Origin of the sequence: Aeromonas sp. DSM 116730 (assembly GCF_046581335.1) — a bacterium.
GTDB classification, from domain to species: domain Bacteria; phylum Pseudomonadota; class Gammaproteobacteria; order Enterobacterales; family Aeromonadaceae; genus Aeromonas; species Aeromonas rivipollensis.
Genome location: NZ_CP144265.1, coordinates 1 through 56,250, shown reverse-complemented (window position 1 = coordinate 56,250; position 56,250 = coordinate 1). Strand labels below are relative to the sequence as shown.

The window sequence follows — 56,250 nt, the reverse complement described above, 5'->3', positions numbered from 1 at the left end:
CGTCGCGGCGGGAACAGTGCTCGGCGGGCCGGTCGGTGACCGCATCGGCCGCAAGCGGGTGATCTGGATCTCCATACTGGGCGTTGCCCCCTTCACCCTGCTGCTGCCCCACGTCGACCTGTTCTGGACCTCGGTGCTCTCGGTCATCATCGGCCTCGTCCTGGCGTCGGCCTTCTCCGCCATTCTGGTCTACGCCCAGGAGCTGGTGCCTGGCAAGGTCGGCACCATCTCCGGCCTCTTCTTCGGCTTCGCCTTCGGCATGGGGGGCATAGGCGCAGCCCTGCTGGGTCAGCTGGCCGATGCGACCAGCATAGAAACCGTGTACCAGCTCTGCGCCTACCTGCCGCTGATCGGCCTGCTGACCGCTTTTTTGCCGACCATCAGGAAGGGTTAGCGGCTCAGCGGTAGCCAGCGTCTGGCGAGGCCGCTCACAATAAAAAACGCGGCCTGAATCGGCCGCGTCTGAAGTTGATGAGAACGAAGGCTGGTCAGCAGTACTGGCCAGCCACCCAGCCCGATGACCAGGCCCACTGGAAGTTGTAGCCGCCGAGCCAGCCGGTCACGTCCACCACCTCGCCGACGAAGTAGAGACCGGGCACCTTGCGCGCCTCCATGGTCTTGGAGGAGAGTTCGTTGGTATCCACCCCTCCTAGCGTCACCTCGGCGGTGCGATAGCCTTCAGTGCCGTTCGGCAGTATCTGCCAGTCCCCCAGCAGGGTGGCCACCGCCTCCAGTTCCCGCTCGTTGTACTGACGCATCGGCTTGCTGTTGAGCTGCCCCAGCTCCACCAGCTTGTCGACGAAGCGCTTGGGCAGCTCGCGCCCCAGCACGGTTTTCAGCTCCTGGGCCGGGTGCGCCAGCGCCCAGGCCTTGAGGGCCGCCGGGATATCCAGCTCGGGCAGCAGGTTGATGTGGATCTTCTCTCCCGCCAGCCAGAAGGAGGAGATCTGCAGTATGGCGGGGCCCGAGAGGCCTCGGTGGGTGAACAGCATGGCCTCCTTGAAGCGGGTGCCATCCTCGGCGGTCACCGCCACCGGCAGGCTGACCCCGGCGAGATCGGCGAAGGCCTCTTTCTGTTCCTGATGCAGGGTGAAAGGCACCAGACCGGCGCGGGTGGGCAGCACTGTGAGGCCGAACTGCTCCGCCAGCTTGAAGCCGTAGGGGGTGGCGCCGAGCTTGGGCATGGAGAGGCCGCCGGTGGCCACCACCAAGGAGTGGCAGGCGATCTCGCCCTTGCTGGTGTCGAGCAGGAAGCCGTCATCCGTCTTGCTGACGGAGAGGATCTCGGTCTGGCACTGCAGGGTCACCCCGGCCCAGTCACACTCGGTGAGCAACACCTCGACTATCTCCTTGGCGCTCTCGTCACAGAACAGCTGGCCCAGGGTCTTCTCGTGATAATTCACCCCGTGCCTGTCCACCAGGTCGATAAAGTCCTGCTGGGTGTAGCGCGCCAGCGCCGACTTGCAGAAGTGCGGATTGCCGGAGAGGAAGGCGTGGGGACCGGCCTGATGGTTGGTGAAGTTGCAGCGACCGCCGCCGCTGATGAGGATCTTGCGGCCCGGTTTCTTGGCGTTGTCCAGCAGCAGCACGGTTCGCCCCCGATAACCGGCCTGGGCCGCACACATCAAGCCGGCCGCACCGGCCCCGATCACCACCACATCACACTGCTTCATCATCACGCACCCATCAAAAGAAAAACGGCCCCTGCCAAGGAGCCGTCATCGCATGGCCGAAACCACAGCGGCGGTTTCATGGCTGCATCAATCGAAAACGGCCCACAAGGGGGCCGTATTGTACTGGCGCAGCACTAAGTGTCCACGACTATCAGGCGTTGCCGTCCATGATGCTGGCAGGGGCGCCCTTGGCCAGCTCGGCCAGCTCCTTGTCGATGAAGTAGAGACCCTTGCCATCTTCGCCCACCAGCGACAGACGATCGACGATGCTCTTGAACAGCTTCTCCTCTTCGTGCTGCTCGGCCACGTACCACTGCAGGAAGTTGAAGGTGGAGTAGTCCTGGGTGGTGAATGCCACATGGGCCAGGCCGTTGATGCACTTGGTGATGTGGAACTCGTGCTCCAGGGTGGTGCGGAAGATGTCCCCCAGCGAGTTGAACTCGTGGGGAGGCGCATCTATGGCCCCCAGCAGCGGCATGCCACCGGTCTCGCTCACGTAGGTGAACAGGCGCTCCATGTGCTGGCGCTCCTCGGCGGCGTGCTTGCGCAGGAAGGTGGCAGCCCCTTCGAAGCCCTTGTCCTCGCACCAGGCGCTCATCTGCAGGTAGAGATTGGAGGAATAGAATTCAAGATTAATCTGCTCGTTCAACTTCTCGATCATGGCTTTGGCCAACATGATGATTCTCCACTGTGATTTGGTCACGATTGTCGCCACTGTTGCAGCCTGACGCAACCAGATACGACGGCCAGCGCTCGCAGTTGTGACCCAGCCTCGCCTCATCCTGTCCCCCATACGGTTATAGAGAAGCAAAGAAACATGGTGTAGGTGGCGTCAGCCATTATGATGGCGCCAGTGGTCGGGGAAAGGATTCAATGAGATTCATTATGGCACTGGCGCTGCTCTGGATAACCCAGTTGCAGGCCACTCCCTCCTTGCTGGAAGAGGCTGAATTGCAGGCGGCGCGGGATCCCGTCGGCTATCTGCAGCGCCTCGACGCCAGCCCGCAGCAGGACATGGAGCTGTTCCATGCCAGAGCCCTTGCCCAGGCCGCCCTGGGGCGCTACCAGCAGGCCCTGCTGGACAACGCCCGCGCCCGCGGGCTGGCCAGTGCCCAGCAAGAAAGCCAGCGCCTGCTCGACTTCAGATTGCAACAGATAGCCCTGACCCTGGATACCGAAGCTCCCGAGCAGGCCCTCCAGCTGCTGGCCCAGCTCAGGCCAGCCGTCCTGGGCCATCTCCAGCAAGAGTCCGAGTGGCATGCCCTCAATGGCCTCGCCCTCTACCGTACCCAGCAGATGAAGGAGGCGATCGCCGAGCTCAAGACCGCCTTCCAGCTCAAGCAGAAAGGGCCCAGAAGCACCCTCTCCACCCTGCAGTGTGCCCGCCTGATGATGACTCTTGGCAACCTCTATGCCGATCTCAACCTCCACCGGGAGGCCGAGACCTACTATCAGGATGCCCTCGGACAGATGGTGCGACTGAACGAACCCAACAGTCAGGCCATCATCCGGGCCAACATGGCGCGGCTCTACATCGACATGGCGCGCCCCGATCGGGCGAGCGAGCTGCTCGATGCCCTGCTGGCCACCCCTGGGCTCTCGCCCCACTATCGCGCCATCGTCCTCGGCTACAGGGCCATGGTGTTCAACGCGCAGCGAGACTGGCACTCGGCCTGGCAGAGCCTGGAGGAGGCGCAAGCCATCTATGAGGGGCTGGGTTATCCCCATGCCGCCTCCCGGCTGACCGAGATCCGGGCCAGAACCCTGCAGGGACGGGGGGAGACCCAGCTGGCCTTGCAATTGCTGACGACCCAGCCAGGCCCGGTCAGCATAGAGGGCAAGGCGATGCAGGCCAGACTGCTGGCAGATCTGGGACGCTACCCCGAGGCCTATGGTGTCATGACCCGCTACATGCAGCACTACAGGCAGCACTTCAATCAGACCCTGAGCCAGCATGCCGCCGCCTTCCAGGTCGAGATGGACCTGGCCCGCAGCGAGGCCAGCAACCTGGCGTTGCAGCAGGAGAACGAGAACAAGCGCCAGCAACTGCTGTATCAGCAGAGCGCCCGCTACTACCAGCTGATGCTGGTCGTCCTGCTGATCGGTGCCCTGATCCTGCTCGGGCTCACCACCCACAGGCTGCACCGCAGCTCGCGCCACCTCTACAAGCTCGCCACCTTCGATCAGCTGACCGGGCTGCCGAACCGCCGCGCCCTGCTGGAGCAACTGGAACAGCAGTGGCAGCTGGATGCGCCACTGACCCTGCTCATCATCGACATCGACCACTTCAAGCAGATCAACGACAGGCACGGCCACCAGACAGGTGACCAGGCCATACGGCAGCTGGCCCGGGAACTGAAGAGCTGGGCACCTGACCTGCAACAGGTCGGGCGTTGGGGGGGAGAGGAGTTTCTGGTGGCCATGACGCAGGACGGCGCCACCTGCTGGCGGCTGGCCGAACAGCTGAGAAACCGGATCGCCTACCTGGCCGCCCCCCACATGACCATCAGCATAGGGGTGGCGGAGCGCTCACCGGACGATGACAGCCTCAGCCAGCTGATCCACAGGGCCGACATGGCCATGTACCAGGCCAAGCGTCAGGGGCGCAACCAGACCATACTGGCTCCTGCCCCCAACCAGCCAGCCTGCAACGTCGCCTGAGACAGGCACCTGACTCAGGGCAGCAGTTCGGTCAGGGAGGCGACATCCACCGGCGCCCCATAATCGACGCCGGGTAGCTCGAACCCGTTAAGCTCCATGAAGTCCTGGCGCAGCCCGGCGAAGTCCCCCAGGGCGTGGAAGTTGTCCGGCGTCACCTTGGGCCAGAGCGCCGAGACGGCGGCCTGAATGGCCGGGTCCAGCTCGTGATCATCCATCCGGATCAGGCGGTTGCCGTCGGCCACCACCCCATGGGGCCCGTACATCTTGGCGGCAAACAGCCGCTGCATCTGCTCGATGCAGCCCTCGTGCACGCCCCGCTCCTTCATCACCCCCATCAGCAGGCCCAGATAAACCGGCAGCACAGGAATATAGGCGCTCGCCTTGGTCACCAGCGCCTTGCAGACCGACACCCAGGCATGACCGCCAATCTCGGCCAGCTGCAGATTGATGGTCTCGGCGGTGGCGTGCAGATGCTCCTTGGCGTAACCGATGGTGCCGTCTCTATAGAGGGGATAGGTGGATTCAGGGCCTATGTAGGAGTAGGCGACTGTCTGAACGCCTGGGGCCAGACAATCGGCCTGCTGCAACGCCTGCATCCAGAGCTGCCAATCTTCGCCCCCCATCACTGTGACTGTGTCGCGGATCTCCTCAGGAGTGGCGGGAGACAATGACTGCTGCACCAGGGTGTCCTGCTCCAGATCCAGCCCCCAGCCGCTGAAGGGCTGGCCCGTGGTCTTGAGCACCGAGCGCACCTGAGTGCCATCCGGCAACACCCGGAGGCCGCTCGCCAGGGAGTAGATCACCAGATCCACCTGCCCCAGCTGCTGGCGGATGCAGTCGATGGCCTGCTGTCGCAGGGCGTCGGAAAAGGCATCGCCGATCAGGTTGATGGCGATGCGTCCCTCCTGCTCCGCCGCCTGGCGAAACCAGATATTGTTGTACCAGCCCGCGCTGCCGAGCCCCTTGTCTGAGGGCCCGCGCTCGAACGAGATGCCCAGGGTATCGGCGCCGGCCCCGAAGGTCAGCGCTATGCGCGACGCCAGCCCGAAGCCGGAGGAGGCCCCCAGCACCAGCACTCGCCTGGGCCCGTTGAAGGGACCCGCCGCCTTGACGCTGGCGATCTGCTGCTGCACGGCGGCGCGGCAGCCGATGGGATGGCAGTTGCGGGCCACGCAGCCCTGGATCTGGGGATGAATAATCATGAGAGACCTCCGCTTGAATTGGCTACAGCATAGCCATGACGGAGCAGATTACCTTGATATAAAGGGGGTCGGAGCAGAGAAAGGAAGGTAGAAAAACAAGAGGGAGCACAAGGCTCCCCAAAGCGTTATTCAGATGCTTTTTGTTGTGTTGTGTTCATTGCGAAGCACGGGCACATCCTATTCCCCTCCCTGGGTCGGGGCAATAGAGCGGCTGTGATCGGCTTCAAACTCCTGTTCAAAATATGTGCGATTCTTTATCCGCAATGGCAACCAGGGAGTACGGGCTTGCCATGGAAATCCTGAAACTGTGGTGACATCGCCGTTTTAGTTTCAGCGGACATTGGTATAGTGAACCCAGGATCAGTGAGGAGAATTCCCATGAGTGGAACCTATTACAAGCACATACTGGCGGCGATCGACCTGTCGGAAGACAACCGCAAGGTGATCGACAAGGCGGTCGACCGGGCCCGTTCCAATGGCGCCAAGCTGTCGGTGATCCATGTGGACGTGGACCTCAAGGATCTCTACACCGAGATGATCGATATCGACATCGACAACGTGCAGGATCAGGTGATCGCCGAAGCGAAAGAGAAGCTGGAGGCCTTCCTCGCCTCGGTGGACTACCCCATAGAGAAGAAGCTGGTGATCTGCGGCGATCTGAGCGAGCGGGTCAATCAGGCGGTCAAGGATTACCAGATAGACCTGCTGGTGTGCGGCCATCGCCAGAGCTTCTGGAGCCTGCTCACCTCCAGCGCCCGCCAGCTGATGAACACTGTGCCCTGCGATCTGCTGGTCGTACCCTTGCAGAAGTGATCAAACAGGCGTAGCTTGATTTGCCATGAACATGACCATCGTCAATCACAACTACTGGTGGTGCTGCTTATAAACAGGCGGCACTGCTTTTCTATGTAATTTTTCCCAAAGAAAACACCGTGACCGCCGAGAGGCGGTCATTGTTTTCATCCCTTTGTCGCCTCCCGGCCCACCCCAACTGGAGAGAGTGACATGCACAACCCCGTTATCCTGACCGGCGATCGCCCCACCGGCAAACTGCACATAGGCCACTACGTCGGCTCCCTGCGCCAGCGCGTCGAGGCCCAGCACCATTACCGTCAATTCGTGATGATCGCCGATCTGCAGGCGCTGACCGACAACGGCCACAACCCGGCCAAGGTGACAGATCACGTGCTGGAGGTGATGGCCGACTATCTGGCAGTCGGCCTGGATCCTGCCAAGACCACCTTCTGCCTGCAGAGCGCCCTGCCCGCCCTTGCCGAGCTCACCACCTATTACCTCAATCTGGTCAGCGTCGCCCGGCTGGAGCGCAACCCCACCGTCAAGGCGGAGATCCAGCAAAAAGGGTTCGAACGCAGCCTTCCAGCCGGTTTTCTGGTCTATCCCGTCAGCCAGGCCGCCGACATCACCGCCTTTCGCGCCACCCATGTGCCGGTGGGCGAGGATCAGCTGCCCATGCTGGAGCAGACCAACGAGATAGTGCGCCGCTTCAATTCCCTGGTGGGCAAGGAGGTGTTGACCGAGTGCCAGCCGATCCTGAGCGACACCGGCCGCCTGCCCGGTATAGACGGCAAGGCCAAGATGTCCAAATCCCTCGGCAACACCATAGAGCTCGGCATGTCGGCGGACGAGATCAAGCAAGCGGTGTTCGCCATGTATACCGACCCCAATCACCTCAAGGTGAGCGATCCGGGTCAGGTGGAGGGCAATACGGTGTTCGCCTATCTGGATGCCTTCCACCCGGACAAGGCGCTGGTGGCCGAGATGAAGGCCCACTACCAGCGCGGCGGCCTCGGCGACATGCGCTGCAAGCAGGTGCTGAACGACTGCCTGCAAACCCTGCTCGCCCCGATGCGGGAGCGCCGTCAGGCGGCCATCGCCGACAAGGAGAAGCTGCTGGCTCTGCTCTATCAGGGCACCTTGCAGGCCCGCACCCTCACCGACGAGGTGCTGGCCCAGGTAAAAAGCGCCATGGGGCTGGACTACTTCGCAGGGTTGCGCTGAGTCGGCGCACCCAGCGCGTCTGCACCGTAGCGCTCGAAGGCGAGCCGGTGCAGCAGCCCCTTGAACCAGCCGATCGCCTCGTCGTGGGCGGTGAGCGGGTGGCCCGCCATCAGGTAGACGATGGGAATGGCGGGCTCCAGCTGATGCAGCCGAAGCGGGTAGTAGCGGCAGAAGTGGCGCCCTATCATCTCGGGCACCACCACCAGATAGCGGCCGGTCGCCATCAGCTGCGGCACCGCCATGAAGCTCGGCAACCTGACCCCCAGCTCCCGCGCCACCCCGAAGCGGGCCAGCCAGAGATCCACCATGGCCTGGCTGTGCCCCCAGCTAGAGGTGTGGATGTGGGGGCGGCTCACCAGCTCGTCCGGCCCCAGCTCATCGGGCAGCTCGCTGCCGAGCGGCGACAGGCAGACCAGGGGATTGCTGAACCACTCCTCGCGCCACAAGCGAGGGGAGAGATGGTTGGCGCCGGCAAAACCGATCACCAGATCCAGCTCCCCCTTCTCCAGCTCCCGCTCATAGTCGCTGTCCGCCAGCTCGCACACCTCCAGCCGGCAATGGGGCGCCTGCTGGACCATGCGCTCTACCAGGGTCGGCACCAGGCCGTGCTCCACAGAGCCCGGGGTGGCGATGCGAAACACCCGCTGGGCGCTGGCGGGATCGAAACCCTTGGCCTGGCGCAAGCCCTGCTCCAGCATGGCCAGCGCCTGGCGCACAGGGCCGGCCAGGGCCTTGGCCCGCTCGGTCGGCATCATCTCCCGCCGGCTCATGACGAACAGGGGATCATCCAGCGCCTGGCGCAATCGCCCCAGGGCGTGGCTGACGGTGGACTGGGAGAGGTGGAGCCGCTCCGCTGCACGGGTGACGTTTCGCTCCTGCATCAGCATGTCGAACACGGTGAGCAGGTTGAGGTCGAGGCGGGAAAGGGGGAGTTCCATCGATATTGGCCATAGTTGAATGACGACAATTCATTTTTGGCATAGTAGCAGATTGCATAGAATGCGCGGGCGAATTACATCGGAGATTAACATGCGTAGCTATCTGTTATTGCTGGCGATAGGCCTGTTGTGGGGCTCCCAGTTCATTTTCATGCATCAGGCCGTTACCGAACTGCCCCCCATCATGGTGGCAGCCGGTCGAGCCCTGTGCGGCAGCCTGACCCTGGGTCTGCTCTGCCTGTTCATGCGCCTCAAGAGCGAGCACACCCCCTGGCGTACCTATATGCTGATCGCCCTGCTCGATGCCACCATCCCCTTCATCATGGTGGCCTGGGGTCAGCAGTATGTGGACAGCGCCATCGCCGCCGTGGTCATGGGTTGTATCCCCTTTGTGACCATTCTGGCTGCGCCCCTGTTTATTTCTGGTGAAAGAATCACCAAGGGTGGTCTGCTCTCCGTGGCCATCGGCTTCGTCGGCGTGCTGGTGCTGTTCTGGCCCAAGCTGGCCAACGGCATGAACGCCGGTCTGCTCGGCGCCATGGCCATACTGTTCGGCGCCAGCTGCTTCGCCATCGGCCTGCTGATGATCAAGCGCTTCGCCAAGGACCACCCCGTGGTAGTGGCCCGCAACATACTGATCTCGTCAGCCATCCAGCTGCTGCTGGCCGCGCCCTTCGTCACCGATCTGAGCGCCCTCACCCTGCCGAGCCAGCAGGCCATAGGCGCAGTGACAGTGCTGGGGGTCTTCTGTACCGGTCTGGTCTACTTCCTCTACATGGCGCTGATCCAGAAGGCGGGCCCGACCTTCGCCTCCTTCAGCAACTACCTGGTGCCGCTGTTCGGCGTCATGCTGGGTGCCCTCTTCCTCGGCGAGCAGGTGCACTCCACCACGGCCGTGGCATTGGCGTTGATCCTGGGTTCGGTCGCCCTGAACCAGTGGGCACAGCAGCGTCGCGCCCGTCGGGAGGCCAGCCTATGTCAGGCATCCTGACCACATTGTGCGGCGGTCTGGTGCTGATAGCCGGTTGGCAGTATCGCCACCGGCTGGCCGGACTGCTCGGCCTGCTGATGCTGACCCTGCCCTGGTTCTTCGACAGCAAGCTGCAGGCCATGCTGAGCTATGCCCTGAATGCCTGAATGCCTGAATGCCATCTCTGAATGTGTGACGAGAGTGTATCTCTCCTGTTTTTGGGACCGTTTTAAAAAAAACCTCCGATTTGTCCCCGCTACCGGCGCTCTGCGCCGGTTTTTTTATGCCGGTTTCCCGCCCTCCGACCAGTAGCGGTAGCTGAGCCGCTCGTTCTTCCGTGGCCCCCTGATCTCCCAGCCCAGCAGAAAACCGCCATCGGTCTGCGTCAGCTCGGCGCTGTAGTGATCTTGACCGCACAGGTGCACCTCGGCGGTGAGCCAGCGCCCGTCCCCCTGGGGCAGCAGCTCGAACAGCAGCACCGGCGCCTGGTGGCGCAGGTGGGAGAGGCTGATCCCCCGCTCGCCGCGCTGCCACCAGAAGCTGTTGTGCATGGTGAGTACCCGGCCATGGGGCGTGGTATAGCGCCCCTGCTCCGTAAAGAGCCAGCCACCCTGATGATCGGTCACCCGCACCTCTCCCTCGCCACGGCCGTTCCAGTCGGTGGCGGAACCCGCCCCGTTGCTCGCCTCGAAGGCAAAAGCGCCGATCTGTGGCAACTGCTCCCATAAACGCTGGATCGCGCTTTCCAACTCGGCCATCATAGCGCCCTCCAAATTGACAACTGACGACAATTCAATCACATGAACTACTTGATAGGGGTTACCCTGCTCTGGTCCTTCTCCTTCAGCCTGATCGGGGTCTACCTCGCCGGCCAGGTGGACGCCTACTTCTCGGTGCTGACCCGCATCGCCCTCGCCAGCCTGGTGTTCCTGCCCTTCCTGCGCCGCCGCTGGCTGCGCCCCGATCTGGTCATCAAGCTGATGGCACTCGGCGCCATCCAGCTCGGCATCATGTATCTGTTCTATTACCACTCCTTCCTGCTGCTGACGGTGCCGGAAGTGCTGGTGTTCACCATCTTCACCCCCATCTACGTCACCCTGATCCACGACATGCTGGAGGGGCGCTTCAAGCCGACCTACCTGTGGGGGGCACTGCTGGCGGTGCTGGGGGCGGCCGTCATCCGCTTCGACGGCCTGACCGAGAGCTATGTGATGGGGTTCCTGGTGGTGCAGGGAGCCAACCTCTGCTTCGCCCTGGGCCAGGTCGGTTACAAGGTGCTGCTGGCCCGAGAAGCGCAGCAACCGCCCCAGCTGGCGGTGTTCGGCTGCTTCTATCTGGGGGCTCTGGTGGTCGCCCTGCCCGCCTGGTGGCTGCTGGGCCAACCGCAATACCCGACGAGCGGATTGCAGTGGGGCATACTGCTCTGGCTGGGGGTGGGGGCATCCGGGCTCGGCTACTTCCTGTGGAACAAGGGGGCCACCCTGGTGAGCAGCGGCGTGCTGGCCATCATGAACAACGCCCTGATCCCGGCCGGTCTGCTGGTCAACCTGGTGCTTTGGGGCAAGGATACGGATCTGTTCAGGCTCAGCCTCGGCGCCCTGCTGATGCTGGCCTCCCTCTGGGTCTGCCAGCGCCAGCCGGCGCGTAGCACGGAGTGACGAACCACCAGGCCTGCCGATACAAGCCTCCTTTGACCCACAGGCGTCAGCAGGTGAGTGAGCGCTGACTAAAAATCAGCCAACTACAGTATTGCGTTCCCGCCTGGCCTGGCCGTGGCAGGAGGCAAGCCGGGCCAGCAGGTGATCGAGCTGCTCGGCGTTCTGGCTCTGCACCAGGCCTATGCTGACGGTCACCGGCCGCTCGGGCAGCAGGCTGGCATCGGCGATCTCGAGACGCAGCCGTTCGGCAATCTCGAGGCCGCTCAGCCGATCTGTCTGGGACAGCATCAGGATGAAACCGTCCTCGTCCCAGCGGGCGAAGGGATCTTCCCGCCGCAATTCGCGGCGCACTATGCGGGCCAGCTTGGCCAGCATGGCGTCGCAGGCGGCCTCGCCAAACAGCTGCAATATCTTGCTGCGGTGATCCACGGTGAACTGCAGCAGGCAGAAGCTGCCGCTCTCGCTGGCCAGCCGCTCGTCCAGCAGCGACTCGAAGTGACTGCGGCTCTCGAGCCCGGTGAGGGGATCGGTGTCGTGACGATCGTCCAGCTGGGGCATGGCCGCATCCAGATGGCGCACCACCCCCAGCAGTTGGCCCCCTTCGTCACGGCGCACCCGCTCCTCCAGCCGGATGTAGTGACCCTGATGGTGCAGGATACGGTACTCGAGCCGCAACCCGCTGCTGCGCCCCTCCCGACAGGCGTCGATGGCCTCCCCCAGGCGGGGTCCGTCATCCGGGTGCACCCGGGCCAGCCAGCCGAGATCATCCAGCTCGTTCCCTGCCAGCCCCAGCAGTTGCAGGCAGGAAGGATCGCGCCTCAGGCCCTGTTCCGCCGACCAGGTCCAGATCCCGGCCTCCAGCATCGCCATGGCTTCTGCCTTCAGCGTCACCTCAAGCGGGGTAATGACCTCAACCCCGGGAGTCTCATACCTTTCCATCACGCGCCTCGACACCGGATCTGACTGTCTGCCCAGACAGCAACACTCAATAAGTAACATTGGCGATTGCGCCGAGCAACAGCGTCAACTCGCTTTTCCCTGGTGCCCTCTCATCCGCCCCAGCCACTCCCTCAGCCCTGATAGCCCGCCATCAAGGCCTGCCAGTTCTCCGGTACGAAATGGAAGCTGGTGTGCAGCTGGGACTCTTTGCTGAAGGAGCGCTGCAGCCGCTCCAGATTGGCCTGCTGCCAGCTGCCGGGGGAGCGGATAGCCCCCTTGTCAAAATCGATCACCCACACCTTGCCCTCCTTGTCGAGCAGCAGGTTGTGGCTGTTGAGATCGGCGTGATAGACCCCGGCCTCGTGCAGCCGGCGCACCGTCTGACCCACCTTGTGCCACACCTCGTCGGCGAGGGGCCCCTGCTTGAGCAGGGCCACCAGATCCTTGGCGCCACGGATGCGCTCGATCAGGATGTCGGCGCGATAGAAGGGCCCCTGCTTGACCATGCGGGCCGCGAACGGCCGTGGCACCGGCAGCCCCTGCTCGCTCAGCTGGGCCAGCAGACGGTATTCGGCCATGGCGCGGCTCGATTCGACCCCTTCGAACCAGAAGCGATCCCGTACCAGCTTGCCCACCATGCCGCCGCGATAATAGTGGCGCAGCACCAGGTGGCGCGACTCATCCTTCACGAACCAGGTCACCCCGCGACCTATGGCGGAGCCCACCACCTGCCGATGGGTCTGCCACCAGGCCGGATCGAACAACGCGGGGGAAGGGTCGCGGAAGGCGCCTTCGGCATACCAGCAGATCTGGTTGTGGGCGGTCTGTGTCAGCATCATGAGTATTCCGGTCGATAGTGGGGCGCAATGCATTCCGTCATGGGGACTGTGCCGGTCGGGCAGCTGGCGCAATTTTACAATCCACAAGGGAGTTTGCATAATGCCATCCATCCATTTTGCCACCATTGCGCCACATCATGCCGCTGTTCCAAACGCCGCCCTCCTCTATCTGCATCCTGCGGCTCTCCGCCATCGGGGATTGCTGCCATGCGCTGGCGCTGGTACGCGTCATCCAGCGGGCCTGGCCAGAGACTCGCATCACCTGGGTTACCGGCAAGATAGAGGCGACCCTGTTTGCCGATCTGCCCGGGGTCGAGGTGATCCCCTTCGACAAGAGCAAGGGCTGGCGTGGCTACCGCGATCTCTGGCGCACCCTCAAGGGGCGCAAATTCGATGCCCTGCTCCACCTGCAGGCGGCCCTGCGGGCCAGCATCGCCACCCTCGGCATCAGGGCCAAGCTCAAACTCGGGTTCGATAAAGAGCGGGCCAACGACGGCCAGTGGCTGTTCACCAACCATCAAGTGCCGTCCCCCACCTCCCCCCATGTGCTGGATGGCTTTCTCGCCTTCGCCAAAGAGCTTGGCATCCAGGATCTGACCCCGGACTGGCAACTGCCCATCAGCGCCGAGCATCAGGCCTGGGCACGGGAGAAGATAGACGGCAAACCGACCCTGCTCATCTGCGCAGCCGCCAGCAAGGCGTTCAAGAACTGGACCGCCGAAGGCTATGCCGCCCTGGCGGATCACGCCGCCAGCAAGGGGTTTCAGGTCTACCTCTGCGGCGGGCCGGCCAAGCTGGAGCGGGATCTGGCCGCCGACATCCAGCGCCTGAGCCTGAGCAAGCCGGTGGCTCTGGTGGGGCAGACCAACCTCAAGCAACTGCTGGCGCTCATCAAGGAAGCCAGCCTGGTGCTGGCCCCCGATACCGGCCCCACCCACATGGCGACCCTGGTGGGCACGCCGGTGATCGGCCTCTACGCCCATCACAACCCGGATCGCACCGGCCCCTATCTGTGCCGCGAGCACGCGGTCAGCGTCTATCAAGAATTGATCGAGCAGGAGACCGGCAAGCCGCTGGCGGCGCTCGACTGGCGCACCCGCCTCAAGGATCCGGACGCCATGCGCAAGATAACCAGCGAACGTGTCATCGCCGCCTTCGAGCGGCTCTGTACCGAGCGCCAGCTGCCGGGCTGAGGAGCAACTCGGAAATTCCGAGCCCTGAGGCAGGGATAATCTGATGGCCCAAGCCGAGTGCCGGGGGCAGAATAGCGGCCGATGTGGGTAACGCTCCCGCAGCAAGCAACGAATACTTTGATCGGCTGGAATATGATTCCGGCCGTTTTTTTATCCGCCCCCATCTGCTAACATTCGCCGCCTTTACAACCTCCCGACTCAAGAATTTCCCGCGTTTTGCGAGTGACTGTCTCCCTTTCGGGCACATGACGGCAGCCTCTGCTACAACCAAAACACGGGTCATCGCTTAAAGGTACAGACATGGCGCAACAAGGCACTCTCTATATCATCTCCTCCCCGAGCGGGGCCGGTAAGTCCAGCCTGCTCAATGCCTTGCTGACCCAGCACAACGACGCCGGCAAGATGCAACTCTCCGTCTCCCACACCACACGCGCCACTCGCCCCGGCGAAGAGCACGGGGTGCACTACCACTTCGTGCAGGTGGAAGAGTTCAAGGCGCTGATCGAGCGCGGTGATTTTCTGGAGTGGGCAGAGGTGTTCGGCAACTACTACGGCACCTCCCGCGCCGCCATCGAGGCCTGTCTGGCCAGGGGCATCGACGTCTTCCTCGACATCGACTGGCAGGGTGCCCGCCAGATCCGCGAGCAGATGCCAACCAAGTCCATCTTCATCCTGCCTCCGAGCCGGGAAGAGCTGGAGCGCCGCCTGATCGGCCGCGGCCAGGACAGCAGCGAAGTGATCGCCGGCCGGATGGCGAAAGCCATTGCCGAAATGGTGCACTACGACGAGTATGACTATGTCATTATCAATGAAGACTTTGAGCAGGCGCTGTTCCAGCTCAGGGCCATCATAGAGTGCCAGCGGCTGGAATTGCGCCAGCAGCAGCAGGCCCAACAAAACTTGCTGCAACAGCTACTGGCAGAATAGGCCAAAAACAAGTAAACTTTTGCGTCATTTTTAAACACTGCTTTTTCAAACACAGAAAGCCCAAACACTGGAGTCCTGCATGGCACGCGTTACTGTAGAAGATGCTGTAAAACAGGTAGGTAACCGTTTTGACCTGGTGCTGGTCGCCGCACGCCGCGCCCGTCAAATCGCGGTACAAGGCAAAGATCCCCTGGTCGACGAAGAGAACGACAAGCCGACCGTGATCGCCCTGCGCGAGATCGAACTGGGTCTGGTCAACAACCAGGTGATGGATACCCAGGACCGCTACGAGCAGCAAGAGCAGGAAGCCGCCGAGCTGGCTGCCGTTGCTGCCATCGCCGAAGGCCGCGGTTAAGTCAGTTATTTCTCATAGTCGGCGCCCGCCCGGGTGCCGACTGTTCTTCCCATTTACAACCGCTCGAAAACCTCGCAAACTCGAGGGCATACCCTCAATTCCACGGATTGTCGTTTCACCGCTGCGGGGACTGTCTTGTATTTATTTGAAAACCTTAAAGAAATAGCCAGTTCCTACCTGCCTCCAGAGCAGGTTGAGAAGCTCAGGCAAGCCTATGTGGTGGCCCGTGACGCTCACCAGGGACAGATGCGTTCCAGCGGCGAGCCCTATATCACCCACCCGGTTGCCGTTGCCCGCATTCTCGGCGACATGCGACTCGATCACGAAACCCTGATGGCCGCCGTGCTGCACGACGTCATCGAAGATACCCCGGTCACCAAGGACGATCTCGCCGAGCTGTTCGGCAACGCCGTCGCCGAGCTGGTATCCGGCGTCTCCAAGCTCGACAAGCTGAAGTTCCGCGATCGCAAGGAAGCCCAGGCCGAGAACTTCCGCAAGATGGTGATGGCCATGACCCAGGATATCCGGGTCATCCTGATCAAGCTCGCCGATCGCACCCACAACATGCGCACCCTGGGCTCACTGCGGCCGGACAAGCGTCGCCGCATCGCCCGGGAAACCCTCGAGATCTTCGCCCCCATCGCCAACCGCCTCGGCATTCACACCATGAAGAACGAGCTGGAAGAGCTGGGCTTCGAGGCGCTCTACCCCATGCGTTCCCGGGTGCTGCGGGAATCGGTACGCCGCGCCCGCGGCAATCGCCGCGAGATCATCGACTCCATCGAGAGCGAGATTGAGGGTCGCCTGCGCGAGGCCGGCATCGATGCCCAGGTCAGCGGTCGCGAGAAAAATCTGTTCTCCATCTACAACAAGATGGAGAAGAAAGAGCTGCAGTTCCATGAGGTGATGGATATCTACGCCTTCCGCGTCAGGGTGAAGGACATAGACACCTGTTACCGGGTGCTTGGGCAGATGCACAGCCTCTACAAGCCGCGTCCCGGCCGCTTCAAGGACTACATCGCCATTCCCAAGAGCAATGGCTACCAGTCCCTGCACACCTCCTTGGTGGGGCCTCACGGGGTGCCGGTGGAGGTGCAGATCCGCACCGAGTTCATGGATCAGATGGCCGACAAGGGGGTCGCCGCCCACTGGGCCTACAAGCAGGATGGCGACAGCTCGGGCACCACGGCCCAGATCCGCGCCCAGCGCTGGATGCAGAGTCTGCTGGAGTTGCAGCAGAGCGCCGGCAGCTCGTTCGAATTCATCGAAGGGGTCAAGACCGACCTCTTCCCGGACGAGATCTACGTCTTCACTCCGGAGGGCCGCATCATGGAGCTGCCCGCCGGCGCCACCCCGGTGGACTTCGCCTACACGGTGCACACCGACATCGGTCACGCCTGCGTCGGCTCCCGGGTCGACCGTCACCCCTACCCGCTCAGCAGTCCGCTGCATTCGGGCCAGACGGTGGAGATCATCACAGCACCGGGCGCCCGCCCCAATGCGGCCTGGCTCAACTTCGTGGTGACCACCAAGGCGCGCTCCAAGATCCGCCAGTTCCTCAAGAACCTGCGCACCGAAGAGTCTGTGGTGCTGGGCCGTCGCCTGCTCAACCATGCCCTCGGCGCCAAGAACATCGAAGACATACCCGAGCCGCGCATCAAGCAGGTGCTGGCCGACACCAAGCACGAGAACCTACAGGGCCTGCTGGCCGACGTGGGGCTGGGCAATGCTATGAGCGTCATGGTGGCCCGCCGCATGCTGGGTGACGAGTTGCCGCCGGAAGAGCAACCGAAATCCAGCAGCAAGAAGATGCCCATCAAGGGGGCCGACGGCATGCTGGTCACCTTCGCGAACTGCTGTCGTCCGATCCCGGGGGATGCCATCATCGCCCACATCAGCCCGGGCAAGGGACTGGTCATTCACCAGGAGTCCTGCCGCAACATCAAGGGCTACAGCCGCGAGCCGGACAAGTACCTGCCGGTGCAGTGGGAAGTGGACAAGGATCAGGAACAGGAATTCCGCACCGGCATCAGCATCGAGATCGTCAACCACCAGGGTGCCCTGGCGGAGCTGGCCAACGTGATTGCCGCCACCGGCGCCAACATCCACGCCATCAGCACAGAAGAGAAGGATGGCCGGGTCTATCTGGTCACCCTGCTCATCACCACCAAGGGCCGCATCCACCTTGCCAACATAATGCGCAAGATCCGGGTAATGCCCAATGTGCTCAGGGTGAGTCGACAGAAGAACTGATCACACAGGCGGCGCGAGCCGCCTGATGCTTTTATAGAGACAAGCCATGACCCCCGAACGCTTCAAGCGGATTTCCGACATGCTGGCCCAACGCCAGCTTGATTTAACCGTCTGCATGCACGGGAAGAGTGCACAAGCCTCACTGCATAGAAACCGATATGACTCCTGAACGCTTTAAACGGATCTCCGACATGCTGGCCCAGCGCCAGCTCGATCTCACTGTCTGCATGGAAGAGGTCCACAAGCCTCACAACCTGGCCGCCATAGTACGCACCGCCGATGCCATCGGCATTCACCGGGTCCACGCCGTCTGGCCCAAAACCTGGATCCACAAGCGCAAGGGCACCGCCCGCGGCAGCCAGAACTGGGTCGACGTCAAGCTGCACCCGGACATAGGCAGCGCAGTGGCCGAACTGAAAGCCTCCGGCATGCAGATCCTGGCAACCCATCTCTCGGAGAGCTCGGTGGACTTTCGCGCCATCGACTACACCAAACCGACTGCCATCCTGGTAGGCCAGGAGAAGCACGGCATAGGGGAAGAGGCGCTGGCCCTGGCCGATCACCATATCGTCATCCCCATGGTGGGCATGGTGCAGTCCCTCAACGTCTCAGTGGCCGCCGCCGCCATCCTGTACGAAGCCCAGCGCCAGCGCGAGCTGGCCGGCTGCTACCAGCGCGGCTGCCCGCTCGATCTGGAGGAGCAGAACAGCATATTGTTCGAGGGGGGCTACCCCATCTATGCCCAGCTCTGCAAAGAGAAAGAGATGCCCTATCCCCAGCTCGGCCCAGCCGGCGAGATCCTGGCGGACGAGGCCTGGTGGCAACGGATGCAGCTGACCCGCAAGGGCTGGGCCGCACAACAGGAAGATCAAGCGTGGCAGGAGGAGTGATGGATAATCCCTTCGGTAGCTGGCTGGAATCCCAGGTCATACGGGATCATCTCAGCAACCCCAATATCGAGGCAGGCGACTACAGCTACTATTCCGGCTACTACCATGGCAAACCGTTCGAGGATCACTGCGTACGCTATCTGCTGGGTGACGGCTCGACCCGGGATACCTGGGAGAGCGGCATCTGGGGCGAAGTGGATCGCCTGATCATCGGCAAGTTCTGCTCCATAGGTTCGGGTGCCACCTTCATGCTGGCCGGCAATCAGGGCCACCAGCTGGATTGGGCCTCTACCTTCCCCTTCGACGCCACCCGTTTCGGTGATGGCGTACACGACGGCTTCCAGCGCAAGGGAGATACCCAGGTTGGCAACGACGTCTGGATAGGCTCGGAAGCCATGATCATGCCCGGCATCACCATAGGCGATGGCGCCGTCATTGCCACCCGGGCAGTCGTCACCAAAGACGTTGCCCCCTACACCATAGTGGGCGGCAACCCGGCCCAACCGATCCGTCGCCGCTTCACCGATGAGCAGATCTCCATGCTGCAGGCCATGCAGTGGTGGAACTGGCCCCTGCCCCGCCTGCAGGCGGCCATGCCCCTGCTCTGCTCGGGCGATATCCCAGCCCTCTACCAGCATTGGCAACAGGAGTACGCATCATGAACCGGTTATCTTCTGCCCTGCTGGCCCTGACCCTGTTTTCTGCCGGAGCCCTTGCCGTGACCAATCCCTATCAGCTGACCACGGAAGCCGAAGTCCCCGCCCTCCATCAACAGACCCTGCCGGATTTCTGGCGCGACCATGCCGTCGAAGGGGAGTTCAAGGGCAAGGACGGGGTGACCATCCGCTATGCCGCCCTGCGCCAGGCCAAGGTGGACAGAGCCATACTGCTCGTCAACGGCCGGGTCGAGAGCTACCTCAAGTATCAGGAGCTGGCCTGGGATCTGTGGCGTCAGGGCTATAGCCTCTACCTCATCGACCATCGCGGCCAGGGGCTGTCGGATCGCCTGCTGGCCGACAAGGAGAAGGGCTATGTCGCCGACTTCGACGACTATGTGCTGGACCTGAAGCAGTTCCATGACGACGTCATACTGGCGGACAAGCCTGCCAAGCTGTTCCTGCTGGCCCACTCCATGGGCGGCGCCATCTCGGCCCGCTATCTGGAGCGCTGGCCGGACGACATCAAGGCGGCCGTGCTCTCCTCCCCCATGATGGGCATCAACCTCGGCGGCCTGCCCAAGTGGCTGGCCCTGGGGCTGGCGGCTACCATGGATACGGTCGGCAGCTGGTGGGGCGAGCCCCCCTATGGCCCGGGCCAGACCGGCTATGTCTCCCATGAATTCGCCGACAACGGCCTGAGCCACAGCGAGCCCCGCTACCAGGCATTCCGCCAGCTCTATGAGCAGCGCCCGCAGATCAAGCTGGGTGGGGTGACGGCCCACTGGATCCGCGAGGGTATCAAGGCCGGGGATGCCGCCATCGCGGAGGCAGACAGGATCAAGACGCCACTGCTGCTGATCCAGGCGGGGGATGACGGCATAGTCGACAATGCGGCCCAGGACGAGTTCTGCACCAGGGCCAGTTGTGAAGGGGGCAAGCCGCTGCGGATCGAGGGGGGCTGGCACGAGCTGTTTATCGAGGCCGATGCCCAGCGTCTGCCCACGCTGACCGCGACCCTGGACTTCTTCGCCCGCTTCTAGTGGCCAGTTGCATGACTTGCCAGGGGAGTGGCCAGCGTCCCGTGTCCAGCATGGCGTCACCTGCCACCCAGGCGCGGCCTGGTCCGGCACGGCAACAGACCCCGGGACTGGTTATTTTTTGGATCCCTAAATAAATGGGGTGACGCAAGACGCTGGGGTACACTGCCCCGGCGTTCCACTGATGCCGAGGTAATGATGTTCAAGGTAGTTGTGTCCGATCTCGATGGTACCCTGCTCAACGGGCAGCACCAGATCTCCCCCCGCACCCGGGATACCCTGCACCGTCTGGTCGATCAGGGGATCAAGTTCGTGGTGGCCACCGGCCGTCACCATGTGGATGTGCGCAGCATCCGCGATGCCCTGGGGCTGGATATCTACCTCATCACCTCCAACGGCGCCGTGGTGCACGACAAGCAGGATACTCTCGTCTTCAACCAGGCACTGCCGAGCACGGTGGCGGCCGAGTTGATCGCGCTGGAGCGCGACCCCTCCATCCACATCAACGTCTACTACGGCGATGAATGGCTGGTGGAAGAGGAGATGCCCTGGCTGCTGCAGTTCCATCACGATTCCGGCTTCAGCTATCGCCTGACCGATCTCGCCAGCCACCCGCTGGACAAGATCAACAAGGTCTTCTACATCGGCGAACACGAGAAGCTGCTGCAGATAGAGGCTGAGCTCAACCAGCGTTATGGTGATCGAGTCAACGTCACCTTCTCCCTGCCGGATTGCCTCGAGGTGATGCACGCCGGGGTGCACAAGGGCAATGCCGTGCGCGCCGTGCTGGAGCAGCATGGGCTTGAGATGTCCCAGGCTGTCGCCTTCGGTGATGGCATGAACGACTTCGAGATGCTGAGCATGGTGGGCCGGGGTGTGGTGATGGGCAACGCCCATGATCGTCTCAAGCTGGCCCTGAGCGAACACGACAGAACCCTGAGTTCGGATGAGGATGGCGTCGCCGTCTATCTGGAGCAGCTGTTCGCCATCAATCAGACTGGCGCGGCCTGATCCCTGCCATCATGGCGATCTCCCCGGGATCGCCATGACACTATGGCGCGCGAGTGCCCTCATCGTTTGAAGCTGTGGTTGCACTCCTTGCACCAGTATTGCCGGGAGAGCTGGCGATCCAGGGTGCGACCCAGCCATAGCCCGACACCCCCACCGGTTGCACCGCCGACCAGAGCGCCGCTCAGGGCCCCTGCGATAGAGCCTATGGGAATCCCTATGCCACCCAGCGTAGCCCCATCATCAACTGAGACCTGGCAGGCCAAGGCGATCCAGCAGGCTGCCGGTCGGCGCCCAAGTGAAGCTCTGATTGGCGCCACCGTAACACTCGGCCAATCTCAGCGGCACGGCGGCTCTGTGGCGGCGACCAGCCACATCCAGACACAGTGAAACCTGCCGGTTGAACAGTCTATCCCCCTGCCACTGCCATTGACGGCTGTCGTCCTGACACTCTCCCACGGCGAGGCCGTCATCCCCCTTGGCGATCAGGCAACCCTGCGCCAGCTGCAAGGCCCCCGCATCCCAGGTGAACAGCTGGCGGGGGCTCTGATCGCAAGGCTGGGTGAGCAGGCTACCCTGCTCGCTCAGGGCCACGCAAAAGCCGCCGCCGGTTACCAGGGTGGCCGGGGGAACCGGCGTTGACCTGGGGGCGGCCCCCAGCAGAAGAGTCTCAGGTCTCGGCTGCAAGGCACAACCGCCGAGCAGCAGTGCCATCAGGGCGAGCAATCGGATGTGAAGGGGCATGATGATGCATAGGCCTGTGTCTGAATGGGTCGCGGGTGTCCACTATTCTGGTGGCTCCCGGCCAAGCATACCGAACTCGCGGCGAACAGGCGCCTGCAGAAATGTAAGAAGAGGTGACAGAGGAATGATAGATACGCAGAAAAGCAAAAACCCCGCCGAAGCGAGGTTTTCAGAATGTGGTCGGTGATAAAGGATTCGAACCTTTGACCCTCTGGTCCCAAACCAGATGCGCTACCGGGCTGCGCTAATCACCGATGGGTATTTCCAAAATACAAAGATGACCATGTGGTCATCCTCGTCATACAGCAAGTATGGTGCGAAGAGAGGGACTCGAACCCTCACACCCGGGGGGCACTAACACCTGAAGCTAGCGCGTCTACCAATTCCGCCACCTTCGCATACCTGACAAGCTGTAAAATGGGGTGGCTGATGGGGCTCGAACCCACGACAACCGGAATCACAATCCGGGACTCTACCAACTGAGCTACAGCCACCACAGCTGTTTTGTTCCACAACAACGCCCGCTTAACTGGCGCACTTAGATGGTGCGCCCGACAGGATTCGAACCTGTGACCTCTGCCTCCGGAGGGCAGCGCTCTATCCAGCTGAGCTACGGGCGCTACGCTGTCGAACGGGGCGCATTATTGATGATGGCGCCCACCTTGTCTACTCTTTTTTTATCCCCACGGTTCAAGTGTTTGTTTTTCAATCTTTTCGTGCACTTTTATACCTCTTCTTCAGCCATTCGGCCAAAAACGTCCTCACTCGGCCCGCTTTTGGATCCTCTTCTGGCAGTAAAGTGGCCGGCATCCCTTGACTTGCTTTCCTCTCCACCTAGAATGAATGAACGTTCATTCACTCGCTGAAGTCTGATCATCATGGATAAGAAAGAACGGATTTTCGAGGCAGCGCACGAAATCCTCGGCGAGCAGGGCTTCTACGGCCTTTCCATCGCCGCGGTTGCCAAGAAAGCCAAGGTAGCGGCAGGCACCATCTATCGCTACTTCAGCGACAAGGATGATCTTGTCCGCCAGCTTTATCAGCACACCATTCTCAAGTGTCATCCCTTGGTCATGGAAGATGTGCAGATAGAAGAGGTGTCATATCGGCAGTATCGACGCCTCTGGCTCAATATCGACGCCCTCTTTGCCAGCCATCCCAATGTACTGAAATGCAAATTGCAGTACGAAAGTTCTCCATTGGGGGCTGAATTGGAGCGGGATCCGGTCATAATGGCGACATGGGCCCCACTTGAGCGTTTCTTCGAACAGGGACGCCAGCAGGGTCTGTTCATCGATTTGCCCGTTCTGGTGCTGCAGGCCCTGAGCCTGAGCTGCGTGGTCAACCTGGTACAACAACGCCAGGCTCACGAATTTGAGTTGACGCAAGAACAGTTGGAGACGGTCATCCGGGCCAGCTGGAATGCCATTTTAAACCCTAATTATTCCATCACAGGAGCCTGTTCATGAAAAAGTGGATGGCCATCATGTTGCTGATAGCACTCGCCCTGTTCGGCAGTGTCATCGGCTTCAATATGTTCAAGCAGAAGAAGATTGCAGAGTTCATGGCCAATCGACCCGAGCCCGAGTTCCCGGTGACCGCCATGGTGACCAAGGCGCAAGACTGGGTCCCCACCATAGAGGCGATCGGCTTCATCGAGCCTAACCAGGGGGTCACCCTTTCCAGTGAGCTGGCGGGCACCATAGACAAGATCAGCTTCGAATCCGGGGCTCAGGTCAAGGCGGATCAACTGCTGCTGAGCCTGGACTCCAGCGTGGAGAAGGCCAACCTGAACGCCTCCCAGGCCAGGCTGCCTGCGGCTCGTGCCAAGTTCGAGCGCTACCAGAACCTGTACCAGAAGAACTCCATCTCCCGGGATCAGCTGGATGATGCCGAAGCGGCCTATCGCTCACTGGAAGCGGACATCGACAGCCTGAAGGGCACCATAGCCCGCCGCGAAGTCCGTGCCCCCTTCGGTGGCGTCGTGGGTCTGCGCAACGTCTTCCTCGGTCAGTACCTGGAACCCGGTACCGAGATAGTGCGGCTGGAAGACACCAGCGTGATGCGCCTGCGCTTCACCGTGCCCCAGACCGACATCTCCAAGATTTCCCTCGGCCAGACCGTCAAGATCAACGTGGATGCCTATCCCCAGACCCAGTTTGACGGCCAGATCACCGCCATCGAACCTGCCGTCAACTACCAGAGCGGCCTGATCCAGGTGCAAGCCAACATCCCGAACAACGACGGTCAGCTGCGCTCCGGCATGTTTGCCCGCGCCAGCATCATATTGCCCACGGTGAAAGACCAGATTGTGATCCCGCAGTCTGCCATCTCCTTCACCCTCTATGGCGAGAACGTCTACGTCATTCACGAGGCAGACGGCGTGAAACGCGCCAAGCAGGTGGTGGTGAAGGCGGGTGAGCGTCGCGGCAATGATGTCCATGTGTTGTCCGGCATCAAGGCTGGCGATCAAATCGTGCTGTCGGGTCAGGTTCGCCTGAGCAACGATACCAAGGTGCACGTGGTCGAAAACGATGCCCTTGCCGTTCCGGCACAAACCCCGATGCTGTAAGCGCGGAGATCTGCGATGCGATTTACTGACATATTCATAAAACGGCCGGTGCTGGCGATCTCGCTCAGCTTCCTGATAGCCCTGCTGGGCTTCCAGGCCATCTTCAAGATGCAGGTGCGGGAATATCCCGAGGTGATCAACACCGTCATCACGGTCAACACCAGCTACTATGGCGCCAGCTCGGATCTGATCCAGGGCTTCATCACCCAGCCTCTGGAGCAGGCGGTCGCACAAGCCGACAATATCGACTTCATGACCTCCTCCAGCCAGCTGGGCAGCTCCACGGTGACGGCCTACATGAAGCTGAACACCGACCCCAACGCCGCGCTGTCCGACATCCTGGCCAAGGTCAACTCGGTGCGCTCCCAGTTGCCCAAAGAGGCGGAAGACCCTTCGGTCACCTCCTCCACGGGTTCCACCACTGCGGTGCTCTACATGGGCTTCACCAGCCCCGAGCTGAACTCCAGCCAGATCACCGACTACCTGGAGCGGGTCATCAAGCCCCAGCTGTTCACCGTGGGCGGGGTATCCAAGGTTGACCTCTACGGCGGGGTCGAGTTTGCCCTGCGGGTGTGGCTGGATCCGGCCAAGATGGCCGCCTTCGACCTGACCGCCAGCGACGTGATGACTGTGCTCAACAGCAACAACTATCAGTCGGCCACCGGTCAGGCCACCGGCTATTTCACCCTGTTCAACGGCAATGCCGAGACCCAGGTCAGCAATACCGACGAGCTCAAGCGTCTGGTGGTAGCGACCCGGGATGGCAAGGTGATCCGCCTCTCCGACATCGCCAAGGTGTCGCTGGAGAAGAGCCACGACATCTATCGCGCCAGCGCCAACGGCCGTGAAGCCGTGGTCTTGGCCATCAACGCCGCGCCGACCGCCAACCCCATCAACATCGCCCACGATGTGCTGGAGCTGCTGCCGAGCCTGAAGAGCAACATGCCGAGCACCATGCAGGTCAACATCCTGTATGACTCCACCATCGCCATCAACGAGTCCATCCACGAGGTCATCAAGACCATACTGGAAGCGGCCGCCATAGTACTGGTGGTGATCACCCTGTTCCTCGGCTCCTTCCGGGCCGTCATCATCCCGATCATCACAATACCGCTGAGTCTCATCGGCGTGGTGATGATGATGGACATGTTCGGTTTCTCCATCAACCTGATGACACTGCTGGCCATGGTGCTCGCCATCGGTCTGGTGGTGGATGACGCCATAGTGGTGCTGGAGAACGTCGATCGTCACATCAAGGAGGGGGAAGAACCGTTCAGGGCCGCCATCATAGGCACCCGGGAGATCGCGGTGCCGGTCATCGCCATGACGGTGACCCTGGCTGCGGTGTACGCGCCTATCGCACTGATGGGGGGCATCACAGGCTCCCTGTTCAAGGAGTTTGCGCTGACCCTGGCGGGGGCCGTATTCGTCTCCGGCATCATAGCCCTGACCCTGTCCCCCATGATGTGCTCCAAGATGCTCAGGGCCAACGAGACCCCGAGCAAGTTCGAGAGCACTGTGCATCACCTGCTGGATCGGATGACGGCCCGCTATGACAGCATGCTGCATGCTGTCATGCAGCACCGCATCGTGGTCATACTGTTCGCCGTCATAGTGTTCGGCAGCCTGCCGTTGCTGTTCAAGTTCATCCCGAGCGAGCTGGCCCCGTCCGAGGATAAGGGCGTCATGGCCGTGCTGGGGACGGCACCGTCCAATGCCAACCTGGACTACATAGAAAACACCATGGCGGATGTGAACAAGGTGCTGGATGACCAGCCCGAGATCGCCTACTCCCAGGTATTCTCCGGGGTGTTCAACGCCAACCAGGCCTTCGGCATCGCCTCCATGGTGCCCTGGAGCCAGCGTGAGGCGAGCCAGAAAGAGGTGCTGGATCGGGTGGCCGGTCTGGTGAAGGACATCCCTGGGATGGCCATCACCACCTTCCAGTTCCCCGAGCTGCCAGGTGCCTCCAGCGGTCTGCCTATCCAGTTCGTCATCACCACCCCGAACAGCTTCGAGAGCCTGTTCCTGATCGCGGGTGAGATGCTGGCGGCGACCCAGGCCAACGGCCAGTTCGTCTATTCGGATCTCGATCTGAACTACGACTCGGCCACCATGAAGATCAGCATCGACAAGGACAAGGCGGGTGCCTACGGCATCACCATGCAGGACATAGGTACCACCATGGGCACCATGATGGCGGACGGTTACGTCAACCGGATCGATCTGGATGGCCGCTCCTACGAGGTGATTCCGCAGGTGGAGCGCAAGTACCGTCTCAACCCCGAGTCCATCAAGGGTTACTACGTGCGCGCCGCCGACGGCAAGTCGATCCCGCTGGGCAGCCTGATCAAGATTGAAGTGGTTGGCGAGCCCCGCGCCCTGCCCCACTTCAACCAGCTGAACTCCGCCACCATAGGCGCCGTACCGGCACCTGGCGTGGCCATGGGGGATGCGATCAACTGGTTCAAGGCCACCGCCGAAGAGAAGCTGCCGCAAGGCTATCGCTACGACTTCATGGGGGAAGCCCGCCAGTTCGTGACCGAGGGCAATGCGCTCTATGCCACCTTCGCCCTGGCCCTGGCCATCATCTTCCTGGTGCTGGCCATCCAGTTCGAGTCGGTGCGTGACCCCCTGGTGATCATGGTGTCGGTACCCCTTGCCATCAGCGGGGCCCTGATTGCCCTGGCATGGGGCCTGGCCACCATGAACATCTACTCCCAGGTGGGCCTCATCACCCTGGTCGGTCTGATTACCAAGCACGGTATTCTGATCTGCGAGGTGGCGAAGGAGGAGCAGCTGCTGCACGGCATGAACCGGATGCAGGCCGTGATGCAGGCTGCCAAGGTTCGTTTGCGCCCCATCCTGATGACCACGGCGGCCATGATTGCCGGCCTGATCCCGCTGCTCTATGCAGCAGGCGCGGGCGCGGCCCAGCGCTTCAGCATCGGCATCGTCATAGTGGCGGGTCTGGCCATCGGCACCCTGTTCACCCTGTTCGTGCTGCCGGTGATCTACACCTTCCTGGCCTCGGAGCACAAACCGCTGCCGGAATTCGACGAGTCCATTCCAGCCAAGGCGAAAGGAAACCATTGATCCTCAGCCAACAGCAACAAGGCCCCGAAAGGGGCCTTATTTTTATCCATTTGATGGCACACGACATGAGTCCATGAAGCAGTTAAACTAGGCCGTTCGCAATCCAGACCGCAAGGATGCCATGTCAGGAATCTTCTCCAAGGCCATAGGCCTTAACGGACTCTCTTATCGTCTGCTTTCCTACATTCTGATCTGCAGCACAGTGCTGGCGCTGGTCATCACGGTGTTGCAGCTCGCCTGGGACTACAACAAGGACGTCACCGTCATAGAGGCCAGCATCGACCAGATCGAGGCCTCCTTCCTGCAACCCATCTCCGCCAGTCTGTGGAACCTGGATGAAGAGCAGGTCAAGGTGCAGATCGAAGGCATCATGAACCTGCCCAACATGCAGTTCGTCATGGTCAAGGAGATGCTGGGCAACTCGGAAGTGCCGCTGCTGACCCAGGGGGTGGAGCAGGCGCAATACGACATCTCCCGCGAATTCAGCCTCACCTATCAGGGAGAGGTGGTCGGCAAGCTGTTCGTCGCCGCCACCTTGGATCAGGTCTACCAGCGCCTCATCGAGAAGTCGGTGCTGATCCTGGTCAGCCAGACCATCAAGACCCTGGTCGTCTCACTCTGTATCCTGGTCATCATCTATTACCTGGTGATCCGTCATATCAACCGCATCGTCAGCTATGCCCAGAAACTGAGTCTGGATCGGCTGGCGGTGGAGCTGACCCTGGAAGGGCGTCCCCTGCCCCGCAAACATCCGGATGAGTTCGATGCGCTGGCCGCCACCCTCAACCAGATGCGCACCCGATTGAACGACGAGTTCAACGCCCGCCATCAGGCGGCGGATCAGCTCCAGCAGGAGCGGGATTTCTCCGCCACCCTGATCAACTCCGCCAACATGGTCATCTGCTGCATGGAGCCGGATCTCAACATCGCCAGCATCAACCCGGCCGCCATACTGCTCACCGGCTACCACCACGAGGAGCTGCTGCAGCACAACTGGCTGGATCTGTTTGTCAGCGAGGAGCAGCGTGCCGAGCTGGCGGCCACCCTGGCGGATCAGGGCTCCCTCGAGGACAGGGAGATCACCATGCATGACCAGCAGGGCAGCGAGCTCGTCCTGCAGTGGACCTTCGCCCCCTTCTACGAGGGGCCGAATCTCAAGTATCTGATTGGCTTCGGTTATGACATCACCCCCCTCAAGAAGGTGGAGCGGGAAATCATACTGTTCAACGAACAGCTGGAAGGCAAGGTGGCGGAGCGTACCCGCAGCCTGAGCGATGCTAACGACCAGCTGGGCAAGGCCTATGACGATCTGAAACAGGCGCAGCAGACCCTGGTGGAGTCGGAGAAGATGGCCTCCCTGGGTTCCCTGGTGGCCGGCGTGGCCCACGAGATCAACACCCCCATCGGCATCAGCGTCACGGCCTCCTCCTATCTGCAGGAGCGGGTGGCCGACTTCAAGCAGCACCTAGAAGCCAAGCAGTTGTCGCGCTCCTATCTCAACGAGTTCACCCAGAACCTCGACGAGTCGATGCAACTGCTGCAGGGCAACCTGAGGCGGGCCTCCGAGCTCATCGCCAGCTTCAAGCAGGTGGCAGTGGATCAGTCATCCGAGGCGCGCTACAACTTCAGCCTCGCCGACAACCTGCATCAGGTGGTGGTCTCCCTCGGCTACAAGCTGAAGAAGGCCCAGTGCGAGGTCGACATCCAGTGCGATCCCAAGCTGGCCATCTACTCCTTCCCCGGCAGCTTCACCCAGATCTATTCCAATCTGATCCTCAACTCCATCCATCACGGTTTCGACGGCTGGGACAGGCCCAAGAAGATCACCATCAGGGTGGAGCAGCAGGGTGACGAACTCGTCATCGATTACAGTGACAACGGTCGCGGCATCCCCCCTGAGATACTGCCGCGCATCTTCGATCCCTTCGTCACCTCCAAGCGGGGCCAGGGTGGCAGCGGGCTCGGCACCCACATCATCTACAACCTGGTGGTGCAACTGCTCCGTGGCCGCATCCATTGCGCCAGCGAACCGGGTCAGGGTGCCCAGTTCCATATCCGCCTGCCGATCCGGCAGAACTGAGCGCCGGCTCTTGTGAGCCGGCCACTTTGTCCCCATCATGCTGTGATTGCATTCTTAACGAGCGGAGAACCTCGCAATGGCACAGCATTTTGACTATATCGCCATCGGCGGCGGCAGCGGCGGCATCGCCTCGGCCAACCGGGCTGCCATGTACGGCAAGAAAGTCGCCCTGATTGAAGCCAAAGAGCTGGGGGGTACCTGCGTCAACGTCGGCTGCGTGCCGAAGAAGGCCATGTGGTATGCCGGCCAGATCGCCGATGCCCTGAGATACGGGGCCGACTACGGCTTCGACACCACCCTCAATCACTTCAGCTGGGCCAAGCTGGTCGAGTCCCGTCAGGCCTATATTGGCCGCATCCACAAGTCCTACGAGAACGTGCTGGGCAAGAACCAGATCACCGTCATCAAGGGCTTCGCCCGTTTCGTCAGCAGCAACACTATCGAGGTTGATGGCGAGCAGTACAGCGCCGATCACATACTGATCGCCACCGGCGGCCGCCCCGAAGTCCCGACCATACCGGGTGCCGAACTCGGCATCGACTCCGACGGCTTCTTCGATCTGCAAGCCCAGCCAAGACGGGTCGCCGTGGTCGGTGCCGGCTATATCGCGGTCGAGATCGCCGGCGTAATGCAGGCCCTCGGCTCAGAGACCCATCTGGTGGTGCGCAAGCACGCGCCGCTGCGCAACTTCGACCCCATGATCCACGAGACCCTGGTGGAGATCATGGCGCAGGAAGGGCCCAAGCTGCACACCCACGCCGTGCCCAAGGCCGTGGTCAAGAACGCCGACGACAGCCTGACCCTGCAACTGGAAGATGGCCGCCACCTCACTGTGGACTGCCTGATCTGGGCCATAGGCCGCGTACCGGCCACCGACAACCTCAACCTGGCCGCCACCGGCATCACCCTGGACGAGCAGGGCTTCATCCCGACCGACAAGTTCCAGAATACCGCCGTCGCCAACCTCTATGCGGTGGGTGACAACACCGGCCGCATCCAGCTCACCCCTGTGGCCGTCGCGGCCGGTCGTCGCCTCTCGGAGCGGCTGTTCAACAACAAGCCCGACGAGCACCTCAACTACGATCTGGTGCCGACCGTGGTGTTCAGCCACCCGCCCATAGGCACCATAGGACTGACCGAGCCGGAGGCCATCGCCGAGTATGGCGAGAGCCAGGTCAAGGTCTACCGCAGCCAGTTCACCGCCATGTATTCGGCCCTGACCCAGCATCGCCAGCCTACCCGGATGAAACTGGTCTGCGTCGGCCCCGAGGAGAAGGTGGTCGGCCTGCACGGCATCGGCTTTGCGATGGACGAGATACTGCAAGGCTTCGGCGTCGCCATGAAGATGGGGGCCACCAAGGCGGACTTCGACAACTGCGTCGCCATTCACCCCACCAGTGCAGAAGAATTTGTGACCATGCGATAAGTGCATCTGAAGCTGGCCTGTCATTATCAGGCCAACTTCAACAACTGCGTTCCCACACCTCATCCCACCAGCGCGGAAGAGTTTGTGACAATGCGATAAGCACGTCGAAGCCGGCCTGATCACCATCAGGCCGGCTTCGACAACTGAATTTCCCTTTCCCCCCTCCTCCCAACCTCATGAAAGAGTGGGCCACCACACGCTAACCACTTCCTGTAGCAGCGCTATCACCAACAGGCGAGATTCGATCACGGTCTGCGCATCAGTACCGCCATCACACTGCGGCTCTTCCGCAGTAGGCTGTCAGGTTGGGTGGCATGACGAGCGAATCTCCTCGCATTGCATTCAAGTCCAATCTGGCACATTGAGGTGTTCAGGCTTGCGGCTGATATCGTTCGGCCGCATGGGCTTGGCGAAGATCCGACATCAGCCCTTGACGTGCATCATCCAGAGCGGTCCAGCGTTCGGCGACATGAAGCGGCGGAATCGTCACCAACTCGCGGCGATCGAACCCGACCAGTGCTGCATCAACCAGCTCACCCACTTCCATAACCTCGGGGAGAGTGTTGACATCCACACCTGCATGCGCCCAAATTTCGGTGCGGGTTGTGGCCGGCAACACGGCTTGCACGTAGACCCCTTTGGGTGACAGTTCATGAGCCAGCCCCTGCGACAAAAACAGCACGTAGGCTTTGGTCGCACCGTAGAGAGAGATACCGAACTCGGGCGAAAATCCCACCACCGAACCGATGTTGACGATGCTCCCCGTGCCGGATTGCGCAAGGCGCGGTGCGATCGCTGCGGCGAGCCGCGTTAATGCGGTTATGTTCAGTGCGATCTGGGATTCGATGGTCTCGGGAAATTGATCCAGAAAGCTCCCGGATTGCGGCATGCCTGCATTGTTAATGAGGATGCCGATACGTGCATCATGCCGCAGGCGAGTTTCCAGTGCCGGCAGCTCTGCCGAATTGGTCAGGTCAGCCTGCAGCACCTCAACGGCTATCTGGTGTTGCTCACGCAGGCGCATGGCCAGCGCATCCAGGCGCGACTTGTTGCGCGCAACAAGAACAAGATCGTGGCCACGGCGAGCAAAACGTTCGGCATAGGTGGCACCGATACCGCTGGAGGCGCCGGTGATAAAGACGGTCGGAAGTGGGGTCATGGTATTTTCCTTGATATGGATGGAGTGGGTGAACGAGCCAATGCGGCCGTGATCACTGCTTGATGCTGACGACGACCTTGCCCCGGGCGTGCCCCTTGGCAAGGTATTCCAGCGCCTCTTTGGCCTGGTCGAACGGGAATACCTTGTCGATGACCGGCTTGATGCGTTGAGCATCGAGCAGCTCGCCGATTTCGGTGAGTTGGTCACCATCGGGACGCACAAACAGGAACGAGTAGGCGACGTTCCGCTTGTTCGCCCGCGACCTGATTTTTCTGCTCATCAACCCGAACAGGAGGCGGAGCAATACGTTCAGCCCCCGGGCACGCGCGAAGGCAGCATCCAGCGGGCCGGTGAGGGAGATAATCTTGCTGCCCGGCTTGAGGATATCGATGGCTTTTTCGATCGCATCTCCCCTGACCGTCCCCAGCACGGTGTCGTAGCCGTGCAGTTGGTGCTCGAATGCCTGTTGCTTGTAATCGACCACCTCATCGGCCCCCAGCTCGCGCACCAGCTCGATGTTACCGGTGCTGACGGTGGTGCCCACCTTGGCCCCCAGCAGCTTGGCAAGCTGGATAGCAAAGGTGCCGATGCCACCGGATCCGGCAGGGATAAACACCTTCTGGCCAGCCTGCAGATTGGCGCGCTCCTTCAGTGCTTGCCATGAGGTGAGCCCGACCATAGGGATCGAGGCGGCTTGCACGAAATCCAGATTGGCTGGTTTCAACGCCGCTGCGCGCTCAGGCACCACCGCAAATTCGGCCAGCGATCCGGTACCGAGATCGAAAATAGTGGCGAAAACGGCATCGCCCGGTTTGAAACGGGTCACCTGACTGCCAACCTCGGTCACGACACCGGCCAGATCGCTGCCCAATGTGGCGGGAAGCTGAAAATGAAGCACAGGTTTGAACATTCCGGTCGGAATCATGTTGTCGATCGGGTTCAGGCCGGCGGCATAAACCTGAACCAGCAGTTCGTCCGCCTTCAGCACAGGACGGGGGATATCCGTGATCCCAATCTCCGGCGACTTGCCGTAGCGTTTGAATGTGAGTGCTTTCATGGTTCGGTCATTTATCCTTGGCTGTGCATCGGGGTCAGGTTTGCGTCATCCGCGAGGAAGGCCAGCACCTCGGGTACAAAGGCCCGATAGTGCTGAAAGACGCCACCGTGCCCCGAGTCGGGGTAAATCGCCAGTCGGGCATTCGGCAACCGGCGAGCCATGTCTGCTGACAGTCGGCTATCGACCATCAGGTCATGGTCACCATTGGCCACGAACACCGGTTGTGTGATGACCGAGAGATCATCCGGCACACTCAATCCAGCACTCCGGATCGCCTTGAGCTGGGCATATCTGGCCTGCAGGGAGATGGGCTGGTCACGGTCAGTCGTGCGCTCTTTCAGGCGAGAGAAGTACTCTTTTGCCGCGCGCTTGCCATCCGGTGTGCGGGGAAAAAATAGGAAGTGGCGCGGATCGTTCAGCGTCAATGCCGCTTTGAGGTAGGCGGTGGCGGCAATCTTGTTGATCTCGTCGATACCGCCACCTCCCCGCGGCCCGGTTCCGGCAAGCACAATCCGGCGCACCAGATCCGGCGCCTGCAAAGCCACCATTTGCGCTATACCACCGCCTAACGAAAACCCGAGCAGATCGACCTGCGGCAATCCCATGGCGCGAATAAAGGCGATGGCATCACGTCCCATCTCCTCGATGGTATGCGGAACCACGCCACCCGAGGCGCCGACTCCGCGATTATCGAAAGCGATAACCCGGCGCTTCGCGGCGATGCCGTCGATAACACCGGGATCCCAGTCATCGAGTACCGCCATCAGATGGTGCAAAAAGATCACCGGCACACCGGTGTCGGGGCCCAGCGCCCGATAGGCAAACGATGTTCCGTTCACATCAAGGGTGCGGGTCGGCACATCTTTCCAATGTATATCCCCCGTCTGCCGCATTGCCGTGACTGGGTTCTGACCGGCTGGTCCCCCGGCTGTATTGTTACCCATGACCGAGATCTCCGTGTTGGATGGATTGTGTGTCGTCGCAGTGTTACTATCAAATTGATACCAACATTACTGTCAATTCATCACCAAGTCACTATCAAAACGATATGAACAAAAAAAATAGTTACGACACCCCGTGCCCGATCGCGCGCAGCATCGCTGTTGCTGGTGATGCCTGGTGCCTATTGATCCTGCGCGATGCCCATGCAGGCCTCACTCGCTTTGACCAGTTCCGGAAAAATCTGGGGATAGCCCCCACGATGCTGACTCGCCGACTGGCGACACTGACTGAAGAGGGCTTGCTGGAAAAAAGGCTCTACTCGGAACACCCTCCGCGCGAGGAGTATCTGCTGACCACAGCCGGTCGCGATTTTCTACCGATACTCTTCATGATTGGTGAGTGGGGTCGCCAATATCGGGGCGACAACAACCTGATCCGTTTCTTCGACATGGAGGCCGGCACAGAGATTAGAGCCGTCGCGGTAGATGAAGTGACTGGCGCGAAGATTGGAACCCGCCCTCTGCGCATGGTGATGCCTGATGAAGACTGACAGGTGATTTGGCAATGGTGTCATCCTTCACTTCAACCCGGCCCAGGCCGGGTTTTTTGATCTCCTCCCCGCCCAATTCCCACTGAAAGCGGCCTTCTTTACGCCGATTTTACGCTCCCCCAATGCCCCTTTATGGCGCCTTTACGCCGGTTTTACATACCCTTTCAGCGTCAATGACACCAACGGGGTCGATATGGATATGCATCGACTCTCGACGCTAATTATCTCAACGGAGTCGTTATGAATTGGCTATATCTGCTGCTGGTCCTCGCCCTGATGGGTTACCTGATGCGCGCACTCACGCGTAGTCACGAGTGAGGAACTAGAACATGTGGCAAGAAATAATCTATCCGGTGGCCTTCGTGCTGCTGGTCCTGCTGCCGGCACCCCTGCTCGGCAGCTATATGTATCGCGTGTTCGAGGGCAAGAGTCGCTGGCTCGCGCCGGTCGAGCGCGCCACCCTGGCCTGCTGTGGCACGGACGGACGGGAGCAGGACTGGAAGTCCTACGCCCTCAGCCTGCTGGCCTTCAACGGCGCCGGTTTCGGTCTGCTGTTCCTGATCCTGATGGCCCAGGGCCTGCTGCCCCTCAACCCGCAACAGCTGCCGGGCCTGAGCTGGCAACTCGCCTTCAACACCGCCGTCAGCTTCATGACCAACACCAACTGGCAAGCCTATTCCGGTGAGGCCAGCCTCTCCTACTTCAGCCAGATGGTGGGGCTCACCACCCAGAACTTCGTCTCCGCCGCCACCGGTGCCACAGTCGCCGTCGCGCTGTTCCGCGGTCTTTCCCGCCAGCAGACCATACATCTTGGCAACTTCTGGCAGGATCTGGTGCGCTTCTGCCTCTACGTGCTGCTGCCCATGGCGTTGATCATGGCGCTGCTGCTGGTCTGGCAAGGGGTTCCCCAGAGTCTGTCGGCCTATCTGCCGTTCCATGCCCTGGAAGGCCAGGAGCAGCTGTTGCCGCTCGGCCCTGCCGCCTCGCAGATCGCCATCAAGCAGCTCGGCTCCAACGGTGGCGGCTTCTTCGGCGTCAACTCGGCCCACCCGTTCGAGAACCCGACCGCCCTCTCCAACTGGCTGGAGATGGTCACCCTGCTGACCATTCCCGCCGCCCTGGTCTGTACCCTGGGCCGTTACGTGAAGGATTCCGGCCACGGCCGCGCCATCCTCTCTGCCATGACACTGCTGTTCGTGCTGGGGCTCGGCCTCTCCGTCTATCAGGAGCTACAACCGGATCCGGCGCTCGCCCAGCTCACCACCCAGGCAGGCAACTGGGAAGGCAAGGAGAGCCGCTTCGGCCCCGTGCTCTCCAGCATCTGGGAAGTGGCGACCACCTCGGCCTCCAACGGCTCGGTCAACGCCATGCACGACAGCTTCACCCCGCTGGGTGGCATGGTCGGCATGATCAACATGTTGCTCGGTGAAGTCATCTTCGGCGGCGTGGGTGCCGGTATCTACGGCATGATGCTGTTCGTGCTGCTGACCGTGTTCCTGTGCGGCCTGATGGTCGGGCGCACCCCGACCTATCTCGGCAAGCGCCTCGGGATCACCGAGATGAAATGGGTGGTCGCCAGCATGCTGGTGATGCCGGTCGGGGTTCTGGTGATCGGCGGGGTAACGCTGTTGATGCCGGATGCCGCCACCATCATGGGTCACGACGGTCCTCACGGCCTGTCACGCCTCATCTATGCCTACGCCTCGGCCGCCGGCAACAACGGCTCGGCCTTCGGGGGCTTCGCCGCCGCGGACAACTGGCAGTGCGTCGCCATAGGTCTGGCCATGCTGCTCGGTCGCTTCGGCTACATCATTCCGGTACTGGCCATCGCCGGTCAGCTCTCGCGCGCCTCGCAACAGGATGCCGGCGAGGGTGACTTCCCCATCCGCGGCCCGCTGTTCATCACCTTGCTGATCATCACTGTGCTGCTGATAGGCGGTCTCTCCTTCCTGCCGGTACTGGCGCTGGGCCCCGTCGCCGAGCATCTCCTGATACTGGGAGCGCTCTGATGACCCTGTCCATGTCAGTCACCTTACCGATGCCAATGGTCGAACATCTGATGCTGGGAGCATTCAAATGAGCAAGTCCATCTCCATCCCTGCCCGCACCGAAAAGGTGAAGGGCAAGGGCAAGAAACAGACCTCACAAGTCGTGCAGGCCATGATCGAAGCCTTCTATCGCTTCAACCCCAGGGCGCTGTTTGGCAGCCCCATACTGTTCACCCTCTGGCTGGCCGCCGTGATGGCGACCGTGGAGTCCCTGCTGGGTCAGCCCCTGTCGGGAGTCACCCCCAGCCTGGCCTGGCAGCTGACTGCCTGGTTGTGGCTGACCCTGTGGTTTGCCAACTTCGCCGAGACCCTGGCAGAAGGCCGCGGCAAGGCGCGGGCCGACAGCCTGAAGGCGGGCATGAGCCAGCTTCAGGCACGCAAGGTGCGGGATCCGAAAGATGGCCAGGGCGAGTGGATCCCGGCCACCAGCCTGCAAAAAGGGGATCTGGTGCTGGTGCGCAGCGGCGAGATGATACCGGCCGACGGTGAAGTCATTGCCGGTATCGCCTCCGTCAACGAGGCCGCCATCACGGGGGAATCCGCCCCCGTCATCCGCGAGTCCGGCACCGACCGCAGCGGCGTGACCGGCAATACCACTGTGGTGTCCGACGAGATCTGGGTCCGTGTGACCAACAATCCCGGGGAGAGCACGCTCGACAGAATGATAGCGCTGGTCGAGGGAGCCAAGCGCCAGAAGACGCCCAACGAGATGGCGCTCGATGCCCTGCTGGTGGGTCTGACCCTGATCTTCCTGCTGGTGGTCGCCACCCTGCCCTGGTTCCTCGACTACAACGGCACCCAGGTACCGCGCCTCTACCTGCTGGCCCTCTTCATCACCCTGATCCCGACCACCATAGGGGGTCTGCTCTCCGCCATCGGCATCGCCGGCATGGACCGGCTGGTGAAGCTGAACGTGATCGCCAAGTCAGGTCGTGCCGTGGAAGCCGCCGGTGACGTGCGCACCCTGCTGCTCGACAAGACAGGCACCATCACCTTCGGCAACCGCATGGCTGACGAGCTGATCCCGGCCCCCGGGGTCGATCCCTCCCTGCTGGCCCAGGCCGCCATGCTGGCCTCCCTCGGCGACAACACGCCGGAGGGCAAGTCCATCCTGACCCTGGCCGGCAAGAGCATGGCCAAGCCGAGCCAGCTCGAGAGCGACAAGGTGATCCCCTTCAGCGCCGAGACCCGTCTGAGCGGTCTGGATCGCAACGGTCATCAATATCGCAAGGGGGCCGTGGATGCTGTGCTCAACTACCTCTCCCTCGATCGCAAGGGAGTGCCCGAGCTCATTCTGAAGGCGGTCGACAACATCGCCCGTCAGGGCGGCACCCCGCTGCTGGTCTGCACCCACGAGCAGTTGCTGGGGGTGGTGTACCTCAAGGACATCATCAAACCAGGCATCAAGGCCCGCTTCCAGATCCTGCGCCACATGGGGATCCGCACAGTGATGATCACCGGGGACAACCCGCTGACCGCCGCCGCCATCGCCGCCGAGGCCGGGGTGGATGACTTCATCGCCGAGGCGACCCCGGAGAAGAAGCTGGCCTATATCCGCCAGGAGCAGGCCGATGGCCGCATGGTCGCCATGTGCGGTGACGGTGCCAACGACGCACCGGCACTGGCCCAGGCGGATGTGGGTCTGGCCATGAACGAAGGCACCCAGGCCGCCAAGGAGGCGGGCAACCTGGTGGATCTGGACTCCAACCCCACCAAGCTGCTGGACGTGGTGCTGGTGGGCAAACAGTTGCTGGTCACCCGGGGCGCCCTGACCACCTTCTCCATCGCCAACGACGTGGCCAAGTATTTCGCCATACTGCCGGCCCTCTTCATCGCCGCCTACCCGCAGTTGGGGGCGCTGAACCTGATGCAACTCGGCAGTCCAGAGAGCGCCATACTGTCGGCCATCATCTTCAACGCCCTGATCATAGTGGCGCTGGTGCCGCTGGCACTGCGGGGGGTCAACGTGAAGGGCTCCGCCGCCAGCCTGCTGCGCCGCAACCTGCTGATCTATGGGCTCGGTGGCCTGATAGTGCCTTTCATCGGCATCAAGCTGATCGATCTGGTCATCACAGGCCTGGGGCTGGTGTGATGAAAACGCCTCACGATGGTATCCACGGCCAGATCGTGCCCCCATCCATGGGCATCAAGTTGATCGACCTGGTCATCACAGGCCTGGGTCTGGTGTAACCACATAACGGGTGCAAGCCTGGCCTGCACCCCATCAATCTGTTTGGAGCGAGATAATCATGATAGCAATCAGAACCCTGCTGACCCTGACCCTGCTGCTGGGTGTCGGCTACCCCCTGGCCGTCACCGGGCTGGCCCAGCTGTTCTTCCCCTGGCAGGCCAACGGCAGCCAGCTGACCGATGCCAAGCAGCAGCTGGTCGGCAGTGCCCTGCTGGCGCAGAAATTTGAACGGGCGGAGTACTTCCACTCCCGCCCCTCCGCCAGCGACTTCACCACCATAGGCAGCGGCGCCAGCAACCTGGGGGTGAGTTCCCCCCTGCGCAGCGAATTTGCCAAGGCCCAGGGTAACTACCAGTCCCCCGCCATGCTGACCCGCTCAGGTTCGGGCCTGGATCCCCACCTGCCCCTGGATGCCGTGCTGGCTCAGGTGGATCGCGTCGCCAAGCAACGCGGGCTGGATCCCGCTTCCCTGACGGAGCAGGTCAAGTCGTCAACACAAGCTGGTATCCTTGGCCCCCAGGTGGTCAACATCCTCCAGTTGAATCTGTTGCTCGATCAGCACAAGGACGCATGATGGCGCGCCTGGCTGGCCCGAGTTGGAGGGCGACCCAGATTTTCGAACCGAGCCGGTGGTTGCTCCATAAGGATGATGATGCGTGATGTGGTAAAGACGGTTGCCCTGCTGGCAGGCATGGAGCAGGAGCACGGGAATGCGTGATGAGGTAAAGGCGGGTGCCCTGCTGGCAAGCCTGGAGCAGGAGCACGGGAATGCGTGATGAGGTTCGGGCCGATGCCTTGCTGGCAAGCCTGGAAGAGGAACACAAGGGCAAGCTGAAGGTCTTCCTCGGCGCCGCCCCCGGCGTAGGCAAGACCTACGCCATGTTGCAGGCGGTACGGGAACAGGCCAAGGAAGGGGTCGACATTCTCATCGGCGTGGTCGAGACCCACGGGCGCCAGGAAACCCTGGCGCTGCTCGACAAGCTCGCCATCCAGCCACGCAAGCTCCATCACCACCGCCAGCAACGGCTGGAGGAGATGGATCTCGATGGCTTGCTCGAACGCAAGCCCGCCATCGTAGTGGTGGATGAGCTGGCCCACACCAATGCCCCCGGCAGCCGCCACGAGAAACGCTGGCAGGATGTGGAGGAACTGCTCGGCGCCGGCATAGACGTCTACTCCACCCTCAATGTGCAGCACCTGGAGAGCCTCAACGATCTGGTGTGGCAACTGACCGGGGTCAGGGTCAAGGAGACCCTGCCCGATCAGGTGCTGCTGGAGGCGGACAGCATAGTCCTCATAGACCTTCCCCCCAAAGAGCTGCTCGGCCGGCTCAAGGAGGGCAAGGTCTATGTGCCCCATCAGGCCAAGGCCGCCCTGCAATCCTTCTTCTCCCTCAACAACCTGACCGCCCTGCGGGAACTGGCGATGCAGACTGCCGCCAGCCACGTGGAGGGGGATCTGCAACTGCAGTGGCAGGCGGCGGGCAAGACCACGCTGCCGCTGCGGGGCAAGCTGATGGTCTGCCTCGGTGATCAGCACGGCTCGGCCCTGGTGCGCTACGGCCACCGCTTCGCCCAGCGCCGCCAGCTGCCCTGGCTAGTGGTGCACATCGACAGCAAGGGGCAGCGCTCCCCTGAACTGGAGCAGGCGCTGGCGCTGGCCTCTCACCTCGGCGCCAAGGTGTTGACCCTGTCCAGCCCGGCGGTCGCCGATGCCCTGCTGGAGACGGCCGAACAGCAGCAGGTCTCGCAGCTGTTGCTCGGCAAGCCCCACAACCCGCCCTGGCGCCGCTCCCTGGTGCAGCACCTGCTGAAACAGGCACAGGGATTCGAGATCACGCTGGTGGATACGGAGAAGAACAAGCCAGGACTGAGGCTGCAACCACTCCACCCCAAGGACATTCGCCAGAGCCTGCTGGCCATCGCCATAATGGCGGTGACCTCAGCCAGCGCCTGGGGACTCTCCCACTGGCTGCCGCCCGCCTCCCTGCCGCTGCTGTTCGTGCTGGGGGTACTCGCCACGGCCCTCACCACCAGCCTGGTGCCCGCCATCCTGGCCGCCGTGCTGGGGTTCGTCGCCCACAACCTGCTGTTCACCGCCCCCTACTTCTCCCTGAGCGTGGCCAGCCACAGCGACCTGCTCACCCTGTTCGTGCTGCTCATCGTCGGCATGACGGCGGGGCGGCTCGCCTCCCGCCAGCGTCAGCAGTTGATCGGCCTGCGCGAGACCCAGCAGCTCGGCAACGCCCTGCTGTCCCTGAGCCAGGGGCTGGCCACCGCCAGCAGCCCGGTGGAGGTACTCAGGCAGGGAACCCAGGCCATCTCACTGGCCTTGGGGCAGCCCGTGTTCGCCCTGGATGAGGAGTACCAGTACAGAGCCGGAGACGAGGTGCGGGGACCGGGCCAGACCGACAAGGCCGCCATCGACTGGTGCCTGGCCCAGAAGCAGAGCGCCGGGGCCCACACCGCTACCCTCAATGCCGCCGAGGCCCAGTACCACCACCTCACCGACGAACTGGTGCTGGGGATTCGGCTGGCCAGCCCGCTCGCCTCCTCCGCCGAACACCAGTTGCAGGCCCTGCTCACCGACATCCGCGCCGCCCTGGCCCGGATCGATCTCAACGAGCGGCTGGCCGACAGCCAGCTGCAGGCGGAGACGGATCGGATGCGCGCCGCCCTGCTCTCCTCGGTCTCCCACGATCTGAAGACGCCGCTGGCGACCATCATGGGGGCCGGCAGCACACTGCAGGAGTACGGTGACAGGATCAGTGCCGAGGATCGCAGCGAGCTGCTCCACTCGGTGCAGGAGGAGGCGCGCCGCCTGCACAGCTATGTGCAGAACCTGCTGGACATGACCCGCATCGGCTCCCCGGACTTCCAGCTGAAGCGGGAGTGGGTCGACCTCGCCGATCTGGTGGATAGTGCCCGCAAGCGGCTGGACTCCTCCTGGCGCCAGCACAAGCTGCTGATCCACTTCGATCAGCAAATCCCCCAGCTCTATGTGCACGGCGCCCTGATCGAGCAGGTACTGGTCAACATCCTCGACAACGCCTCCCGCTACTCGCCGGCCGGCACCCCCATAGAGTTCAAGGTGATGCTGGCGGACCCTGACCTCATCATCGACATCATCGACATAGGGGTCGGCATCGCCGAGTCGGATCGGGACAAGATCTTCAACCTCTTCTACACCCAGCCGGTGGGTGATTGCGGCAGTCGCGGCACCGGGCTTGGCCTCGCCATTTCACGCGCTATGATAGAAGCCCACGGTGGTCGCATCTGGGCGTTTGCCGGCCCCAACGGCAACGGCACCTGCATGCGTATCTCACTGCCGCTCTCCCTCAACTCACCCGAGGTATGATGCGCACATTCCGGGCTCCTGGGGTCAGCCGTCCCCAGCCCCCAACACTCGCCTCTGGAGGCTAGATGGCCCATATCCTGGTCATAGATGATGAAGCGGCCATTCGCCGCTTTCTGCGGATCAGCCTGGTCGCCGAGGGGCACCAGGTGAGCGAGGCGGTGGGCGTCAACGAAGGGCTGGCGCAGTACCGCCACCTCAACCCCGATCTGGTGATCCTGGATCTCGGCCTGCCGGACGGGGACGGCATCCAGATCTTGCAGGCCATCCGCGAACACCACCCCAACCCTGTGCTGGTGCTGTCGGCACGGGATTCGGAGCAGGAGAAGGTGCGGCTGCTGGATGCCGGGGCCAACGACTACATGAGCAAGCCGTTCGGCATAGGGGAGATGATGGCCCGCATCCGGGTGCTGCTGCGCCAGCGTGCCGGGGTCAGCAGCGGCGAATGCCGTCACTTCCCCCAGTGCGGCCTGAGCCTGGATACCGGCAGCCACAAGGTCACCATGGGGGATGAGGAGATCCCCCTCTCCCGCAAGGAGTTCGCCCTGCTGCAGGCCCTGGTGTGCCACCCCGGCAAGCTGGTGCTGCAGACCCAGCTGCTCAACGACATCTGGGGGCCCAGCCACAAGGAAGATACCCACTACCTGCGCATCGTCATCGCCAGCCTGCGCAAGAAGCTGGGAGATAACCCCCAGCAGCCCAGCCTGATCGAGACCGAGTCCGGCATCGGCTACCGCTTCATCGGCAGTTGAAACAGGCACAAGCAACCCACCCCGTTCGAAACACCGTACCCGACATCGGCTACCGCTTCATCGGTAGCCGATGTTTCACGTGGAACGGCGCCCGCTGCAGAGCAGCGCCAGCAGACCGCAGCCGGCGAGCAGCAGCCCCAGATCCTGCAAGCCGGCTGCCACCGTCAATCCCAGGCTGAGCAGCAGGTAATAGGCCAGCCCGAACAGAGCACCCGCGCTCCCTGCCACAGCTCTGTAGGCCTGCAAGGCCTCACTCAACACATTGGGGATAGCCACCCCATAGGCCACCACTGTTCCCATCATGGGCAGCAGGAACCAGAGCGAGGCCTGACTCGCCCAGACCAGCAGCCCGCAAACCAGCGCCAGTGTGCAGGCCAGCCTGATCAGGGATGACGGCTGCCAACCCTTCCCCAGCAGCTGCTTGTTGAGCAGGCTGCCGAGCAGGGTCGCCAGCGCCAGCAAGACCCCGGAGTAACCAAAGTCGCTCACCCTCAATCCCAACCCGTCAAACAGGAAGGGAGCCAGGCTGTAGTAGCCAAACAGCATGGTGTTGAACAGGGCGACCAGGACAGCGCTGCGCCAGAGCCCGCCATCCCTGGCCATCCTGGCTGCCAGCGGCCAGAGTGCGACTCGCTGTGTGCTGGCCGGACGGGTTTCCGGCAGCCACCGACCGGCCACCAGCAGCAACAGTGCCGCCAGCACCAGCAAGCCGCTGAAGACCCCGAGATAGCCAAACTGCTCGGCAAGCAGGCCGCCGCTCACCAGCCCCAGCACGGGGCTGAGGGAAAGCGCCACGCCCATCACCGAGAAGACCCGCGCCAGCTCGCCCCCCTGATAGCTGTCGCGCAGCATGGTCTGGGTCACCACTGATCCCACGGCGGCGCCGAAGGCCGAGACGACCCTGGCCAGCAGCAGGGTCTCGAACTCACTGGCCAGCAGCGCCAGCAGGGTGCCCACCCCGTAGGTGAACAAGCCCGCCAGCATGGCGGGACGCCGCCCGACGAGATCGCAGAGCCGACCCCAGCAGACCACGCCCACCGCAAACGCCAGGAAATAGACCGACAGGGTCTGGGATGCCTGCCCCTCGCTCACCCCAAACTGGCTGGCAATCTGGGTCAATACCGGGCTGTAGAGGGTCTCAACCATCTGGGGAAACATCATCAATCCCACCACCAGCCAGCGCGGTGGCAACTTGTTATGCATGACAAACCTCCTTCACAAGAGGTCGTCATTCTAGAGAGAGGGGGAATGTCCCATTACAATAAGCAGGACTATATACATCAAAAATCGGACACATGGCCTTTATTCTTCCCGATCACCCTTTCGACCCGGACAGCCACGCTGGCAGCGTGATCGGCATCGCCTCAGCGCTGGGCTGGCATGACTCCGGCCTGCACAGGCACCAGCGCCACCAGCTGCTGTTCGCCCAATCCGGCTGCATGACCATGGAGCTGGCGGACAGGGTTTGCCTGCTCCCGCCGACGCGAGCGGCCTGGCTGCCGGCGGGCACGCCCCACAGGGTCTTGATGCGCGGTGTGGTGGCCTATCGCTCCCTCTACTTCACCCCGCACCCCGAGTTGCCGACCACAATGGCGGTGCTGGCGGTCAATCCGCTGCTGCAGGCACTGATCGAACGGATGGCGCTCTGGCCATGGGACCAGCCACAAGAGGAGCAGCAGCGGACGCTGGCTCTCTTTATGGAGGAGTTGGAGCAGGCACCCCGGGAGTCCTGGCAGTTGCCGTTGCCGTCAGATCCGCGACTGGCGGCCTGGCTGAAGAAGATAAAGCGGGGCGACACCCTGCCCCCTCGGCTCAACCGGCTGGCCGAGGAGGTGGGTGCCAGTGACAAGACCATAAGTCGCATCTTCATGAGGGAGACCGGCATGAACTATCAGGCCTGGCGCCAGCAGTGGCGACTGCTGCGAGCCATGGAGTTGCTGGCAGAAAGCGAACCCATCAGCCGGATTGCCGCTTCCCTGGAGTTCTCCAGCGACAGCGCCTTCATCAGCTTCTTCAAACAGCACTCGGGGCAGACGCCCCTGCGTCACCTCAACTCTCGGGGTGAGTCGCCACGGCGGGGCTGACCTCCACCACCAGGGTATCCAGTGCCAATGGCTGGAGGTTGTGGATGGCATCCAGTACCACGGCATGGGATGCCTGCTGCTGCTGGGCACGCATTTCATGCGCCAGCTTGGCGCTATCCAGCTCGGGCCTGGGGTTGTCGTTGGCCATGACGTTCATGCTCAGGCTGCTCAGTATCAGGGTCGCGATCAGGGTCTTCATCTGGCTTGCTCCGGTATGGTTGAGATGACCAGAGAGTTATTCCAATAGTCGTGCCAACTATATAAACAATTGATTTTGTTTAAATAAAATGAAATATGACGCCATTTGAGGCTTTGTTGCCCATCTTGCTGGTTATTTTGAAACCCATAAATGGTAATTTTTACCACATCCAATTTCCGGGGCCCGTTCCACGTGGAACGTCCCATGATTTTGATCGACACCCGCTTTTAAACTGAGCTATGGTGCTAGCTCCCCCGTAACTGACTCTGGATCTGTCACCGAATGGAATTCTCCTTGTTCGGCGAGAAGTTCACTCGCCACGCCGGTATTACCCAACTCATGGATGACCTCAATCAGGGGCTGCTCAATCCGGACGCCATCATGCTCGGAGGCGGCAATCCGGCCCCCATCCCCGCCATGCTGGAACGCTTTCAGACCGAGGCCAAGCAGCTGCTCGACAATGGCGAGCTGATCAAGGCCATGGCCAACTACGATGGCCCGCAAGGCAAGGACAGGTTCACCAAGGCGCTGGCCGCCCTGCTCAAGAGAGAGCTGGGCTGGGACATCTCGGCCCGCAACATAGCCCTGACCAACGGCAGCCAGAATGCCTTCTTCTACCTGTTCAACCTGCTGGCCGGCGAGTTCGCCGATGGCCGCAAGAAGAAGGTGCTCTTCCCCCTGGCCCCCGAATATATCGGCTATGCGGACTCGGCCCTGGCGGAGGATCACTTCGTCGCCTACAAGCCCACCATAGAGAAGCTGTCCGACGGCCAGTTCAAATACCATGTGGATTTCGAGAGTCTGGAGGTAGGCGACGACATCGGAGTGATCTGCGTCTCTCGCCCCACCAACCCCACAGGCAACGTGCTGACCGATGAAGAGATAGAGCACCTGGATCAGATCGCCCGCGACAAGGGGATCCCGCTGCTGCTCGACAACGCCTATGGTGTGCCCTTCCCCGGCATCATCTTCAGCGAGGCCAAGCCGTTCTGGAATGCCAACACCATACTCTGCATGAGCCTCTCCAAGCTGGGCCTGCCGGGCACCCGCTGCGGCATCGTCATCGCCGACGAGAAGATCATCCAGGCCATCACCAACCTGAGCGGCATCATCAACCTGGCGCCGGGCAGCCTGGGGCCCGCCATCACCATCCCCATGATAGAGAGCGGCGAGATCATCGCCCTGAGCGAACAGGTGGTGAAACCCTTCTACAAGCAGAAGGCCGACTTCGCGGTGCAACTGCTACGCGAAGCCATTCCCGACCCGCGCTTCCACATCCACAAGCCGGAAGGTGCCCTCTTCCTCTGGCTCTGGTTCGAAGGCCTGCCGATCCACTGCCAGGAGCTCTACGAGCGGCTGAAGGCGAAGAACCTGCTGATAGTGCCGGGTCACTACTTCTTCCCCGGTATCGACGACCCAGAATGGCGCCACAGCCAGGAGTGCATCCGCCTCAACTACTCCCAGAGCGAGGAGCTGGTGCGACGCGGCATCGCCATACTGGCGGACGAGATCAACGCCATTTACCGCGGCAGCTAGCTGACTTGCCTGCAGATAAAAGAAAGGCCTGCGATCGCAGGCCTTTCTCGTCTCTGGTGTCAGGCTCCCCTACTTAACTCGGCAGCGCCAGCTGATCGGGTTTGCCGATGGGGATGGCGCGGGGCTTGAGTGCCTCCGGCAATTCGCGGGCGAGATCTATGGTCAGCAGACCATGCTCCAGTCTGGCCCCCTGTACCTCCACGTGCTGGCTCAGCTTGAAGGCGAGCTCGAAGTCACGCTCGGCAATTCCCTGGTGGAGGAACTGACGCTCACCGGCCGCTGCGGCCTTGCGCCCCTTCACCTTGAGGGTGCCGTTTTCGGTCTCCAGCTCCAGCTCTTCGCGCTCGAAGCCAGCCACGGCGACCGTGATGCGGTAGCCGTCATGCTCCCGCTTCTCGATGTTGTAAGGGGGATAGGCCGCCGCCTTCTGGTCGAACAGGCCTTCCAGCTCGCGGGCCATCCGCTCGAAGCCGACTGCATTGGAAGAGAGGTGAGAAAAATCGAGGTTACGCATAATCCTATCCTTCTAATAAGCAACAGGTTTGACTCTCCACAGGCCCGTCATCGGCACCCGGGAAGCAGGTAAAAACACTGAGAGTTCAGGCTATCAGCCGTTGATCTCGATCTTGCGGGGTTTCATCGCCTCGGGCACTTCACGGGCCAGATCAATGTGCAGCAAGCCATTCTTGAGATCGGCCCCTTTCACCCGCACATAGTCGGCCAGCTGGAAGCGACGCTCGAAGCCGCGCTCGGCTATGCCCTGATAGAGATAGTGGCGCTCGGTGTCAGCCTGCTTGCTGCCCTTCACCGTCAGCAGATTTTCCTGGAAACTCAGCTCCAGCTCTTCCTGGGTAAAGCCCGCCACCGCCATGCTGATGCGGTAGTCGTTGTCACCCAGTTGCTCGATGTTGTAGGGGGGATAACCGGCATTGCCATTGCTGGCCGCAGATTCGATGAGATTGGCCAGACGATCGAAACCAATGGCAGAACGATAGAGCGGAGAAAAGTCGATAGAACGCATAGTATTACCCTCTTGTGAGCGATAACGGATTGTTTGCCCTCCTGATGGACGGGCGCCTGGTCGAAACCTCTGTCGAGCGTTCCGGCCTTGTTACCTATATAGGGGCTAGCTTTTTCCTTTCAAGGGAAAAAATGAAAAGAAATTTTTGGCCGCCCATCAGAGTCGATATTGGCCCGATTGATACGGTAATCGGCCCGCGGGCCACTCATCCCCTGATGCCCTCCGCGCCATACTGGTTGCGTCCCCCCACCAGAGACCGGAGCACACCATGCAAGTTACCCAGGTTCGCAATGCCACCCTGCTCATCCACTACGCCGGCACCCGCTTCCTGATCGATCCCATGTTGTCTGCCAAGGGCTGCCTCCCGGGGTTTGAGGGAACGGCCAACAGCCAGCTGCGCAATCCCCTGGTCGAGCTACCCCTGCCCATGACGGAGATCCTCGATGTGGATGCGGTGATAGTCACCCACGATCACCTGGATCACTGGGACCCTGCCGCGCAGCAACTGCTGCCCAAGCATCTCCCGCTGTTTGTACAACACCAGAAGGATGCCGACAGCATAAGCGCCAGCGGCTTCAAGGATGTGCGCCTGCTGAGCGAGCAGGCCGAGTTTGCCGGGATCCGGTTGCACCAGACCGAAGGGCAACACGGCAACGATCAGGTCATGGCAGTGTTGGCCGAGCGACTGGGTGAGGTATCTGGGGTGGTCTTCTCCCATCCCGCAGAGAAGACCCTCTATCTGGCGGGTGACACCGTCTGGAACGCCCAGGTAGAACAAGCACTGCAACGGCACCAGCCCGAGGTCGTCATCCTCAACTGTGGCGATGCCCAGGTGCCGGGACTGGGTTCCATCATCATGGGCAAGGAGGATGTCGCCGCCGTGTATCAGGCCGCGCCACAGGCCACCCTGATCGCCAGCCACATGGAGGCGGTCAATCATGCCCTGCTTACACGGAACGAGCTGCGCGACTACATCGGCAAACAGGGGATGGCAACGCGGGTGCTGGTACCCGAGGATGGCGAGTCCATCGTCCTCTGATGAGAGAGGGCCATGCCCCCACATGGCCCTTCGGCTTTCTGTTGCCGCCCCTTATCATGGGGATCCGAGTGCAAAGGAGTCTGCCACCATGCCCAATCCCATCGTCGTCGCCGTCATCACCTTCGATCACTTCAGCCCCTTTCACTGCGCTGTGCCCTGCCTCATCTTCGGCGACACCATGATGCCAGGCGCCTCCCTGTTCGAACTCAGACTCTGCGCCGGCGATGCCACCCGCCAGCCCGGTTCCTCCCAGGGCTTTCGCATCGACGCCAGCCACGGGTTGGAGGGGTTGGTCGGGGCTGACATCGTCATCATCCCCTTCTGGCGCGATCCGGCCGAACGACCGGCCCAGCTCCTGCTCGATGCCCTGATTGCCGCCCGACACAGGGGTGCCCAGATAGTGGGGCTCTGTCTGGGCACCTATGTGCTGGCCTATGCCGGTCTGCTGGAGGGGCGCAGGGCCTCGACCCATTGGGAGTTCGAGCAGGACTTCATGGGCCGCTTTCCCGCCGTGCGGCTAGATACCAATGCCCTCTACGTGGACGATGAGGGCCTCATCACCTCGGCCGGCACTGCCGCCGGGCTGGACTGCTGCCTCTACCTGGTGCGCGAGCACCATGGCAGCCGCATCGCCAACAAGCTGGCCAGGCGCCTGGTGGTGCCGCCCCATCGGGAAGGGGGCCAGGCCCAGTTCATCGAGCAGCCGGTGCCCGCCTCCACCCGGGATGCCAGGATCAACCAGCTGTTCGACCACCTGCGCATGCACCTGGCCGAGCCTCACAACCTGGACACATTGGCAGAGCACTGCCTGATGAGCCGCCGCACCTTCACCCGTCGCTTCCAGCGAGCCACCGGCCTCTCGGTCGGGGAGTGGTTGCTGGCCGAGCGCCTCAGGCGCAGCCAGGAGTTGCTGGAGACGAGCTCCCACTCCATGGATCGCATCGCCGAGCTGGTGGGATTGAAGACGGCCACCAGCCTGCGCCAGCATTTTCGCACCCGTTTCGGCGTGTCGCCGAGCGAATGGCGCCGCACCTTCGGGGGCCTGCGTTAGCCAGCAAAAAGCCGCTCACAGGGAGCGGCTTTGTTCAATCGCGAGGGTGCGTCGGATTAGACGTCGAGGTTGGCGACCCGCAGGGCGTTGGTCTCGATGAAGTCACGACGAGGCTCGACCGCATCACCCATCAGGGTGGAGAAGAGCTGGTCGGCGCCGACGGCGTCGTCTATGGTGACGCGCAGCATGCGACGGGCTTCCGGATCCATGGTGGTTTCCCACAGCTGATCCGGGTTCATCTCACCCAGCCCTTTATAGCGCTGGATGTAGATGCCACGCTTGCCTTCGCCCATCAGCCAGTCGACGGCTTCCACGAAGTTGGCCACAGGTTTGACCTTCTCGCCACGCTTGATGAAACCGCCTTCCTCGATCAGATTGGCGATCTCTTTGCCCAGGGAGACCAGCTGACGGTACTCGGAGGATTGCAGGAAGTCGTAGCTGATCGGGTACTCCCGGTCGACACCGTGCTGACGCACCACGGCATGGGGCACGTACAGGCTGCGTTCCTCGTCACGACGTACCTGGATCTGGTACTGGATGCCGTGGTTGCTCTCGTTGAGCACGGCTTCCATCCCCTGGCACCAGGCCAGCAGATCGCTCTCGCTGGCCAGCAGGGTTTCGTTCAACTCAGGCTGATAGATCAGCTGGGTCAGCACGGCATCCGGGGCACGGCGGGACATACGGGTGATCAGGTGAGAGACGGCACGATGCTGGTTGACCAGACGCTCCAGCGCCTCGCCACCTATGGCAGGGGCAGACTCGTTGACGTGCAGGGTAGCACCGTCCAGCGCCATGGAGGTCTGGTACTGCAGCAGCGCGTCTTCGTCCTTCAGATACTGCTCCTGCTTGCCCTTCTTGACCTTGTAGAGCGGCGGCTGGGCGATGAAGACGTAGCCACGCTCGATGATCTCGGGCATCTGACGGTAGAAGAAGGTCAGCAGCAGGGTTCGGATGTGCGCACCATCGACGTCCGCATCCGTCATGATGATGATGTTGTGGTAACGCAGCTTGTCCGGGTTGTACTCGTCGCGACCTATGCCGCAGCCCAGTGCCGTGATCAGGGTGCCCACCTCTTGCGAGGAGATCATCTTGTCGAAACGGGCCTTCTCCACGTTCAGGATCTTGCCCTTGAGCGGCAGTATGGCCTGGTTCTTGCGGTTGCGACCCTGCTTGGCGGAGCCGCCAGCAGAGTCCCCTTCCACTATGTAGAGTTCGGAGAGGGCCGGGTCTTTCTCCTGACAGTCCGCCAGCTTGCCGGGCAGACCGGCGATGTCCAGGGCCCCCTTGCGGCGAGTCAGTTCGCGGGCCTTGCGGGCCGCTTCACGGGCACGGGCCGCATCAATGATCTTGTTGACCACTATCTTGGCATCGCCCGGGTTTTCCAGCAGGAAGTCGGCCAGCTTCTCACCCATCGCCTGTTCAACGGCTGTCTTCACTTCGGAAGAGACCAGCTTGTCCTTGGTCTGGGAGGAGAACTTGGGATCAGGCACCTTGACGGAGATGACCGCAATCAAACCTTCGCGCACGTCGTCGCCACTGGCGGCAGACTTGGCCTTCTTGCTGTAGTCCTCTTTGTCCATGTAGGAGTTCAGAGTACGGGTCAGCGCGGTACGGAAGCCCACCAGGTGGGTGCCACCATCCCGCTGCGGGATGTTGTTGGTGAAGCAGTAGACCCCTTCCTGATAGGCGTCGTTCCACTGCATCGCCACTTCGACGCCGATGCCATCCTGCTCTGTGGTGAAGTGGAACACCTTGGGATGGATCGGGGTCTTGTTCTGGTTCAGGTATTCGACGAAGGCCTTGATGCCACCCTCGTAGCAGAAGTGAGCCTCGCGGCCATCCCGCTCGTCCAGAAGACGGATGGAGACACCCGAGTTCAGGAAAGAGAGCTCACGCAGACGCTTGGCCAGGATCTCGTAGTGATACAGGGTATCGGTAAAGATGGTCGGGCTCGGCCAGAAGCGCACTTCGGTACCTGTGCCCGTGCTGTCGCCAATCTGCTTGAGCGGCGCCTGCGGCTCACCCAGGTGATAGGTCTGCTCGTAGACGTGGCCGTTGCGACGTATGGTCAGCAGCAGCTTGTCAGAGAGGGCATTAACTACGGAGACACCCACGCCGTGCAGGCCGCCGGATACCTTGTAGGAGTTGTCATCGAATTTGCCGCCGGCATGCAGCACCGTCATGATGACTTCGGCGGCGGAGCGGCCCTCCTCCTCGTGCATGTCGACCGGAATACCCCGGCCGTTGTCACGCACTGAGACGGAGCCGTCGGAATGGATCTTGACCTGAATATCGGAGCAGTAGCCAGCCAGAGCCTCGTCAATGGAGTTATCGACGACCTCGAACACCATGTGGTGCAGGCCCGAGCCATCATCCGTATCGCCGATATACATCCCCGGGCGCTTGCGGACCGCATCCAGGCCCTTCAGCACCTTGATATTCGAGGAGTCGTAAGTATTTTCACTCATAGCTTACTCTCTGCCTTCTCTAACGTTTCGGAGATCTTGCCTTGTTCCACGTGGAACAGCTTGCAGTCACTCGCATCCATCATGTCTGCGAGCTGACCGGTATCGATGGCGGTGATAAACACCTGGGACGCACACTGCTTCAGCCTTGCGGCCAGCAGGCGACGTTTGTCGACATCCAGTTCAGAGGCAAAATCGTCAATTAAAAAAATACAGCCACGGCTGCTATGTTGATTCAAATAGAGCCCTTGAGCCAGTCGCATGGCACAGACCAGCAACTTCAACTGACCCCTGGACAAAATATCCTGAGCGGGCACCCCGTTCGCCTTGAGCCGCACATCCGCCTTCTGCGGACCGACCCCAGTGTATCCCAGCGAACGATCCCGCTCGAACCCCGCCTCCAGCAAGTCGCCGAGGGGAGTCTCTCTCTCCCAGCCCCGATAGAAACCGAGGCTGATGTCGAATTCCGGCAGAAAATCCGCCGTCATCTCCTTGATCAGGGGGGTAATAGCCTGACAGTAACTGGCGCGAAACTCCGCCAGTTCACCCCCGAGCCGCACCAGCTCCTGATCCCAGAACGCCAGCTGGCGATACTCGCTGCTCTGGCGCAGCAGCGCATTGCGCTGTTTCAGCAGACGCCGTACCCGTCCCCACAGGGAGAAGAAGGTCGGCTCCTGATGGAAGACGCCCCAGTCCAGCCAGGCCCGGCGAGCCTGAGGCCCGCCGGTCAGCAGGTTGAAACCATCTGGGTGGATCAACTGCACCGGCAGCAGCTCGGCCAGATCGGCCAATCGCTGGGCCTGGGCCCCGGCGATCTTGAGCTGGGTCTCGCCCCCCTTGTCCTTGGCAAGCCCGATGGGCACCTGACGCCCCTCCAGCTCGCACTGGGCAAACAGGGTAAACGCCCTCTCCCCCTGGCGGATGACCCGCCCGGTCAGGTGAGTACGAAAAGAACGACCGAGACCGAGGTAATGGATGGCTTCCAGCACGCTGGTCTTGCCGCTGCCATTGCACCCGACCAGGATATTGAGGCCGGGGGACAGCGCGAGACTGGCGTGCTGGATGTTGCGAAAGTCGCTGAGCTGGAGTTTGACCAGGGACACGACTAGATCCGCATCGGCATCACCACATACTGGGCATCTTGGCTGTCAAAATCCTCAATAATGGCACTGCTGATGGAATCGCTCAGGCTGATCCGGATTTGGTCACATTTTAACGTATTCAGCACGTCCAGCACATAGGAGACGTTGAAGCCGATCTCCATCTCGCCAGCGGCATATTGTACGTCAAGCAGCTCCTCGGCTTCTTCCTGTTCCGGGTTGTTGGCGGTGATGCGCAGCAGGTTTTCCTGCAGATTGAGACGCACCCCACGGAATTTCTCGTTGGAGAGGATGGCGGCGCGGGCGAAGGCCTGGCGCAGATCCTCACGACCGGCGATCAAGGCCTTGTCGCTCCCCCGGGGAATGACGCGACGCCAGTCCGGGAAGCGGCCATCCACCAGCTTGGAGGTAAAGATGAAGCCATCCAGGGCGGCACGCAGGTTGCTGCGACCGACCTGCAACCGCACCGGCTTGTCTTCCGCCTCCAGGAGGCGCACCAGCTCCAGCACACCCTTGCGGGGCAGGATGACCTGATGATCGGGCAGCGATTCCCCGACCACTTCGCGGCGGCAGGTGGCCAGGCGGTGACCGTCGGTGGCGACGGTGCGCAGGCCATGGCCCTCGCTCTCGAACAGCATGCCGTTCAGGTAGTAACGCACATCCTGGCTGGCCATGGAGAACTGGGTCGCATCGATCAGCTTCTTCAGCTCCAGCTGGCTGATGTCGAACTCGAGCACGGATTCCCAGTCCTCGATGTTCGGGTACTCGGTGGCCGGCAGGGTCGAGAGATTGAAGCGGGAACGACCGGAGCGGATGATGAGGCGATCCCCTTCGGTGTTGAGACGGATATCCGCCCCTTCCGGCAGGCCGCGGCAGATATCCAGCAACTTGCGGGCCGGTACTGTGGTACGCCCATCCTGGCTGTCGCTGCTGAGATAGACCTGGCCTATCATCTCCACCTCGAGATCTGTCCCGGTCAGCGATAACAGGCCATTGCTGACATCGAGCAGGACGTTGCCGAGGATGGGCAGAGTCGGCCGGCCACCCAGGGCACCGGACACCAGTTGCAGAGGACGTAACAGGGCCTCACGGCTAATTTCGAGCTGCATCTGTGCTCTCCGTTGTGATTAGGAGGAAAAATTTCGGATCAGGTTGGAATATTCGAGCCCCATCTGTCCACTCAGTTCCGTTATCAGGACGAGAGGGTACGGATCAGGTTGGAATAGTCTTCCTTGATGTCGTGACTCTCCTCCTTCAGCTGCTCGATCTTGCGGCAGGCATGAAGAACAGTGGTGTGGTCACGGCCACCAAAGGCATCCCCTATCTCCGGCAAACTGTGGTTGGTCAGCTCCTTGGCCAGTGCCATCGCCAGCTGACGCGGGCGGGCAACGGAGCGGGAACGACGCTTGGACAGCAGATCCGCCAGCTTGATCTTGTAGTACTCCGCCACCGTCTTCTGGATGTTGTCTATGGTGACCAGCTTCTCCTGCAAGGCCAAGAGGTCGCGCAGCGCCTCGCGCACGAAGTCGATGTTGATGGCACGGCCGGTGAAGTTGGCGTTGGCGATCACCCGGTTGAGGGCACCTTCCAGTTCACGGACGTTGGAGCGCAGACGCTTGGCGATGAAGAAGGCCACCTCGTCCGGCAGATGGATCTGGTTCTCGTCCGCCTTGCGCATCAGGATAGCCACCCGGGTCTCCAGCTCCGGCGGTTCGATCGCCACCGTCAGACCCCAGCCGAAGCGGGACTTGAGGCGATCCTCGACACCGTTGATCTCCTTCGGATAGCGATCCGAGGTCAGGATGATCTGCTGGTTACCTTCGAGCAGGGCGTTGAAGGTGTGGAAGAACTCCTCCTGGGAGCGCTCCTTGTTGGCGAAGAACTGGATGTCATCGATGAGCAGGGCATCGACGCTACGGTAATAACGCTTGAACTCTTCAATGGCGTTATTCTGCAGCGCCTTCACCATGTCCTGGACGAAGCGCTCGGAGTGCATGTAGATGACTTTGGCGTCTTTCTTGCGTTCCTTGATGGCATTGCCAACGGCGTGCAGCAGGTGGGTCTTGCCCAGACCGGTGCCGCCATAGAGGAACAGCGGGTTATAAGCGCCACCCGGATTGTCGGCCACCTGACGGGCCGCCGCACGGGCCAACTGGTTGGACTTACCTTCGACGAAATTCTCGAAGGTGTAGTTCACGTTGGTGTTGCTCTTGTGGTTCGGCTCGGGCTTGGCTTCCGCCTTGCTTTCCCAGCTCTTGTGAGAGTTATTCACAGGATCGACACCACGCGCCGGCGCTCTGGCGACCGCGACGGGATGGGGACGATTACCGATGTCAAAACGCAGGGTGGGAGCATCGGCTCCGCACAGCTCGTTGATGATGCCGTTGACCCGGAGCAGGTACTTGTCGCGTACCCAGTCCAGAACGAAGCGATTCGGTGCATACAGGGTCAGAGTATTGTCACTCAACTCCGCTTGAAGCGGCCGGATCCACATGCTGAATTCTGCCGAGGGCAACTCATCTTGCAGCCGGTTAAGGCACTGCTGCCATAGCGAAGCAGTCAC

The 56,250-nt window shown here is 61.7% G+C and carries 49 protein-coding genes and 4 tRNA genes (1 of these 53 only partly in view); 30 read left to right on the top strand and 23 right to left on the bottom strand.

Features of this window, described 5'->3' with window-relative positions:
* A protein-coding gene (locus tag Aeroheme_RS00265; protein ID WP_411166499.1) for an MFS transporter crosses the window boundary here: on the top strand, positions 1-394 show its 3' end. 827 nt of this gene lie to the left of the window's left edge; 394 of the gene's 1,221 nt are visible here — the last part of the coding sequence; its start codon lies off the left edge, out of view; it ends in the stop codon at positions 392-394.
* Between the two features lie 94 nt (positions 395-488).
* Here Aeroheme_RS00265 and Aeroheme_RS00260 read toward each other — a convergent pair whose 3' ends face one another.
* A complete protein-coding gene (locus tag Aeroheme_RS00260) occupies positions 489-1,673 on the bottom strand; it encodes an NAD(P)/FAD-dependent oxidoreductase (RefSeq protein WP_411166498.1) in 1,185 nt (394 codons plus the stop codon).
* A gap of 151 nt (positions 1,674-1,824) precedes the next feature.
* The gene (gene ftnA / locus Aeroheme_RS00255; protein ID WP_005326403.1) at positions 1,825-2,349 is read right to left on the bottom strand and encodes a non-heme ferritin; all 525 of its coding nucleotides are present in this window, start codon (positions 2,347-2,349) and stop codon (positions 1,825-1,827) included.
* 209 nt (positions 2,350-2,558) lie between these two features.
* Here ftnA and Aeroheme_RS00250 point away from each other — a divergent pair, with 209 nt between their 5' ends.
* Positions 2,559-4,334 (top strand): diguanylate cyclase domain-containing protein, encoded by a 1,776-nt coding sequence (locus Aeroheme_RS00250; RefSeq protein ID WP_326490131.1) that lies wholly within the window; start codon positions 2,559-2,561, stop codon positions 4,332-4,334.
* Positions 4,335-4,348: 14 nt separating this feature from the next.
* On the opposite strand, the gene fabV is transcribed toward Aeroheme_RS00250, so the two are convergent.
* Positions 4,349-5,536: an enoyl-ACP reductase FabV gene (gene fabV, locus Aeroheme_RS00245; RefSeq protein ID WP_106885345.1), complete on the bottom strand. Its 1,188-nt coding sequence runs from the start codon at positions 5,534-5,536 to the stop codon at positions 4,349-4,351.
* Positions 5,537-5,914: 378 nt separating this feature from the next.
* Between fabV and Aeroheme_RS00240 the strand changes: the two genes are divergently transcribed.
* Entirely contained in the window at positions 5,915-6,349 is a 435-nt protein-coding gene (locus tag Aeroheme_RS00240) for a universal stress protein (RefSeq protein ID WP_025325220.1), read from the top strand.
* Positions 6,350-6,541: 192 nt separating this feature from the next.
* The gene (gene trpS / locus Aeroheme_RS00235; RefSeq protein WP_303807351.1) at positions 6,542-7,555 is read left to right on the top strand and encodes a tryptophan--tRNA ligase; all 1,014 of its coding nucleotides are present in this window, start codon (positions 6,542-6,544) and stop codon (positions 7,553-7,555) included.
* On the opposite strand, the gene Aeroheme_RS00230 is transcribed toward trpS, so the two are convergent.
* Positions 7,534-8,493, bottom strand: coding sequence for a LysR family transcriptional regulator (locus Aeroheme_RS00230; RefSeq protein ID WP_163135474.1), 960 nt, complete (start codon positions 8,491-8,493; stop codon positions 7,534-7,536). The genes trpS and Aeroheme_RS00230 overlap by 22 nt on opposite strands.
* A gap of 91 nt (positions 8,494-8,584) precedes the next feature.
* Between Aeroheme_RS00230 and Aeroheme_RS00225 the strand changes: the two genes are divergently transcribed.
* Both Aeroheme_RS00225 and Aeroheme_RS00220 read left to right on the top strand, forming a co-directional pair.
* Positions 8,585-9,484 (top strand): DMT family transporter, encoded by a 900-nt coding sequence (locus tag Aeroheme_RS00225; protein ID WP_111911414.1) that lies wholly within the window; start codon positions 8,585-8,587, stop codon positions 9,482-9,484.
* Positions 9,469-9,630: a hypothetical protein gene (locus Aeroheme_RS00220; RefSeq protein WP_005326376.1), complete on the top strand. Its 162-nt coding sequence runs from the start codon at positions 9,469-9,471 to the stop codon at positions 9,628-9,630. The genes Aeroheme_RS00225 and Aeroheme_RS00220 overlap by 16 nt, the downstream gene beginning before the upstream one ends.
* 114 nt (positions 9,631-9,744) lie before the next feature.
* Here Aeroheme_RS00220 and Aeroheme_RS00215 read toward each other — a convergent pair whose 3' ends face one another.
* Positions 9,745-10,221: a DUF6314 family protein gene (locus tag Aeroheme_RS00215; RefSeq protein WP_411166497.1), complete on the bottom strand. Its 477-nt coding sequence runs from the start codon at positions 10,219-10,221 to the stop codon at positions 9,745-9,747.
* 42 nt (positions 10,222-10,263) lie between these two features.
* Between Aeroheme_RS00215 and Aeroheme_RS00210 the strand changes: the two genes are divergently transcribed.
* Positions 10,264-11,121, top strand: a complete 858-nt coding sequence (locus Aeroheme_RS00210) for a DMT family transporter (RefSeq protein WP_404839755.1) — start codon at positions 10,264-10,266, stop codon at positions 11,119-11,121.
* Between the two features lie 75 nt (positions 11,122-11,196).
* On the opposite strand, the gene Aeroheme_RS00205 is transcribed toward Aeroheme_RS00210, so the two are convergent.
* Both Aeroheme_RS00205 and Aeroheme_RS00200 read right to left on the bottom strand, forming a co-directional pair.
* The gene (locus Aeroheme_RS00205; RefSeq protein ID WP_106885350.1) at positions 11,197-12,060 is read right to left on the bottom strand and encodes a GGDEF domain-containing protein; all 864 of its coding nucleotides are present in this window, start codon (positions 12,058-12,060) and stop codon (positions 11,197-11,199) included.
* 131 nt (positions 12,061-12,191) lie between these two features.
* Complete coding sequence (locus Aeroheme_RS00200) at positions 12,192-12,896, bottom strand: 3-deoxy-D-manno-octulosonic acid kinase (protein WP_411167275.1); 705 nt, start codon at positions 12,894-12,896, stop codon at positions 12,192-12,194.
* Between the two features lie 140 nt (positions 12,897-13,036).
* Here Aeroheme_RS00200 and Aeroheme_RS00195 point away from each other — a divergent pair, with 140 nt between their 5' ends.
* The 8 genes from Aeroheme_RS00195 to Aeroheme_RS00160 all read left to right on the top strand — a co-directional run bounded on the left by Aeroheme_RS00195 (position 13,037) and on the right by Aeroheme_RS00160 (position 21,224).
* Positions 13,037-14,092, top strand: a complete 1,056-nt coding sequence (locus tag Aeroheme_RS00195) for a glycosyltransferase family 9 protein (RefSeq protein WP_411166496.1) — start codon at positions 13,037-13,039, stop codon at positions 14,090-14,092.
* Positions 14,093-14,392: 300 nt separating this feature from the next.
* Entirely contained in the window at positions 14,393-15,019 is a 627-nt protein-coding gene (gmk, locus tag Aeroheme_RS00190) for a guanylate kinase (RefSeq protein ID WP_106885352.1), read from the top strand.
* A 79-nt stretch (positions 15,020-15,098) separates the two neighbouring features.
* Positions 15,099-15,374: a DNA-directed RNA polymerase subunit omega gene (gene rpoZ, locus Aeroheme_RS00185; protein ID WP_005307060.1), complete on the top strand. Its 276-nt coding sequence runs from the start codon at positions 15,099-15,101 to the stop codon at positions 15,372-15,374.
* Positions 15,375-15,509: 135 nt separating this feature from the next.
* Complete coding sequence (spoT, locus tag Aeroheme_RS00180) at positions 15,510-17,627, top strand: bifunctional GTP diphosphokinase/guanosine-3',5'-bis pyrophosphate 3'-pyrophosphohydrolase (RefSeq protein WP_106885353.1); 2,118 nt, start codon at positions 15,510-15,512, stop codon at positions 17,625-17,627.
* Positions 17,628-17,785: 158 nt separating this feature from the next.
* A complete protein-coding gene (trmH, locus tag Aeroheme_RS00175; RefSeq protein WP_167402194.1) occupies positions 17,786-18,517 on the top strand; it encodes a tRNA (guanosine(18)-2'-O)-methyltransferase TrmH in 732 nt (243 codons plus the stop codon).
* Positions 18,517-19,179, top strand: coding sequence for a CatB-related O-acetyltransferase (locus Aeroheme_RS00170; protein ID WP_411166495.1), 663 nt, complete (start codon positions 18,517-18,519; stop codon positions 19,177-19,179). Before trmH ends, Aeroheme_RS00170 begins: the two co-directional genes overlap by 1 nt.
* On the top strand, positions 19,176-20,216 hold the full coding sequence (locus Aeroheme_RS00165; RefSeq protein ID WP_408782268.1) for an alpha/beta fold hydrolase: 1,041 nt from the start codon (positions 19,176-19,178) through the stop codon (positions 20,214-20,216). The genes Aeroheme_RS00170 and Aeroheme_RS00165 overlap by 4 nt, the downstream gene beginning before the upstream one ends.
* A 195-nt stretch (positions 20,217-20,411) precedes the next feature.
* Positions 20,412-21,224, top strand: coding sequence for a Cof-type HAD-IIB family hydrolase (locus tag Aeroheme_RS00160; protein ID WP_106887822.1), 813 nt, complete (start codon positions 20,412-20,414; stop codon positions 21,222-21,224).
* Between the two features lie 240 nt (positions 21,225-21,464).
* On the opposite strand, the gene Aeroheme_RS00155 is transcribed toward Aeroheme_RS00160, so the two are convergent.
* The 5 genes from Aeroheme_RS00155 to Aeroheme_RS00135 all read right to left on the bottom strand — a co-directional run bounded on the left by Aeroheme_RS00155 (position 21,465) and on the right by Aeroheme_RS00135 (position 22,585).
* Positions 21,465-21,965, bottom strand: coding sequence for an RICIN domain-containing protein (locus Aeroheme_RS00155; protein WP_411166494.1), 501 nt, complete (start codon positions 21,963-21,965; stop codon positions 21,465-21,467).
* Positions 21,966-22,142: 177 nt separating this feature from the next.
* Positions 22,143-22,219, bottom strand: a tRNA-Pro gene (locus Aeroheme_RS00150).
* A 58-nt stretch (positions 22,220-22,277) separates the two neighbouring features.
* Positions 22,278-22,363: transfer RNA gene (locus Aeroheme_RS00145), tRNA-Leu, on the bottom strand.
* A gap of 20 nt (positions 22,364-22,383) precedes the next feature.
* Positions 22,384-22,459, bottom strand: a tRNA-His gene (locus Aeroheme_RS00140).
* 49 nt (positions 22,460-22,508) lie between these two features.
* Positions 22,509-22,585 (bottom strand) — tRNA-Arg (locus Aeroheme_RS00135).
* 258 nt (positions 22,586-22,843) lie between these two features.
* Between Aeroheme_RS00135 and Aeroheme_RS00130 the strand changes: the two genes are divergently transcribed.
* The 5 genes from Aeroheme_RS00130 to gorA all read left to right on the top strand — a co-directional run bounded on the left by Aeroheme_RS00130 (position 22,844) and on the right by gorA (position 31,139).
* Positions 22,844-23,434, top strand: coding sequence for a TetR/AcrR family transcriptional regulator (locus Aeroheme_RS00130; protein ID WP_106885358.1), 591 nt, complete (start codon positions 22,844-22,846; stop codon positions 23,432-23,434).
* Entirely contained in the window at positions 23,431-24,537 is a 1,107-nt protein-coding gene (locus Aeroheme_RS00125) for an efflux RND transporter periplasmic adaptor subunit (protein ID WP_106885359.1), read from the top strand. Before Aeroheme_RS00130 ends, Aeroheme_RS00125 begins: the two co-directional genes overlap by 4 nt.
* Before the next feature lie 15 nt (positions 24,538-24,552).
* On the top strand, positions 24,553-27,633 hold the full coding sequence (locus tag Aeroheme_RS00120) for a multidrug efflux RND transporter permease subunit (protein WP_106885360.1): 3,081 nt from the start codon (positions 24,553-24,555) through the stop codon (positions 27,631-27,633).
* A 121-nt stretch (positions 27,634-27,754) separates the two neighbouring features.
* Positions 27,755-29,713 (top strand): ATP-binding protein, encoded by a 1,959-nt coding sequence (locus tag Aeroheme_RS00115; protein WP_106885361.1) that lies wholly within the window; start codon positions 27,755-27,757, stop codon positions 29,711-29,713.
* 76 nt (positions 29,714-29,789) lie between these two features.
* Complete coding sequence (gorA, locus tag Aeroheme_RS00110) at positions 29,790-31,139, top strand: glutathione-disulfide reductase (RefSeq protein ID WP_168236099.1); 1,350 nt, start codon at positions 29,790-29,792, stop codon at positions 31,137-31,139.
* Between the two features lie 370 nt (positions 31,140-31,509).
* On the opposite strand, the gene Aeroheme_RS00105 is transcribed toward gorA, so the two are convergent.
* Genes Aeroheme_RS00105 through Aeroheme_RS00095 form a run of 3 tightly spaced genes read right to left on the bottom strand, consistent with a single transcriptional unit; the run spans position 31,510 to position 34,299 of the window.
* Positions 31,510-32,298 carry an SDR family NAD(P)-dependent oxidoreductase gene (locus Aeroheme_RS00105; protein WP_411166493.1) on the bottom strand — a complete coding sequence of 263 codons (789 nt, stop codon included), beginning with the start codon at positions 32,296-32,298 and terminating at the stop codon, positions 31,510-31,512.
* Between the two features lie 52 nt (positions 32,299-32,350).
* Entirely contained in the window at positions 32,351-33,355 is a 1,005-nt protein-coding gene (locus tag Aeroheme_RS00100; RefSeq protein WP_111911391.1) for an NADP-dependent oxidoreductase, read from the bottom strand.
* An 11-nt stretch (positions 33,356-33,366) separates the two neighbouring features.
* On the bottom strand, positions 33,367-34,299 hold the full coding sequence (locus Aeroheme_RS00095) for an alpha/beta fold hydrolase (RefSeq protein ID WP_240454962.1): 933 nt from the start codon (positions 34,297-34,299) through the stop codon (positions 33,367-33,369).
* A gap of 29 nt (positions 34,300-34,328) precedes the next feature.
* Between Aeroheme_RS00095 and Aeroheme_RS00090 the strand changes: the two genes are divergently transcribed.
* From Aeroheme_RS00090 to Aeroheme_RS00065, 6 genes are all read left to right on the top strand, one after another.
* On the top strand, positions 34,329-34,847 hold the full coding sequence (locus Aeroheme_RS00090) for a winged helix-turn-helix transcriptional regulator (RefSeq protein WP_239497111.1): 519 nt from the start codon (positions 34,329-34,331) through the stop codon (positions 34,845-34,847).
* A 329-nt stretch (positions 34,848-35,176) separates the two neighbouring features.
* Positions 35,177-36,856: a potassium-transporting ATPase subunit KdpA gene (gene kdpA / locus Aeroheme_RS00085; protein WP_041206621.1), complete on the top strand. Its 1,680-nt coding sequence runs from the start codon at positions 35,177-35,179 to the stop codon at positions 36,854-36,856.
* A 67-nt stretch (positions 36,857-36,923) separates the two neighbouring features.
* Positions 36,924-38,987, top strand: coding sequence for a potassium-transporting ATPase subunit KdpB (gene kdpB, locus Aeroheme_RS00080; RefSeq protein WP_111911385.1), 2,064 nt, complete (start codon positions 36,924-36,926; stop codon positions 38,985-38,987).
* A 157-nt stretch (positions 38,988-39,144) separates the two neighbouring features.
* A complete protein-coding gene (locus Aeroheme_RS00075; RefSeq protein ID WP_005326326.1) occupies positions 39,145-39,660 on the top strand; it encodes a potassium-transporting ATPase subunit C in 516 nt (171 codons plus the stop codon).
* Between the two features lie 194 nt (positions 39,661-39,854).
* Entirely contained in the window at positions 39,855-42,443 is a 2,589-nt protein-coding gene (locus Aeroheme_RS00070) for a sensor histidine kinase (RefSeq protein ID WP_111911383.1), read from the top strand.
* Positions 42,444-42,508: 65 nt separating this feature from the next.
* Positions 42,509-43,192, top strand: coding sequence for a response regulator (locus tag Aeroheme_RS00065; protein WP_106885366.1), 684 nt, complete (start codon positions 42,509-42,511; stop codon positions 43,190-43,192).
* Between the two features lie 75 nt (positions 43,193-43,267).
* Here Aeroheme_RS00065 and Aeroheme_RS00060 read toward each other — a convergent pair whose 3' ends face one another.
* Positions 43,268-44,395 carry a multidrug effflux MFS transporter gene (locus Aeroheme_RS00060; RefSeq protein WP_411166492.1) on the bottom strand — a complete coding sequence of 376 codons (1,128 nt, stop codon included), beginning with the start codon at positions 44,393-44,395 and terminating at the stop codon, positions 43,268-43,270.
* 92 nt (positions 44,396-44,487) lie between these two features.
* Here Aeroheme_RS00060 and Aeroheme_RS00055 point away from each other — a divergent pair, with 92 nt between their 5' ends.
* On the top strand, positions 44,488-45,276 hold the full coding sequence (locus Aeroheme_RS00055; protein ID WP_411166491.1) for an AraC family transcriptional regulator: 789 nt from the start codon (positions 44,488-44,490) through the stop codon (positions 45,274-45,276).
* Here Aeroheme_RS00055 and Aeroheme_RS00050 read toward each other — a convergent pair.
* On the bottom strand, positions 45,242-45,475 hold the full coding sequence (locus tag Aeroheme_RS00050; RefSeq protein ID WP_411166490.1) for a hypothetical protein: 234 nt from the start codon (positions 45,473-45,475) through the stop codon (positions 45,242-45,244). The genes Aeroheme_RS00055 and Aeroheme_RS00050 overlap by 35 nt on opposite strands.
* Positions 45,476-45,757: 282 nt before the next feature.
* Between Aeroheme_RS00050 and Aeroheme_RS00045 the strand changes: the two genes are divergently transcribed.
* Positions 45,758-47,011 carry a valine--pyruvate transaminase gene (locus Aeroheme_RS00045; protein WP_163148256.1) on the top strand — a complete coding sequence of 418 codons (1,254 nt, stop codon included), beginning with the start codon at positions 45,758-45,760 and terminating at the stop codon, positions 47,009-47,011.
* A gap of 73 nt (positions 47,012-47,084) precedes the next feature.
* Here Aeroheme_RS00045 and Aeroheme_RS00040 read toward each other — a convergent pair whose 3' ends face one another.
* Complete coding sequence (locus Aeroheme_RS00040) at positions 47,085-47,525, bottom strand: Hsp20 family protein (RefSeq protein ID WP_025325190.1); 441 nt, start codon at positions 47,523-47,525, stop codon at positions 47,085-47,087.
* Between the two features lie 93 nt (positions 47,526-47,618).
* On the bottom strand, positions 47,619-48,032 hold the full coding sequence (locus tag Aeroheme_RS00035) for an Hsp20 family protein (protein WP_411166489.1): 414 nt from the start codon (positions 48,030-48,032) through the stop codon (positions 47,619-47,621).
* A 268-nt stretch (positions 48,033-48,300) separates the two neighbouring features.
* On the opposite strand from Aeroheme_RS00035, the gene Aeroheme_RS00030 reads away from it, so the two are divergent.
* Positions 48,301-49,071: an MBL fold metallo-hydrolase gene (locus tag Aeroheme_RS00030; protein WP_411166488.1), complete on the top strand. Its 771-nt coding sequence runs from the start codon at positions 48,301-48,303 to the stop codon at positions 49,069-49,071.
* An 88-nt stretch (positions 49,072-49,159) separates the two neighbouring features.
* Positions 49,160-50,122, top strand: coding sequence for a GlxA family transcriptional regulator (locus tag Aeroheme_RS00025; RefSeq protein WP_411166487.1), 963 nt, complete (start codon positions 49,160-49,162; stop codon positions 50,120-50,122).
* A gap of 56 nt (positions 50,123-50,178) precedes the next feature.
* Here the strand turns inward: Aeroheme_RS00025 and gyrB are convergent, their stop codons facing one another.
* The 4 genes from gyrB to dnaA all read right to left on the bottom strand — a co-directional run bounded on the left by gyrB (position 50,179) and on the right by dnaA (position 56,250).
* The gene (gene gyrB / locus Aeroheme_RS00020; RefSeq protein WP_106885373.1) at positions 50,179-52,590 is read right to left on the bottom strand and encodes a DNA topoisomerase (ATP-hydrolyzing) subunit B; all 2,412 of its coding nucleotides are present in this window, start codon (positions 52,588-52,590) and stop codon (positions 50,179-50,181) included.
* Complete coding sequence (gene recF / locus Aeroheme_RS00015; RefSeq protein ID WP_411166486.1) at positions 52,587-53,690, bottom strand: DNA replication/repair protein RecF; 1,104 nt, start codon at positions 53,688-53,690, stop codon at positions 52,587-52,589. The genes gyrB and recF overlap by 4 nt, the downstream gene beginning before the upstream one ends.
* A 2-nt stretch (positions 53,691-53,692) precedes the next feature.
* Positions 53,693-54,796 carry a DNA polymerase III subunit beta gene (dnaN, locus tag Aeroheme_RS00010; RefSeq protein ID WP_025325184.1) on the bottom strand — a complete coding sequence of 368 codons (1,104 nt, stop codon included), beginning with the start codon at positions 54,794-54,796 and terminating at the stop codon, positions 53,693-53,695.
* Positions 54,797-54,879: 83 nt separating this feature from the next.
* Positions 54,880-56,250, bottom strand: a complete 1,371-nt coding sequence (dnaA, locus tag Aeroheme_RS00005; protein WP_025325183.1) for a chromosomal replication initiator protein DnaA — start codon at positions 56,248-56,250, stop codon at positions 54,880-54,882.

Excerpts from the sequence above, each read along its gene's own strand:
- Aeroheme_RS00260 (WP_411166498.1), bottom strand. The coding sequence starts at position 1,673 with ATGAAGCAGTGTGATGTGGTGGTGATCGGGGCCGGTGCGGCCGGCTTG.
- ftnA (WP_005326403.1), bottom strand. The coding sequence starts at position 2,349 with ATGTTGGCCAAAGCCATGATCGAGAAGTTGAACGAGCAGATTAATCTT.
- Aeroheme_RS00250 (WP_326490131.1), top strand. The coding sequence starts at position 2,559 with ATGGCACTGGCGCTGCTCTGGATAACCCAGTTGCAGGCCACTCCCTCC.
- fabV (WP_106885345.1), bottom strand. The coding sequence starts at position 5,536 with ATGATTATTCATCCCCAGATCCAGGGCTGCGTGGCCCGCAACTGCCAT.
- Aeroheme_RS00240 (WP_025325220.1), top strand. The coding sequence starts at position 5,915 with ATGAGTGGAACCTATTACAAGCACATACTGGCGGCGATCGACCTGTCG.
- trpS (WP_303807351.1), top strand. The coding sequence starts at position 6,542 with ATGCACAACCCCGTTATCCTGACCGGCGATCGCCCCACCGGCAAACTG.
- Aeroheme_RS00230 (WP_163135474.1), bottom strand. The coding sequence starts at position 8,493 with ATGGAACTCCCCCTTTCCCGCCTCGACCTCAACCTGCTCACCGTGTTC.
- Aeroheme_RS00225 (WP_111911414.1), top strand. The coding sequence starts at position 8,585 with ATGCGTAGCTATCTGTTATTGCTGGCGATAGGCCTGTTGTGGGGCTCC.
- Aeroheme_RS00220 (WP_005326376.1), top strand. The coding sequence starts at position 9,469 with ATGTCAGGCATCCTGACCACATTGTGCGGCGGTCTGGTGCTGATAGCC.
- Aeroheme_RS00215 (WP_411166497.1), bottom strand. The coding sequence starts at position 10,221 with ATGGCCGAGTTGGAAAGCGCGATCCAGCGTTTATGGGAGCAGTTGCCA.
- Aeroheme_RS00210 (WP_404839755.1), top strand. The coding sequence starts at position 10,264 with ATGAACTACTTGATAGGGGTTACCCTGCTCTGGTCCTTCTCCTTCAGC.
- Aeroheme_RS00205 (WP_106885350.1), bottom strand. The coding sequence starts at position 12,060 with ATGGAAAGGTATGAGACTCCCGGGGTTGAGGTCATTACCCCGCTTGAG.
- Aeroheme_RS00200 (WP_411167275.1), bottom strand. The coding sequence starts at position 12,896 with ATGCTGACACAGACCGCCCACAACCAGATCTGCTGGTATGCCGAAGGC.
- Aeroheme_RS00195 (WP_411166496.1), top strand. The coding sequence starts at position 13,037 with ATGCCGCTGTTCCAAACGCCGCCCTCCTCTATCTGCATCCTGCGGCTC.
- gmk (WP_106885352.1), top strand. The coding sequence starts at position 14,393 with ATGGCGCAACAAGGCACTCTCTATATCATCTCCTCCCCGAGCGGGGCC.
- rpoZ (WP_005307060.1), top strand. The coding sequence starts at position 15,099 with ATGGCACGCGTTACTGTAGAAGATGCTGTAAAACAGGTAGGTAACCGT.
- trmH (WP_167402194.1), top strand. The coding sequence starts at position 17,786 with ATGACTCCTGAACGCTTTAAACGGATCTCCGACATGCTGGCCCAGCGC.
- Aeroheme_RS00170 (WP_411166495.1), top strand. The coding sequence starts at position 18,517 with ATGGATAATCCCTTCGGTAGCTGGCTGGAATCCCAGGTCATACGGGAT.
- Aeroheme_RS00165 (WP_408782268.1), top strand. The coding sequence starts at position 19,176 with ATGAACCGGTTATCTTCTGCCCTGCTGGCCCTGACCCTGTTTTCTGCC.
- Aeroheme_RS00160 (WP_106887822.1), top strand. The coding sequence starts at position 20,412 with ATGTTCAAGGTAGTTGTGTCCGATCTCGATGGTACCCTGCTCAACGGG.
- Aeroheme_RS00155 (WP_411166494.1), bottom strand. The coding sequence starts at position 21,965 with ATGCCCCTTCACATCCGATTGCTCGCCCTGATGGCACTGCTGCTCGGC.
- Aeroheme_RS00130 (WP_106885358.1), top strand. The coding sequence starts at position 22,844 with ATGGATAAGAAAGAACGGATTTTCGAGGCAGCGCACGAAATCCTCGGC.
- Aeroheme_RS00125 (WP_106885359.1), top strand. The coding sequence starts at position 23,431 with ATGAAAAAGTGGATGGCCATCATGTTGCTGATAGCACTCGCCCTGTTC.
- Aeroheme_RS00120 (WP_106885360.1), top strand. The coding sequence starts at position 24,553 with ATGCGATTTACTGACATATTCATAAAACGGCCGGTGCTGGCGATCTCG.
- Aeroheme_RS00115 (WP_106885361.1), top strand. The coding sequence starts at position 27,755 with ATGTCAGGAATCTTCTCCAAGGCCATAGGCCTTAACGGACTCTCTTAT.
- gorA (WP_168236099.1), top strand. The coding sequence starts at position 29,790 with ATGGCACAGCATTTTGACTATATCGCCATCGGCGGCGGCAGCGGCGGC.
- Aeroheme_RS00105 (WP_411166493.1), bottom strand. The coding sequence starts at position 32,298 with ATGACCCCACTTCCGACCGTCTTTATCACCGGCGCCTCCAGCGGTATC.
- Aeroheme_RS00100 (WP_111911391.1), bottom strand. The coding sequence starts at position 33,355 with ATGAAAGCACTCACATTCAAACGCTACGGCAAGTCGCCGGAGATTGGG.
- Aeroheme_RS00095 (WP_240454962.1), bottom strand. The coding sequence starts at position 34,299 with ATGGGTAACAATACAGCCGGGGGACCAGCCGGTCAGAACCCAGTCACG.
- kdpA (WP_041206621.1), top strand. The coding sequence starts at position 35,177 with ATGTGGCAAGAAATAATCTATCCGGTGGCCTTCGTGCTGCTGGTCCTG.
- kdpB (WP_111911385.1), top strand. The coding sequence starts at position 36,924 with ATGAGCAAGTCCATCTCCATCCCTGCCCGCACCGAAAAGGTGAAGGGC.
- Aeroheme_RS00075 (WP_005326326.1), top strand. The coding sequence starts at position 39,145 with ATGATAGCAATCAGAACCCTGCTGACCCTGACCCTGCTGCTGGGTGTC.
- Aeroheme_RS00070 (WP_111911383.1), top strand. The coding sequence starts at position 39,855 with ATGCGTGATGAGGTTCGGGCCGATGCCTTGCTGGCAAGCCTGGAAGAG.
- Aeroheme_RS00065 (WP_106885366.1), top strand. The coding sequence starts at position 42,509 with ATGGCCCATATCCTGGTCATAGATGATGAAGCGGCCATTCGCCGCTTT.
- Aeroheme_RS00060 (WP_411166492.1), bottom strand. The coding sequence starts at position 44,395 with ATGCATAACAAGTTGCCACCGCGCTGGCTGGTGGTGGGATTGATGATG.
- Aeroheme_RS00055 (WP_411166491.1), top strand. The coding sequence starts at position 44,488 with ATGGCCTTTATTCTTCCCGATCACCCTTTCGACCCGGACAGCCACGCT.
- Aeroheme_RS00050 (WP_411166490.1), bottom strand. The coding sequence starts at position 45,475 with ATGAAGACCCTGATCGCGACCCTGATACTGAGCAGCCTGAGCATGAAC.
- Aeroheme_RS00045 (WP_163148256.1), top strand. The coding sequence starts at position 45,758 with ATGGAATTCTCCTTGTTCGGCGAGAAGTTCACTCGCCACGCCGGTATT.
- Aeroheme_RS00040 (WP_025325190.1), bottom strand. The coding sequence starts at position 47,525 with ATGCGTAACCTCGATTTTTCTCACCTCTCTTCCAATGCAGTCGGCTTC.
- Aeroheme_RS00035 (WP_411166489.1), bottom strand. The coding sequence starts at position 48,032 with ATGCGTTCTATCGACTTTTCTCCGCTCTATCGTTCTGCCATTGGTTTC.
- Aeroheme_RS00030 (WP_411166488.1), top strand. The coding sequence starts at position 48,301 with ATGCAAGTTACCCAGGTTCGCAATGCCACCCTGCTCATCCACTACGCC.
- Aeroheme_RS00025 (WP_411166487.1), top strand. The coding sequence starts at position 49,160 with ATGCCCAATCCCATCGTCGTCGCCGTCATCACCTTCGATCACTTCAGC.
- gyrB (WP_106885373.1), bottom strand. The coding sequence starts at position 52,590 with ATGAGTGAAAATACTTACGACTCCTCGAATATCAAGGTGCTGAAGGGC.
- dnaN (WP_025325184.1), bottom strand. The coding sequence starts at position 54,796 with ATGCAGCTCGAAATTAGCCGTGAGGCCCTGTTACGTCCTCTGCAACTG.